The 54916-nt window shown below is 45.8% G+C and carries 71 protein-coding genes and 2 other annotated features (1 of these 73 cut by a window edge); of the genes, 69 read left to right on the top strand and 2 right to left on the bottom strand.

Annotated elements, in window-relative coordinates; translation table 11 throughout:
- The 67 genes from radA to CGZ90_RS14025 form a co-directional block, all read left to right on the top strand.
- A protein-coding gene (radA, locus tag CGZ90_RS14360) for a DNA repair protein RadA (RefSeq protein WP_094253219.1) crosses the window boundary here: on the top strand, nt 1–566 show its 3' portion. Its footprint begins 814 nt before the window's first position; 566 of the gene's 1380 nt are visible here — the last part of the coding sequence; its start codon lies off the left edge, out of view; it ends in the stop codon at nt 564–566.
- Between the two features lie 6 nt (nt 567–572).
- On the top strand, nt 573–1646 hold the full coding sequence (disA, locus tag CGZ90_RS14355) for a DNA integrity scanning diadenylate cyclase DisA (protein WP_094253218.1): 1074 nt from the start codon (nt 573–575) through the stop codon (nt 1644–1646).
- Nucleotides 1647–1758: 112 nt separating this feature from the next.
- A complete protein-coding gene (locus tag CGZ90_RS14350; protein WP_094253217.1) occupies nt 1759–2850 on the top strand; it encodes a PIN/TRAM domain-containing protein in 1092 nt (363 codons plus the stop codon).
- A gap of 21 nt (nt 2851–2871) precedes the next feature.
- Nucleotides 2872–3561 carry a 2-C-methyl-D-erythritol 4-phosphate cytidylyltransferase gene (gene ispD, locus CGZ90_RS14345; RefSeq protein WP_094253216.1) on the top strand — a complete coding sequence of 230 codons (690 nt, stop codon included), beginning with the start codon at nt 2872–2874 and terminating at the stop codon, nt 3559–3561.
- Between the two features lies 1 nt (nt 3562).
- The gene (gene ispF / locus CGZ90_RS14340) at nt 3563–4036 is read left to right on the top strand and encodes a 2-C-methyl-D-erythritol 2,4-cyclodiphosphate synthase (protein ID WP_094253215.1); all 474 of its coding nucleotides are present in this window, start codon (nt 3563–3565) and stop codon (nt 4034–4036) included.
- Between the two features lie 71 nt (nt 4037–4107).
- The gene (gene gltX, locus CGZ90_RS14335; protein WP_094253214.1) at nt 4108–5580 is read left to right on the top strand and encodes a glutamate--tRNA ligase; all 1473 of its coding nucleotides are present in this window, start codon (nt 4108–4110) and stop codon (nt 5578–5580) included.
- 56 nt (nt 5581–5636) lie between these two features.
- Nucleotides 5637–5859: a binding site (T-box leader), on the top strand.
- A gap of 454 nt (nt 5860–6313) precedes the next feature.
- A complete protein-coding gene (gene epsC, locus CGZ90_RS14330; RefSeq protein WP_094253227.1) occupies nt 6314–6964 on the top strand; it encodes a serine O-acetyltransferase in 651 nt (216 codons plus the stop codon).
- The gene (cysS, locus tag CGZ90_RS14325) at nt 6961–8361 is read left to right on the top strand and encodes a cysteine--tRNA ligase (RefSeq protein WP_094253213.1); all 1401 of its coding nucleotides are present in this window, start codon (nt 6961–6963) and stop codon (nt 8359–8361) included. Before epsC ends, cysS begins: the two co-directional genes overlap by 4 nt.
- Before the next feature lie 2 nt (nt 8362–8363).
- The gene (locus CGZ90_RS14320; protein ID WP_094253212.1) at nt 8364–8786 is read left to right on the top strand and encodes a Mini-ribonuclease 3; all 423 of its coding nucleotides are present in this window, start codon (nt 8364–8366) and stop codon (nt 8784–8786) included.
- A complete protein-coding gene (gene rlmB, locus CGZ90_RS14315; protein WP_094253211.1) occupies nt 8783–9535 on the top strand; it encodes a 23S rRNA (guanosine(2251)-2'-O)-methyltransferase RlmB in 753 nt (250 codons plus the stop codon). Before CGZ90_RS14320 ends, rlmB begins: the two co-directional genes overlap by 4 nt.
- 8 nt (nt 9536–9543) lie before the next feature.
- Entirely contained in the window at nt 9544–10053 is a 510-nt protein-coding gene (locus CGZ90_RS14310; protein WP_094253226.1) for an NYN domain-containing protein, read from the top strand.
- An 81-nt stretch (nt 10054–10134) separates the two neighbouring features.
- Nucleotides 10135–10782, top strand: coding sequence for an RNA polymerase sporulation sigma factor SigH (gene sigH, locus CGZ90_RS14305; RefSeq protein WP_094253210.1), 648 nt, complete (start codon nt 10135–10137; stop codon nt 10780–10782).
- Nucleotides 10783–11424: 642 nt separating this feature from the next.
- On the top strand, nt 11425–11574 hold the full coding sequence (gene rpmG, locus CGZ90_RS14300; protein ID WP_094253209.1) for a 50S ribosomal protein L33: 150 nt from the start codon (nt 11425–11427) through the stop codon (nt 11572–11574).
- A gap of 59 nt (nt 11575–11633) precedes the next feature.
- Entirely contained in the window at nt 11634–11840 is a 207-nt protein-coding gene (gene secE / locus CGZ90_RS14295; RefSeq protein ID WP_094253208.1) for a preprotein translocase subunit SecE, read from the top strand.
- A 71-nt stretch (nt 11841–11911) separates the two neighbouring features.
- A complete protein-coding gene (gene nusG / locus CGZ90_RS14290; protein ID WP_094253207.1) occupies nt 11912–12445 on the top strand; it encodes a transcription termination/antitermination protein NusG in 534 nt (177 codons plus the stop codon).
- 160 nt (nt 12446–12605) lie between these two features.
- Entirely contained in the window at nt 12606–13031 is a 426-nt protein-coding gene (gene rplK / locus CGZ90_RS14285; protein WP_165766865.1) for a 50S ribosomal protein L11, read from the top strand.
- A 184-nt stretch (nt 13032–13215) separates the two neighbouring features.
- Nucleotides 13216–13917 (top strand): 50S ribosomal protein L1, encoded by a 702-nt coding sequence (rplA, locus tag CGZ90_RS14280; RefSeq protein ID WP_094253205.1) that lies wholly within the window; start codon nt 13216–13218, stop codon nt 13915–13917.
- Between the two features lie 46 nt (nt 13918–13963).
- Nucleotides 13964–14127, top strand: a sequence feature (ribosomal protein L10 leader region).
- Nucleotides 14128–14163: 36 nt separating this feature from the next.
- A complete protein-coding gene (gene rplJ, locus CGZ90_RS14275; RefSeq protein ID WP_094253204.1) occupies nt 14164–14667 on the top strand; it encodes a 50S ribosomal protein L10 in 504 nt (167 codons plus the stop codon).
- 46 nt (nt 14668–14713) lie between these two features.
- The gene (rplL, locus tag CGZ90_RS14270) at nt 14714–15076 is read left to right on the top strand and encodes a 50S ribosomal protein L7/L12 (protein WP_094253203.1); all 363 of its coding nucleotides are present in this window, start codon (nt 14714–14716) and stop codon (nt 15074–15076) included.
- A gap of 695 nt (nt 15077–15771) precedes the next feature.
- Nucleotides 15772–16374, top strand: coding sequence for a class I SAM-dependent methyltransferase (locus CGZ90_RS14265; protein WP_094253202.1), 603 nt, complete (start codon nt 15772–15774; stop codon nt 16372–16374).
- Between the two features lie 283 nt (nt 16375–16657).
- A complete protein-coding gene (gene rpoB, locus CGZ90_RS14260) occupies nt 16658–20200 on the top strand; it encodes a DNA-directed RNA polymerase subunit beta (protein ID WP_094253201.1) in 3543 nt (1180 codons plus the stop codon).
- Nucleotides 20201–20229: 29 nt separating this feature from the next.
- A complete protein-coding gene (gene rpoC, locus CGZ90_RS14255) occupies nt 20230–23850 on the top strand; it encodes a DNA-directed RNA polymerase subunit beta' (RefSeq protein WP_094253200.1) in 3621 nt (1206 codons plus the stop codon).
- A 75-nt stretch (nt 23851–23925) separates the two neighbouring features.
- Nucleotides 23926–24174 carry a 50S ribosomal protein L7ae-like protein gene (locus CGZ90_RS14250; protein ID WP_094253199.1) on the top strand — a complete coding sequence of 83 codons (249 nt, stop codon included), beginning with the start codon at nt 23926–23928 and terminating at the stop codon, nt 24172–24174.
- Between the two features lie 114 nt (nt 24175–24288).
- The gene (gene rpsL / locus CGZ90_RS14245; protein ID WP_094253198.1) at nt 24289–24711 is read left to right on the top strand and encodes a 30S ribosomal protein S12; all 423 of its coding nucleotides are present in this window, start codon (nt 24289–24291) and stop codon (nt 24709–24711) included.
- A gap of 52 nt (nt 24712–24763) precedes the next feature.
- Nucleotides 24764–25234 (top strand): 30S ribosomal protein S7, encoded by a 471-nt coding sequence (rpsG, locus tag CGZ90_RS14240; RefSeq protein WP_094253197.1) that lies wholly within the window; start codon nt 24764–24766, stop codon nt 25232–25234.
- An 80-nt stretch (nt 25235–25314) separates the two neighbouring features.
- Nucleotides 25315–27393 carry an elongation factor G gene (fusA, locus tag CGZ90_RS14235; protein ID WP_094253196.1) on the top strand — a complete coding sequence of 693 codons (2079 nt, stop codon included), beginning with the start codon at nt 25315–25317 and terminating at the stop codon, nt 27391–27393.
- Nucleotides 27394–27513: 120 nt separating this feature from the next.
- A complete protein-coding gene (tuf, locus tag CGZ90_RS14230; RefSeq protein ID WP_094253195.1) occupies nt 27514–28701 on the top strand; it encodes an elongation factor Tu in 1188 nt (395 codons plus the stop codon).
- 1024 nt (nt 28702–29725) lie between these two features.
- On the top strand, nt 29726–30034 hold the full coding sequence (gene rpsJ, locus CGZ90_RS14220; protein ID WP_007203552.1) for a 30S ribosomal protein S10: 309 nt from the start codon (nt 29726–29728) through the stop codon (nt 30032–30034).
- A 56-nt stretch (nt 30035–30090) separates the two neighbouring features.
- Nucleotides 30091–30729 (top strand): 50S ribosomal protein L3, encoded by a 639-nt coding sequence (rplC, locus tag CGZ90_RS14215; protein ID WP_094253193.1) that lies wholly within the window; start codon nt 30091–30093, stop codon nt 30727–30729.
- A gap of 17 nt (nt 30730–30746) precedes the next feature.
- Entirely contained in the window at nt 30747–31370 is a 624-nt protein-coding gene (gene rplD / locus CGZ90_RS14210) for a 50S ribosomal protein L4 (protein WP_094253192.1), read from the top strand.
- Nucleotides 31370–31657, top strand: a complete 288-nt coding sequence (gene rplW / locus CGZ90_RS14205) for a 50S ribosomal protein L23 (RefSeq protein WP_094253191.1) — start codon at nt 31370–31372, stop codon at nt 31655–31657. Before rplD ends, rplW begins: the two co-directional genes overlap by 1 nt.
- 31 nt (nt 31658–31688) lie before the next feature.
- The gene (gene rplB, locus CGZ90_RS14200) at nt 31689–32519 is read left to right on the top strand and encodes a 50S ribosomal protein L2 (RefSeq protein ID WP_094253190.1); all 831 of its coding nucleotides are present in this window, start codon (nt 31689–31691) and stop codon (nt 32517–32519) included.
- A 57-nt stretch (nt 32520–32576) separates the two neighbouring features.
- Nucleotides 32577–32855 (top strand): 30S ribosomal protein S19, encoded by a 279-nt coding sequence (gene rpsS / locus CGZ90_RS14195; RefSeq protein ID WP_094253189.1) that lies wholly within the window; start codon nt 32577–32579, stop codon nt 32853–32855.
- 19 nt (nt 32856–32874) lie between these two features.
- A complete protein-coding gene (rplV, locus tag CGZ90_RS14190) occupies nt 32875–33216 on the top strand; it encodes a 50S ribosomal protein L22 (RefSeq protein ID WP_094253188.1) in 342 nt (113 codons plus the stop codon).
- Between the two features lie 3 nt (nt 33217–33219).
- Nucleotides 33220–33882 carry a 30S ribosomal protein S3 gene (gene rpsC / locus CGZ90_RS14185; RefSeq protein ID WP_094253187.1) on the top strand — a complete coding sequence of 221 codons (663 nt, stop codon included), beginning with the start codon at nt 33220–33222 and terminating at the stop codon, nt 33880–33882.
- A 1-nt stretch (nt 33883) separates the two neighbouring features.
- Nucleotides 33884–34318 carry a 50S ribosomal protein L16 gene (gene rplP / locus CGZ90_RS14180; RefSeq protein WP_094253186.1) on the top strand — a complete coding sequence of 145 codons (435 nt, stop codon included), beginning with the start codon at nt 33884–33886 and terminating at the stop codon, nt 34316–34318.
- Nucleotides 34308–34511 carry a 50S ribosomal protein L29 gene (rpmC, locus tag CGZ90_RS14175; protein ID WP_094253185.1) on the top strand — a complete coding sequence of 68 codons (204 nt, stop codon included), beginning with the start codon at nt 34308–34310 and terminating at the stop codon, nt 34509–34511. The genes rplP and rpmC overlap by 11 nt, the downstream gene beginning before the upstream one ends.
- A gap of 22 nt (nt 34512–34533) precedes the next feature.
- Nucleotides 34534–34797, top strand: a complete 264-nt coding sequence (gene rpsQ / locus CGZ90_RS14170; protein ID WP_094253184.1) for a 30S ribosomal protein S17 — start codon at nt 34534–34536, stop codon at nt 34795–34797.
- A 44-nt stretch (nt 34798–34841) separates the two neighbouring features.
- Entirely contained in the window at nt 34842–35210 is a 369-nt protein-coding gene (gene rplN / locus CGZ90_RS14165; protein WP_094253183.1) for a 50S ribosomal protein L14, read from the top strand.
- A 59-nt stretch (nt 35211–35269) separates the two neighbouring features.
- Nucleotides 35270–35578 carry a 50S ribosomal protein L24 gene (gene rplX / locus CGZ90_RS14160; RefSeq protein ID WP_094253225.1) on the top strand — a complete coding sequence of 103 codons (309 nt, stop codon included), beginning with the start codon at nt 35270–35272 and terminating at the stop codon, nt 35576–35578.
- Between the two features lie 26 nt (nt 35579–35604).
- On the top strand, nt 35605–36144 hold the full coding sequence (gene rplE, locus CGZ90_RS14155; RefSeq protein WP_094253182.1) for a 50S ribosomal protein L5: 540 nt from the start codon (nt 35605–35607) through the stop codon (nt 36142–36144).
- Between the two features lie 25 nt (nt 36145–36169).
- Nucleotides 36170–36355: a type Z 30S ribosomal protein S14 gene (locus tag CGZ90_RS14150; RefSeq protein WP_094253181.1), complete on the top strand. Its 186-nt coding sequence runs from the start codon at nt 36170–36172 to the stop codon at nt 36353–36355.
- Nucleotides 36356–36387: 32 nt separating this feature from the next.
- Nucleotides 36388–36786 (top strand): 30S ribosomal protein S8, encoded by a 399-nt coding sequence (gene rpsH / locus CGZ90_RS14145; RefSeq protein ID WP_094253180.1) that lies wholly within the window; start codon nt 36388–36390, stop codon nt 36784–36786.
- A gap of 29 nt (nt 36787–36815) precedes the next feature.
- Nucleotides 36816–37355, top strand: a complete 540-nt coding sequence (gene rplF / locus CGZ90_RS14140) for a 50S ribosomal protein L6 (RefSeq protein WP_094253179.1) — start codon at nt 36816–36818, stop codon at nt 37353–37355.
- A 31-nt stretch (nt 37356–37386) separates the two neighbouring features.
- Nucleotides 37387–37749, top strand: coding sequence for a 50S ribosomal protein L18 (rplR, locus tag CGZ90_RS14135; protein WP_094253178.1), 363 nt, complete (start codon nt 37387–37389; stop codon nt 37747–37749).
- A 14-nt stretch (nt 37750–37763) separates the two neighbouring features.
- Complete coding sequence (gene rpsE / locus CGZ90_RS14130; RefSeq protein ID WP_094253177.1) at nt 37764–38264, top strand: 30S ribosomal protein S5; 501 nt, start codon at nt 37764–37766, stop codon at nt 38262–38264.
- Nucleotides 38265–38277: 13 nt separating this feature from the next.
- Nucleotides 38278–38466, top strand: coding sequence for a 50S ribosomal protein L30 (rpmD, locus tag CGZ90_RS14125; RefSeq protein ID WP_094253176.1), 189 nt, complete (start codon nt 38278–38280; stop codon nt 38464–38466).
- 31 nt (nt 38467–38497) lie between these two features.
- The gene (gene rplO, locus CGZ90_RS14120) at nt 38498–38938 is read left to right on the top strand and encodes a 50S ribosomal protein L15 (protein ID WP_094253175.1); all 441 of its coding nucleotides are present in this window, start codon (nt 38498–38500) and stop codon (nt 38936–38938) included.
- On the top strand, nt 38938–40239 hold the full coding sequence (secY, locus tag CGZ90_RS14115; RefSeq protein WP_094253174.1) for a preprotein translocase subunit SecY: 1302 nt from the start codon (nt 38938–38940) through the stop codon (nt 40237–40239). The genes rplO and secY overlap by 1 nt, the downstream gene beginning before the upstream one ends.
- Before the next feature lie 66 nt (nt 40240–40305).
- Nucleotides 40306–40959 carry an adenylate kinase gene (locus tag CGZ90_RS14110; protein ID WP_094253173.1) on the top strand — a complete coding sequence of 218 codons (654 nt, stop codon included), beginning with the start codon at nt 40306–40308 and terminating at the stop codon, nt 40957–40959.
- Nucleotides 40956–41702 carry a type I methionyl aminopeptidase gene (map, locus tag CGZ90_RS14105; RefSeq protein WP_094253172.1) on the top strand — a complete coding sequence of 249 codons (747 nt, stop codon included), beginning with the start codon at nt 40956–40958 and terminating at the stop codon, nt 41700–41702. The genes CGZ90_RS14110 and map overlap by 4 nt, the downstream gene beginning before the upstream one ends.
- Nucleotides 41703–41717: 15 nt before the next feature.
- A complete protein-coding gene (locus CGZ90_RS14100) occupies nt 41718–42038 on the top strand; it encodes a KOW domain-containing RNA-binding protein (protein ID WP_094253171.1) in 321 nt (106 codons plus the stop codon).
- A complete protein-coding gene (infA, locus tag CGZ90_RS14095; protein ID WP_066237890.1) occupies nt 42031–42249 on the top strand; it encodes a translation initiation factor IF-1 in 219 nt (72 codons plus the stop codon). Before CGZ90_RS14100 ends, infA begins: the two co-directional genes overlap by 8 nt.
- 37 nt (nt 42250–42286) lie before the next feature.
- A complete protein-coding gene (rpmJ, locus tag CGZ90_RS14090) occupies nt 42287–42400 on the top strand; it encodes a 50S ribosomal protein L36 (protein ID WP_007203526.1) in 114 nt (37 codons plus the stop codon).
- Nucleotides 42401–42420: 20 nt separating this feature from the next.
- Complete coding sequence (rpsM, locus tag CGZ90_RS14085; RefSeq protein ID WP_094253170.1) at nt 42421–42786, top strand: 30S ribosomal protein S13; 366 nt, start codon at nt 42421–42423, stop codon at nt 42784–42786.
- A 20-nt stretch (nt 42787–42806) separates the two neighbouring features.
- Nucleotides 42807–43202 (top strand): 30S ribosomal protein S11, encoded by a 396-nt coding sequence (rpsK, locus tag CGZ90_RS14080; RefSeq protein WP_094253169.1) that lies wholly within the window; start codon nt 42807–42809, stop codon nt 43200–43202.
- Nucleotides 43203–43355: 153 nt separating this feature from the next.
- Nucleotides 43356–44300: a DNA-directed RNA polymerase subunit alpha gene (locus CGZ90_RS14075; protein ID WP_094253168.1), complete on the top strand. Its 945-nt coding sequence runs from the start codon at nt 43356–43358 to the stop codon at nt 44298–44300.
- Between the two features lie 49 nt (nt 44301–44349).
- On the top strand, nt 44350–44712 hold the full coding sequence (gene rplQ, locus CGZ90_RS14070; protein WP_094253167.1) for a 50S ribosomal protein L17: 363 nt from the start codon (nt 44350–44352) through the stop codon (nt 44710–44712).
- Between the two features lie 388 nt (nt 44713–45100).
- Entirely contained in the window at nt 45101–45940 is an 840-nt protein-coding gene (locus CGZ90_RS14065; RefSeq protein WP_094253166.1) for an energy-coupling factor ABC transporter ATP-binding protein, read from the top strand.
- On the top strand, nt 45916–46782 hold the full coding sequence (locus CGZ90_RS14060) for an energy-coupling factor ABC transporter ATP-binding protein (RefSeq protein ID WP_094253165.1): 867 nt from the start codon (nt 45916–45918) through the stop codon (nt 46780–46782). The genes CGZ90_RS14065 and CGZ90_RS14060 overlap by 25 nt, the downstream gene beginning before the upstream one ends.
- Nucleotides 46782–47579 carry an energy-coupling factor transporter transmembrane component T family protein gene (locus CGZ90_RS14055; protein ID WP_094253164.1) on the top strand — a complete coding sequence of 266 codons (798 nt, stop codon included), beginning with the start codon at nt 46782–46784 and terminating at the stop codon, nt 47577–47579. The genes CGZ90_RS14060 and CGZ90_RS14055 overlap by 1 nt, the downstream gene beginning before the upstream one ends.
- Before the next feature lie 9 nt (nt 47580–47588).
- On the top strand, nt 47589–48353 hold the full coding sequence (gene truA / locus CGZ90_RS14050; RefSeq protein ID WP_094253224.1) for a tRNA pseudouridine(38-40) synthase TruA: 765 nt from the start codon (nt 47589–47591) through the stop codon (nt 48351–48353).
- Nucleotides 48354–48499: 146 nt separating this feature from the next.
- Entirely contained in the window at nt 48500–48937 is a 438-nt protein-coding gene (gene rplM / locus CGZ90_RS14045) for a 50S ribosomal protein L13 (RefSeq protein WP_094253163.1), read from the top strand.
- 18 nt (nt 48938–48955) lie between these two features.
- Nucleotides 48956–49348: a 30S ribosomal protein S9 gene (rpsI, locus tag CGZ90_RS14040; RefSeq protein WP_094253162.1), complete on the top strand. Its 393-nt coding sequence runs from the start codon at nt 48956–48958 to the stop codon at nt 49346–49348.
- Nucleotides 49349–49640: 292 nt separating this feature from the next.
- Nucleotides 49641–50081, top strand: coding sequence for a DUF2521 family protein (locus tag CGZ90_RS14035; protein ID WP_094253161.1), 441 nt, complete (start codon nt 49641–49643; stop codon nt 50079–50081).
- Nucleotides 50082–50181: 100 nt separating this feature from the next.
- Nucleotides 50182–50904, top strand: coding sequence for an N-acetylmuramoyl-L-alanine amidase CwlD (gene cwlD / locus CGZ90_RS14030; protein WP_094253160.1), 723 nt, complete (start codon nt 50182–50184; stop codon nt 50902–50904).
- A gap of 105 nt (nt 50905–51009) precedes the next feature.
- On the top strand, nt 51010–52044 hold the full coding sequence (locus CGZ90_RS14025) for an Mrp/NBP35 family ATP-binding protein (protein WP_094253159.1): 1035 nt from the start codon (nt 51010–51012) through the stop codon (nt 52042–52044).
- Between the two features lie 29 nt (nt 52045–52073).
- Here CGZ90_RS14025 and gerD read toward each other — a convergent pair whose 3' ends face one another.
- The gene (gerD, locus tag CGZ90_RS14020; protein ID WP_094253158.1) at nt 52074–52703 is read right to left on the bottom strand and encodes a spore germination lipoprotein GerD; all 630 of its coding nucleotides are present in this window, start codon (nt 52701–52703) and stop codon (nt 52074–52076) included.
- Between the two features lie 144 nt (nt 52704–52847).
- Here gerD and CGZ90_RS14015 point away from each other — a divergent pair, with 144 nt between their 5' ends.
- Nucleotides 52848–53465, top strand: coding sequence for a KinB-signaling pathway activation protein (locus CGZ90_RS14015; protein ID WP_094253157.1), 618 nt, complete (start codon nt 52848–52850; stop codon nt 53463–53465).
- Nucleotides 53466–53516: 51 nt separating this feature from the next.
- Here the strand turns inward: CGZ90_RS14015 and pdaB are convergent, their stop codons facing one another.
- Complete coding sequence (pdaB, locus tag CGZ90_RS14010; RefSeq protein WP_094253156.1) at nt 53517–54278, bottom strand: polysaccharide deacetylase family sporulation protein PdaB; 762 nt, start codon at nt 54276–54278, stop codon at nt 53517–53519.
- 152 nt (nt 54279–54430) lie between these two features.
- Here pdaB and CGZ90_RS14005 point away from each other — a divergent pair, with 152 nt between their 5' ends.
- Nucleotides 54431–54652, top strand: coding sequence for a hypothetical protein (locus CGZ90_RS14005; protein ID WP_094253155.1), 222 nt, complete (start codon nt 54431–54433; stop codon nt 54650–54652).
- Nucleotides 54653–54916: the final 264 nt, after the last annotated feature.

The raw sequence follows: 54916 nt of genomic DNA, 5'->3' as shown, positions 1-54916 counted from the left end.
AACTGGGTCTGGAAGAAGTTCTGAACCCATCTGAAATATTTTTACAGGATCGTTCTACAAGGACCGTTGGATCAACAGTTGTTGCATCGCTTGAAGGGACGAGGCCGATGCTTGTAGAGATACAGGCGCTGATCTCGCCGACAAGCTTCCATAACCCGAAGCGGATGGCGACGGGGATCGATCATAACCGGGTGTCGCTGCTTATGGCAGTGCTTGAAAAAAGGGTAGGACTGCTGCTGCAAAATCAGGATGCATACTTGAATGTAGCTGGCGGGGTGCGTATTGATGAGCCTGCCGTCGACTTAGCGGTTGCGGTCAGCGTAGCGTCAAGCTTTCGCGATGAAACGACCCGGCCGACAGATGTGCTGATCGGCGAGGTCGGCCTGACAGGAGAAGTACGCCGCGTGTCCCGGATCGACCAAAGGGTACATGAAGCAGCTAAGCTTGGCTTTACAAGAGCGATCATTCCGGATAAGAACATCGGCGGCTGGACCGTGCCGGATGGTATTGAAATCGTGGGTGTGTCCACTGTGGACGAAGCCCTGCAGTATGCATTAGGAGGATAATTTCACATGGATCATTCAATAAAAGAGGCCATTATCAGCCACATGCTGCAGCTTGTGGCACCGGGAACACCGCTCCGCGACGGGATCGACAACGTGCTGCGCGCAAAAACAGGCGGACTGATCGTTGTAGGCCATAACGATAAAGTACAGCAGATCGTCGATGGAGGATTCTCGATCAACTGTAAATATTCACCCGCTTCGCTATATGAGCTTGCAAAGATGGACGGCGCGATCATTTTGAACGAAGATGCCACCAAAATTCTGTTCGCCAACACGCAGCTTGTGCCGGATACGATCATTCCTTCCACGGAAACGGGTATTCGCCACCGTACAGCTGAACGGGTAGCGCGCCAGACAGGAAATCTCGTGATCTCGATCTCGCAGCGGAGAAATGTCATCACTTTGTATCAAGGCGTGATCCGCTATTCACTGAAAGACATCGGTGTTATCCTGACGAAGGCGAACCAGGCGATACAGACGCTCGAGAAATACAAGGTTGTCTTTGATCAGAGTGTTACGAATCTGGGTGCTCTCGAGTTTGAAGAGCTTGTCACCTACCAGGAAGTGACGCAGGTTATTCACCGTATTGAGATGGTTTTACGAATAAAAAATGAAATCATTAAATATGTTAATGAACTAGGCGTTGAAGGCAGGCTGATCAGGATCCAGATGGAAGAGCTTGTTTCCAACATCGAAGAAGAAGCAATCCTGCTGATTAAAGACTATATGAAGGATGTCACTCAGGATCCGTATCAGATCTTAAGACAGCTGAAAAAGCTTTCGAGCGAAGAGCTGTTCGACGAGACGGTCATCATGAAGCTTCTAGGGTTCTCTTCAGGACTAAACCTTCAGGAAGAGATGGTTCACCCGCGCGGATTCAGGATTTTGACAAAAATTCCGAGGCTGCCAGCCGTTATTATTGAGAACCTGACTGAGACATTCGAGAATCTGCCTCAGATTCTCAGAGCCACGATCGCCGAGCTGGATGATGTTGAAGGAATCGGAGAAATTCGTGCCAAAAAAGTAAAAGAAGGCTTAAAGCGCATTCAGGAGCAGCTGTTTGTAGACAGGCATATTTAATAGCCGGCCGCGAAAAGCGGGACTATGCTTATCATGATAAACTTATGTTTTTTATATTTTTGAAGTTTGTATTCTTTTATTTTGTGAATAATGATTAGGGGAGGTGAAGGGCATGCTTAAACGAATCGTGCAATTATTTTTCATAGTTACCGGCGGCATGCTGGGATATTTATATGTGCCTGATTTGATCCGTATCATGAATATAGGGGATGTGCCGTCTGAATTGCTTTCTCCATATACGGGAGCCGCGATAGGTGCCATTATATTTTATTTATCTACTTTTTGGCTCTCCGATTATGTGACTGGATTGATTAGATGGGCTGAGGAAACGGTGGTAAAAGCACCCGTGACCGATGTGCTGTTCGGTACGATGGGGCTGATCTTCGGGTTGATCGTAGCATTCCTGATTCAGCTGCCGCTTAACAATATGGACATTGTAGTGGTGAGCTCAGTTGTGCCGATTTTCATCACGTTCCTTCTCGGCTATCTAGGTTTTCAGGTCGGCTTTAAAAAGAGGGACGAACTGATTCAGCTGTTCTCGATTAACCGGACGGGCAAGGAAAAGAAAAAAGACGGCGAAAACAGCAAGCATAAAAGCAAGCAGAAGATACTCGATACGAGCGTCATCATCGACGGACGAATCGCGGATATCTGCCAGACAGGTTTTCTCGAAGGCCCGCTTGTCATTCCTCGTTTTGTTCTTGAAGAGCTGCAGTATATCGCCGATTCATCAGACGTGCTGAAAAGGAACCGCGGACGACGCGGACTGGATATCTTGAACAGAATACAAAAAGAGCTGTCGATCAAAGTTGAGATTTATGAAGGTGATTTTGATGAAGTTTCAGAGGTAGACAGCAAGCTTGTGAAACTCGCGCAGGTAACGGGCGGATTTGTTGTGACCAATGATTTTAACTTGAACAAGGTCTGCGAATTGCAGAACGTTTCAGTGCTGAACATCAATGATCTCGCCAACGCGGTGAAACCGGTCGTTCTTCCGGGAGAAGAGCTGCTCGTTCAGGTCATTAAAGACGGCAAGGAGCATAATCAAGGTATCGCGTACCTCGATGACGGCACAATGATTGTCGTAGAAGACGGACGAGACTATATCGGCAAAACGATCGATGTACTCGTAACCAGCGTTCTTCAGACGTCGGCAGGACGGATGATTTTCGCAAAGCCTAAATTGCTTGAAAAGGCGCTGTAACAAAGAACGGTGGGGAAGAAAGTGGAATACAAAGCGATTGTATTGGCAGCCGGCCAAGGCAAAAGGATGAACGCAGGCAAGAACAAGCAATGGATCGAGCTTGAAGGAATGCCTGTCATCGCGCATACGATAAAGGTGTTTGAGAACGATCCGTGGTGCAGCGGGATCATCCTTGTCGGCAACGAACGCGAGATGAGGCTGCTGGAGGAATTTCGGCAGTTTTACGGTTATAAAAAGATAGAAAACATCGTGCCTGGCGGAAAAGAGCGGCAGGACAGCGTGTATGAAGGACTGAAAGCGCTCGATGACGACGGGCTTGTCCTCATACATGACGGGGCGAGGCCGTTTGTAGCAGAGAAGGACATTCACTCTCTTGCTGAAAAGGCGGACGAGACCGGTGCAGCTGTTCTGGCTGTTCCCGTCAAAGACACGATTAAACATATTAAAGAAGGACAGGTCACGCATACGATGGACCGATCCAGCTTGTGGGCTGCTCAGACCCCACAAGCTTTTCGTCTTTCAGTCATAAAAAAATTCCACACGAGAGCAGCAGCTGATGGCTGGCTCGGAACGGATGATGCCAGCCTCGCGGAAAAATACGGCGAGGCGGTAGCGGTAGTCGAAGGGGACTACCGGAATATTAAACTGACAACAGCAGATGATCTGCTTTTTGCGAAAGCCATTTTAAGAGAGAGACAGGAGGAGCAATAACATGCGGATAGGACAAGGCTTCGATGTACACGCGTTTGCAGAAAACCGCCCGCTCATTATCGGAGGAGTGGAGATTCCATATGAAAAAGGTCTTTTAGGTCATTCGGATGCAGATGTGCTGCTTCATGCGATCAATGATGCGCTGTTAGGAGCGGCTGGAGAAGGGGATATCGGCAAGCATTTTCCAGACACGGATCCTGCTTATAAAGATGCAGATTCTAAAAAGCTGCTCCGCGATTCGTTTCTGCTCGTGAAGGAAAAAGGCTACGTGCTCGGAAACGTCGACTGTACAATCATCGCGCAAAAGCCAAAAATGGCACCGCACATTCAGGAAATGCGCGGAGTGATTGCAGGCTTGCTGGACGCAAGCATCGAGCAGGTCAATGTTAAAGCGACGACAACTGAACAGCTCGGTTTTACAGGACGCGGAGAAGGCATTGCTGCACAGGCGGTTATCCTGCTAGAGCGCGCGTAACGGACAGGCTTTTCATTACATGATGATATGGTAAGATGTAAACAGACAAAATTTCTATGAGGTGAAAAATCATGGCAAACGAAGTACGGGTGCGTTACGCTCCGAGTCCGACAGGCTATTTGCACATCGGGAACGCGCGTACAGCATTGTTTAATTATATATATGCTCGCAGCAAAGGCGGCAAATTCATCATCCGCATCGAGGATACCGATCAGAAGCGGAACATTCAAGGCGGCGAAGAAAGCCAGCTGACGTATTTGAAATGGCTTGGCATCGACTGGGATGAGAGCATTGATGTCGGCGGAGAATACGGACCGTACCGCCAGATGGAGCGCCTCGACATTTATAAAAAGTATTATGAAGAGCTTTTAAGCAATGGCAAAGCATACAAGTGCTATTGCACAGAAGAAGAGCTTGAAGCTTCGCGCGAGGAGCAGATGGCGAAGAACGAAACGCCTGTTTACAACGGCCGCTGCCGTCACCTGACAGCAGAGCAAGAGGCAGCATTTGAAGCGGAAGGCCGCAAGCCGAGCATCCGTTTCGCGGTACAGGCATCCCGCCAGTACGAGTGGGACGATATGGTGAAAGGCAGTGTATCGTTTGAGTCGAACGGTATCGGCGATTTTGTTATCGTGAAGAAGGACGGCATCCCGACATATAACTTTGCTGTAGCGGCAGATGATCATGATATGGCGATCAGCCATGTACTGCGCGGCGACGATCACATCTCCAACACACCGAAGCAGTTAATGGTTTATGAAGCGCTAGGCTTTGAGCCGCCTGTCTTCGGCCATATGACGCTGATCTGCAACGAAAACCGCAAAAAGCTGTCTAAGCGTGATGAGTCGATCATTCAGTTTATCGAGCAATATGAGCAGCTCGGGTACCTGCCTGAAGCGCTGTTTAACTTTATCGCCCTTCTCGGCTGGTCACCTGGCGGAGAAGAAGAGATCTTCTCGAAAGATGAACTGATCGGCATGTTTGATACAGCAAGACTTTCTAAATCTCCGGCGGTGTTTGATACACAAAAGCTTGAGTGGCTGAACAACCAATATATGAAACAGCAGCCGCTTGACAGAATCGTTGAGCTTTCATTGCCTCATCTCGTAAAAGCGGGACGCATCGAAGAGAACCTCACTCCTGAAAAGCAGGAATGGGTGAACCGCCTCGCTGGCTTGTTTAAGGATCAGATGAGCTATGGTGCAGAAATTGTGAGCCTGTCTGAGCTGTTCTTCACGGAAGAAGTGAAGTATGATGCTGAAGCAGAGGAAGTACTTGAAGGTGAAACGGTGCCTCAGGTGATGGAATCATTCCTTGCAAAAGTGCAGGAAAGCGCTACGCTTGAGCCGGATGATGTGAAGGCGCTGCTAAAGGCTGTGCAGAAGGAAACAGGACAGAAGGGCAAGAACTTGTTCATGCCAGTACGTGTCGCGGCAACAGGCCAGGTACACGGACCGGATCTGCTCGTGTCGATTGCTCTTTTAGGAAAAGAAAGAGTCGTTTCCCGCGTGGAAAACGTGATCGAAAAAATTTCTAAGGCATAAATGTTAACATTTATCATTGAATATAATATAGTAAAAGAAACTTATTTTTCGATATTGGCAATTCGCTGATGAGGAGAGTAGGCAAGGGCTTTCATAGTAGAGAGAACCATCACCGGCTGAAAGTGGTTCATGAAAAAGCTTGTCCGAAGTGCACCTCGGAGTCCCGTGCTGAATTTAAAGTAGGCTGGGCGTTTGCTTCGCGTTAAGAAGCTTCAAGGGGACGGGTGTTGTATTTTTAGCCCGTCAAACAGAGTGGAACCGCGCATTAGCGTCTCTGTGTCACATAGGACACAGGGGCGCTTTTTATTTTTTAAAGAAATCAAAGAAGCGGTTGATTTCCGTTTCAGGTGCACGCTTTCCGCAGGGTGGGCGGTGAGCCCTCTTGCCGCTACGCGCCTAAGAGGTCTCACCTGTCCCACTTATCCTGCAGGAGTCGGCACCTTACACTCCAATCAACTTTATCAACGATGTTCTTAAAAAATAATTAAAGCATATGTTTTTTGACACATAGAAGTAATGGCCAGCTCTAGTGCCAAGCCTCTCGATGTTGCTTACCTACTTCCTGTGATGCAAAAACCTTATCTTCGTCAGGATTTCCAGCGACGCTTGAACATTGGCACAGGTGCAACATTGGCATGGTCAATCCCAAACGGTGTATTCTATGCCGTGGCGGAACGATGATCTTACGCTTTTCTTATTGAGCGATGAATAGACAAAAAGGCGGTGAGTTATGATGATTAAAGCGATGAAAGAGGATATACACGTTATATTTGAGAATGATCCGGCGGCACGGGGTGTGCTGGAGGTTGTGCTGACTTATGCTGGATTGCATGCGCTGTGGGCTCACCGCATCGCGCATGCGCTTTTCAGGAACAAGTGGTTTTTCCTTGCTAGGGCAGTTTCGCAGATCAGCCGTTTTTTTACCGGTATCGAAATTCATCCCGGTGCAAAGATCGGCAAGCGTTTTTTCATTGATCATGGAATGGGTGTGGTTATTGGGGAAACGTGCATTATCGGCGACAATGTTACGATCTACCAGGGTGTGACGCTTGGCGGTACGGGTAAGGAAAAAGGAAAACGGCATCCGACCATTGAGGATAATGCCTTGATCGCAACAGGTGCCAAGGTGCTCGGAAACATTACAATCGGAAAAAACTCTAAAGTTGGGGCAGGCTCGGTCGTGCTTCAGGATGTACCGCCGAACTCAACGGTTGTCGGCATACCAGGACGGGTGAAGATACAGGATGGCGTAAAGCTTGGAAATGAGCTGGACCATCGGAACCTGCCGGACCCAGTAGCGGATAAGTTCCGCGATCTGCAGGAAGAACTGGAGAAGCTTCGCAATGAAATAGAACAAATAAAAAAAGGAAGTGACTTGCGATGAGTTTAGTGGTCTACAATACGCTGTCCAGAAAGAAAGAGCCATTCATCCCGCTGGAAGAAGGAAAAGTAAAAATGTATGTATGCGGTCCGACTGTATACAACTATATTCATATAGGGAACGCGCGTCCGGCGATCGTGTTTGACACAGTGCGCCGTTACTTGGAATACAGCGGGTATGACGTGCATTTCATCTCTAATTTTACAGATGTTGATGATAAACTGATCAGAGTAGCGAATGAAACGGGCACTGATGTACCGACAGTCGCTCAAAAATATATTGATGCATACCATGAGGATGTTTGTGCTCTTGGCGTGAAGAAAGCTGACCACCACCCGCGAGTTATGGAAACAATTCCGGAGATTATCACGTTTATTGAGCAGCTGATCGAAAAAGGATTCGCGTATGAAGCGGGAGGAGACGTCTATTTCAAGACGAGAAACTTCAACGGCTACGGCAAACTGTCGCATCAGTCGATAGACGATCTTCGTATCGGCGCACGTATTGAAGTCGGCGAGAAAAAGAACGATCCGCTTGATTTCGCACTCTGGAAAGCTGCGAAAGAAGGGGAGATCTTTTGGGAGAGCCCTTGGGGCAAAGGCCGTCCAGGCTGGCATATCGAATGCTCGGCGATGGCGAAAAAGTATTTAGGAGACTCGATCGATATTCACGGCGGCGGCCAGGACTTGTCCTTCCCGCACCATGAAAATGAGATCGCCCAGTCGGAAGCCTTAAATGAAGCGCCGATGGCTAAGTATTGGATGCATAACGGGTATATTAATATCGACAACGAAAAGATGTCAAAGTCGCTCGGTAATTTTGTTCTCGTGCATGATATGGTGAAAGAGCATGATCCGCAGGTGATCCGATTCTTCATGCTGGCGGTTCATTATAGAAACCCGATCAACTTCAGCAAAGAGCTGCTTGAATCTGCTGAGGCAGGACTGAACCGTATCCGTACTGCTTACGAGAACGTGAAGCACCGATTGACGGTAACAGCTGGACTTGGAACAGAAGAAGAAGCTTGGCTAGAGAAGACAGCTGCACTTAAAGCACGCTTTAAAAAAGAGATGGACGATGACTTTAACACAGCAAACGCGATTTCCGTCCTTTTTGATGCGGCGAAAGAAGCGAACGTCTACTTGAAGGAAGACAATGTGTCAGAAAAAGCTCTTTCTTCTTTCATTGAACTATTTGAAGACATTTCTGGTGTTCTAGGCATTACGCTGCAAAAAGAAGCTGAACTGTTAGATGCGGACATCGACGCTCTTATTCAAGAGCGCAACGAAGCGCGAAAACAGCGGAATTTTGCGAGAGCAGATGAGATCCGCGATTTGCTGAAAGAGCAGAATATCATCTTAGAGGATACAGCGCAGGGTGTTCGCTGGAAAAGGGCATAAGAATGGGTGCATTGAACCGTAATGATGTAAAACAGCTCAGCGGCATGACGCTCGCCTATATGGGTGATGCTGTGATGGAGCAGTACGTGAGAGAGCATTTGATCATGAGCGGACAGGTGAAGCCGAACATGCTTCACCGTCTCGCCACTTCTCATGTATCAGCAAAATCGCAGGCAAAGCTGCTGACAAAGCTGCAGGAAGAGAACTTTTTTACTGAAGAAGAACAGGCTGTTATCCGCAGAGGACGCAACGCCAATCAAGGATCGGTGCCGAAAAATACGGACATCCATACTTACAGGCATGCGACTGCGCTCGAAGCGATTATCGGATTTTTATATTTAACAGGTGAAAAAGAGCGGCTGGACGAGCTGATGAGCAGCATATTCGCCCAGTCGGAAGAAGGAAAGGAGGACAAGCATTCATGAGTGAGAACGAAGAGTTTATTATCGGGAGAAATCCTGTTTTAGAAACATTAAGATCAGGCCGTGAAATCAATAAAATATTTGTCGGGGAGGGCTCTCAGAAAGGCCCTGTCAGCCAGGTCGTCCAGCTTGCGAAAAAGAACAATGTTCTTGTCAGCTTCGTACCGAAGCAGAAACTCGACCTGCTGAGCGATGGAGGAAACCATCAAGGCGTTGTCGCAGCTGTCGCGGCATACGAGTATGCGGATATTGAAGACTTGTTCAAGCGTGCGGAAGAAAAAAATGAGGATCCGTTTTTCTTAATACTTGATGAGATTGAAGACCCGCACAATTTGGGCTCTATCATTCGTACAGCTGATGCAGTAGGTGCTCATGGGGTGATTATCCCGAAAAGACGCGCTGTTGGACTGACAGCGACGGTTGCTAAAACCTCAACAGGTGCAATCGAGTACATTCCGGTCGTCCGGGTGACGAACATCGTTCAGACGATGAACGAACTCAAAGAGCGCGGCATCTGGTTTGCCGGAGCGGATATGAAAGGAAAAGAGGATTACAGGCAGGCGAAATGGGATCTTCCTCTCGGGCTTGTCATCGGCAGTGAAGGTAAAGGAATCGGAAGACTCGTTAAAGAGACGTGCGACTTCTTGGTCCAGCTTCCAATGGAAGGGAAAGTGACTTCGCTTAACGCATCTGTCGCTGCTGGGCTGCTGATGTACGAGGTTTACCGCAGCCGTCATCCTTTATCAGTGTAATGAAAACCATCCATATCCTCATCGTTGACGGATATAACATTATCGGAGCGTGGCCGGAATTAAGAGAGCTCAAGCAGGTAGACTTTGAAAAAGCCCGTCACCTCTTGATAGAAAAAATGGCAGAGTATAAGGGCGTCAGCGGTGACCGCGTGATCATCGTGTTTGATGCCCATCTCTCTCCAGGTATGGAAAAGAAATCGAGCAAACATCAAGTAGAAGTTATATATACTAGAGAAAATGAAACAGCGGATGAGAGAATCGAGCGGATGATTGCCGAGCTGAAGGCTGTCAACACCGTGATTCACGTTGCAACGTCAGATTCAACAGAACAGTGGGCTATCTTCGGAAAAGGCGCGCTCCGTAAATCTGCACGTGAACTGAAGCAGGAAATGGAACAGGTGGAGAAGCAGATCCAGCAGTCAATGGCTGAGAGAAAGCTAAAAAAAAGCGCCTCTTCTATTTTTTTAACCGAAGAAGTTGCTTCAATTTTCGAAAAATGGCGAAGAGGCGAAAAATAAGCAATCTTGACGCATCTTTTGATTCTATTGTATAATATTTCTATATTTTGCCGGTAAAACCTGGTCGGGGGGATTGTACGCATGATCAATCTCATGGAAGCGGAAATACAGGATTACGAGCTTATGGAAGACGAAAACCTTGTGGAGCTTATGCACAAGGGAGACAGCGGCGCGCTCGAATTTCTTATTAACAAATACAAGAATTTCGTACGTGCGAAGGCAAGATCCTATTTTCTGATCGGTGCCGACCGAGAGGACATCATACAAGAAGGCATGATCGGTTTATACAAGGCGATCAGAGACTTTAAAGAGGACAAGCTTTCATCGTTTAAAGCGTTTGCCGAGCTTTGCATCACAAGACAGATGATCACAGCGATCAAAACGGCGACAAGGCAGAAGCATATCCCGTTAAATTCTTATGTCTCATTGGACAAGCCTATTTATGACGAAGAATCCGACCGCACGCTTTTGGATGTGATCTGCGGAACGAAAGTGACAGATCCGGAAGAACTCATCATCAACCAAGAAGAGTTTGATGATATTGAAGTGAAGATGGGCGAGATATTGAGTGATCTGGAGCGGAAAGTCCTGATGCTTTATTTGGACGGACGTTCTTATCAGGAGATATCCGTGGATCTGGATCGTCATGTGAAATCAATCGACAACGCGCTTCAGCGAGTGAAGCGGAAACTCGAACGCTACTTAGAGCTTCGAGAGATTACGAGCTGATTCGAATTATTATTCGAATCGGCTTTTTTTGTTTCTTTAAGCTTTGCTGCTTTTGGAAGAATACAAAGGAGTGGTTGCTCTCCGTTACAGGTGCACGCTTTCCGCGGGGTGAGCGGTGAGCCCTTCCGTCGCACGCGCCTTTGGAAGGTCTCACCTGTCTCACTCATCCCGCTGGAGTCGGCACCTTTCACTCCGATCAACCTATCAATGAAGAATTCGAAGGAGAAAAAAGCCAAGCCCCCAGATCATCTATTATAGTTTCTCGAAATCTCAAGATGTTTTAAAGCAACAAAGAACATGTTTGCCAAAACCAGGCCGACGAACTAGTACCAAAAGCATCGAAGCGGTTATGAATGTTCGCATAAACCAAAGCCAATGAGCCAAACCCTCTTTTGCTTCGACGCGTCCCCTTAGCGGACCCCAGGTTGACAGCGAAGAACATGTTCGCCCAAACCAAGCCCAAGAACCAACACAAAAGCATCGAAGCAATTTTAAATGTTCGCCAAAATCAAGCTTCAGAACCATTGGTTTTAGTCTCCGCCCCTGTCAAGGCTTCATTGACAAGCCCCACCCCCTGTGATAATGTGATAAAAGTAATAATCTATCGTGGAGAAGTGGGTTTATGATGAAGGGTGCTCATATATGAGAAAAAAAGTATCTTTAGCCTGCGAACAATGCTCTAATCGTAATTATACAACCATGAAAAACCAGCAAAGTCAGCCGGAGCGGCTGCAGGTCAAGAAATTCTGCAGCTATTGTAACGCCCACACGAACCACAAAGAAACGAAGTGATGGCTCAACAAAGCCGTTTTTATAGCATTTTGATGAAATGAATCATGGGGGTTTAAACAATGGCGGATGTTGCAGAAAAAACAAAAAAGTCTCCTGGTAAGTTTTTCTCTGACGTAAGCAAGGAAATGAAAAAGGTTACATGGCCGAAGCGTAAAGAAATCGTGAAGTATACGACGGTTGTTATTTCCACTGTAGTGGTGATGGCAGTTTTCTTTTGGGCAGTCGATCTTGGCATTTCACAGCTTGTAGAACTCATTCTAGGTTAGATACAGCTTATCATGGTTAAAATGGCTAGAGTATATCCATTTTAGGAGGGAAAGGACACGGTCCCATCGTTATGGAAAAGAACTGGTATGTTGTTCATACTTATTCCGGGTATGAAAACAAAGTAAAGGCGAACTTGGAAAAACGTCTTGAGTCAATGGGGATGACCGATAAAATTTTTCGTGTGCTTGTTCCTGTAGAGGAAGAAACAGAAACGAAAAACGGCAAAACTAAGACGAGCATGAAGAAAGTATTTCCAGGCTACGTTCTGACGGAAATGATTATGACAGATGATTCTTGGTATGTTGTCCGCAACACGCCTGGAGTTACAGGGTTTGTTGGATCCGCTGGAGCGGGAAGCAAGCCGACGGCGCTTCTGCCTGAAGAGGTTGAGCACATCCTTAAGGGAATGGGCTTAGAAGAGCCGCGCGTTGAAGTTGACTTTGAGATCAAGGAATCAGTCAAAGTTAAAGAAGGTCCATTTGCAGACTTCGTTGGATCGATTGAAGAGATCGACACGACGAAGAGAAAGCTCAAGGTTCACGTTAATATGTTCGGCCGCGAAACACCGGTTGAGCTGGACTTTGATCAAGTAAATAAGATCTAATGCAAAAAGACTTGATATCAGCATAGAAAAGTGATAGAATTTTTTATGTTTGATATTTCTAAACAACGGCTTTCTCTCTCGCGATAAGAGGGGAAGCGTATTTTTGAGTGGGAGGGTTTCGACCCATATACCACATCACGGACTTAAGGAGGTGTGTCGCGTGGCTAAAAAGGTTATTAAAATGGTGAAATTGCAAATCCCTGCTGGTAAAGCTAACCCAGCTCCACCAGTTGGTCCTGCACTAGGACAAGCGGGTGTTAACATCATGGGATTCTGTAAAGAGTTCAACGCTCGTACTGCTGATCAAGCTGGTCTAATCATTCCGGTTGAAATCACGGTTTTTGAAGACCGTTCATTTACATTCATCACTAAAACTCCTCCAGCTGCTGTTCTTTTGAAAGTTGCTGCAGGAATCGAGTCTGGTTCTGGTGAGCCAAACAAGAAAAAAGTTGCTACTGTGAAGCGTGATAAAGTTCGCGAAATCGCAGAGTCAAAAATGCCTGATCTAAACGCTGCTAGCGTCGAAGCTGCGATGCGCATGGTTGAAGGTACAGCGCGCAGCATGGGAATTGTCATCGAAGACTAATCCCTTGCTAAGATGAATGAACATGAGGTTGCGAGTAAAAGGATAATATCCTGCCGTCATCAGACGGTTCGCAACCTTTATTAGTGAGTAAAAGCAATTAGCTTTCATTCGCTGAACTGCCAGCCTAAGGCTCGCAGAAAAGTGGGAGGAATATCCGCTAAACCACAAAGGAGGAAATTTTAAAATGGCCAAAAAGAGCAAGAAGTACCAAGAAGCGGCTAAATTAGTAGACCGCACAAAAGCATACGACTCTGCTGAAGCGATCGAGCTTGTTAAAAAAGCAGCATCTGCTAAGTTTGATGAGTCTGTAGAAGTAGCAGTACGCCTTGGCGTTGACACTAAGAAAGCTGACCAGCAAGTTCGTGGAGCAGTAGTGCTTCCAAACGGAACTGGTAAGACTCAGCGTGTCCTTGTATTCGCGAAAGGTGAAAAAGCGAAAGAAGCTGAAGCTGCTGGCGCTGATCACGTTGGAGATTCTGACTACATCAACAAGATCCAGCAAGGCTGGTTCGAGTTCGACGTAATCGTTGCAACTCCTGACATGATGGCTGAAGTTGGTAAGCTTGGACGTGTTTTAGGACCTAAAGGCTTAATGCCAAACCCTAAGACAGGTACAGTAACTTTCGATGTTACTAAAGCTGTTAACGAAATCAAGGCTGGTAAAGTTGAGTACCGTGTTGACAAGACTGGTAACGTACACGTTCCAATCGGAAAAGTTTCTTTCGAAGCTGAAAAGCTTGCTGAGAACCTTAACACAATCATCGATACTTTACTTAAAGTGAAGCCTGCTGCAGCAAAAGGTACTTACCTTAAGAACGTAGCAATCTCTTCAACTATGGGCCCTGGCGTTAAAGTTAACCCATCTACATTTTCTGTAAAGCGATAGTTGACAACCGGTTATTGAACCGTTATAGTATATAATGTTGTAACCAAATACGCATCGAACTTTACCGTAGACAGCAGGGGCGTTGCCGCTTAATTATCCTGCCGAGGTTGTAGTATCGAAAAACATATCACGCGTACTCGTACGCCGATGTTATTTTTGAAACTTACGCCTTCACGTCTTTCGGGACGCGGAGGCTTTTTAAATGCCTCTACGGTCTGATGCATCACTAATACAGGAGGTGTAAGGATGAGCAGCATTCTAGAAACGAAAAAAGAACTAGTGTCCGTGATCGCTGGCAAGCTTAGCGAAAGCAAATCAACAATCGTTGTTGACTACCGCGGACTTAACGTAGCACAAGTTACTGAACTTCGTAAGCAATTGCGCGAAGCTGGAATTGAGTACAAAGTTTACAAGAACTCAATGACTGCACGTGCAGCTGAGCAAGCTGGATTGGGAGAACTTTCCCAGCACCTTACAGGACCTACAGCTATCGCGTTCTCAAACGACGATGTAGTAGCACCTGCTAAGATCATTAACAGCTTTGCGAAAGCAAACGAAGCGCTTGAAATCAAAGCTGGTGTTATCGAAGGACAAATCGCATCTGTTGAAGAAGTTAAGGCACTTGCCGAGCTTCCATCACGCGAAGGACTTCTTTCTATGGTACTCAGCGTGCTTCAAGCACCTATCCGCAACTTTGCGTTGGCTACTAAAGCAGTTGCAGAGCAAAAAGAAGAACAACAAGGCGCATAAGCCTTACCCAAAACTAAACTTTACCTAATATAAGGAGGAAATTAAAATGTCTAAAGAACAAATCATTGAAAGCCTAAAAACAATGACAGTTTTAGAACTTAACGATCTTGTAAAAGCAATCGAAGAAGAATTCGGTGTTACTGCTGCTGCTCCTGTAGCTGCTGCTGGTGCTGGAGCTGGTGAAGCTGTAGCAGAAAAAACTGAGTTTGACGTAGTTCTTGCTAACGCTGGAGCTTCTAAAATCAAAGTTATCAAAGTAGTTCGTGAGCTTACAGGTCTTGGACTTAAAGAAGCTAAAGAACTAGTTGACGGCGCACCTTCAACAGTTAAAGAAGGCGTTAACAAAGAAGAAGCTGAAGAAATCAAAGCTAAGCTTGAAGAAGTTGGCGCTTCTGTAGAAGTTAAGTAATTCTAAACAAAAAAAGGTTCGCCTCAGGCGGGCCTTTTTATATGTTAAAGCAAAGTATTTAATCAAAATATGATTGTAAGCGGGTTTTTAAAACTTCAATGAAGAGGTTGGTTTCCGTTTCAGGTGCACGCTTTCCGCAGGGTGAGCGGTGAGCCCTTCCGTCGCAAGCGCCATTGGAAGGTCTCACCTGTCTCACTCATCCTGCTGGAGTCGGCACCTTACACTTCAACCAACCTTTACGAAGAAGCGTTTTAAAAACCTACTGTAAGTGCAGCTGATGAAAAGAGCTCTTTTCAAAAAGATTTTCCGGAATCCTTTAACTTCTAAGACGCAACTAAAAATTCTCAGTAGCTATTTGCTTTGTAAATCATCTTTGAATGCTTCATTGAAAAGGTTGATCGTAGTGAAAGGTGCCGACTCCTCGAAAATGAACCGCACATTTTCTTCGTGCGATGTCTTTCGAGTAGCTTTCCTTATCCTGCGGGACGAGTGGGAAGGTGAGACCCTTCAATGGCGCGTGCGGCGAAGGGGCTCACCTCCCGCCCCGCGGAAAGCGTGCACCTGTAACGAAGATCAACCTCTACTTAGAATGCTATAAATCAACAGAGTACACTAAAATTTCTCCTGCTGATTCTTGTCTTAAAGCATTTGATAAGGGAGACACTTGTAACATCCTTTAGTAGAGGGGTAGTAAAATGAGTGGACATTATTATTCTGAAAAACCAGAGGTTAAAAGCAGCCGGCAGACTTGGGAGTTTCCTTTAAAAGGACATACCTTCCGCTTTACGACGGATAGGGGTGTTTTTTCGAAAAAAGAAGTGGATTTCGGCAGCCGTGTGCTGATCGAGGCATTTCGGGCACCTGAGGTTGACGGTGATTTTGCTGACATTGGATGCGGCTACGGGCCAATCGGGCTGTCGCTTGCTAAAGTTGAGCCAGAACGTAAAGTGATCATGGTGGATGTGAACGAACGTGCTCTTGATCTGGCACTACTGAACGCTGCGAACAACGGTGTTTCGAATGTATCGGTAAAAAAGAGCAGCCTTCTGGACCAAGTGGAAAGCAATCTTGCCTGCGTGATCAGCAATCCGCCGATCAGAGCAGGAAAGCAGGTCGTACACTCGCTGTTTGAACAAGCTTATGAAAAACTTAAGCCAGGCGGAGAGCTGTGGATCGTTATTCAAAAGAAACAAGGCGCGCCATCTGCCCTTGAAAAAATAGATTCGCTATTCGGGAATAGCGAAGTAGTTGAAAAGAAAAAAGGATATTATATTATCATGGCGCAAAAAAATCAATAAAAAAATATTTGACGCGTGTTTTTCCCTATGATAATATTATAAAATGCCAATGAATTCGCATTTTGGCGCCCATTTTTTCGTGGTGGGCGGAAAAACGTTGATAAATCAAGGTTTTATGTATAATATGCGGCTGTTTTGGACAAAATAATAGAATCGGCTTTGCCGGTGCAAAATGTGGTTTTTACTTTAAAACCCTTTTTCTTTTTGTCTATAGACATTTTCATGCTAGAGTGCAAGGTTTAAGGTCACACGAAAAAAACGCTGGATTTGAGGGGTGAATCAGTTGACAGGTCAACTAGTTCAGTTTGGACGCCACCGCCAACGAAGAAGTTATGCAAGGATCAGCGAAGTACTTGAATTGCCGAATCTTATCGAAATTCAAACTGCTTCCTATCAATGGTTTCTTGATGAGGGGTTACGTGAAATGTTTCATGACATTTCGCCGATTGAGGATTTTACAGGAAACCTTGTTTTAGAGTTCATTGATTATAGTCTAGGTGAGCCGAAATATCCTGTAGAAGAATCAAAAGAGCGTGATGTAACTTACGCTGCTCCGCTTCGCGTGAAAGTGCGCCTTATTAATAAGGAAACTGGCGAAGTAAAAGAGCAAGAAGTATTCATGGGAGATTTCCCGTTGATGACAGACACAGGAACATTTGTGATCAACGGCGCTGAGCGTGTAATCGTATCACAGCTCGTTCGTTCACCAAGTGTTTACTATAGTGAAAAGATCGACAAGAACGGTAAAAAAGGTTTTACCGCTACTGTCATTCCAAACCGCGGAGCTTGGCTTGAGTTTGAAACAGATGCCAAGGACGTTGTTTATGTGCGTATTGACCGCACAAGAAAAATTCCAATTACCGTATTGCTTCGTGCATTAGGGTTTGGCTCTGATCAAGAAATCATCGACCTCCTTGGAGAAGATGAGTACCTGCGCAATACGCTTGATAAAGATAATACAGAAGGCACTGAAAAAGCTCTTCTCGAAATCTATGAGCGTCTGCGTCCCGGCGAGCCTCCTACGGTGGAGAACGCTAAAAGTTTGTTAGAATCCCGCTTCTTTGATCCGAAACGATACGATCTTGCAAGCGTTGGACGCTACAAAATCAACAAAAAGCTTCATATTAAAAACCGTTTGTTCAACCAGAAGCTTGCTGAGTCAATCGCTGACCCTGAAACGGGCGAGATTGTTGCAGAAGCTGGTACACTGCTTGACCGCCGTACTCTTGATAAAATCCTTCCTTTCCTAGAAGAAGGAGCAGGGTACAAAACGGTAACGCCTGCTGGCGGAGTTGCAGAAGACGAAGATATTCCTCTTCAGTCTATCAGCATCTATGCTCCAGATGACCAGGAAGGCGAAAAGGTTATTAAAGTAATCGGGAACGGAAATGTAGAGAAAGATGTGAAGAACATCACGGTTTCTGACATTATCGCTTCTATTAACTACTTCTTTAACCTGCTTCACTCTGTAGGGAACACGGATGACATCGATCACCTTGGTAACCGTCGTCTCCGTTCTGTTGGGGAACTGCTTCAGAACCAGTTCCGTATCGGACTTTCCCGTATGGAGCGTGTTGTCCGCGAGCGTATGTCCATTCAGGACACGAACGCGATCACGCCTCAGGCACTTATTAATATCCGCCCGGTTATTGCGGCGATTAAAGAGTTCTTTGGAAGCTCTCAGCTTTCACAGTTCATGGACCAGACAAACCCGCTTGCTGAATTAACGCACAAGCGCCGTCTATCTGCCCTCGGGCCAGGCGGTCTTACGCGTGAGCGTGCAGGCTTCGAAGTTCGTGACGTTCACTACTCTCACTATGGGCGTATGTGTCCGATCGAAACTCCGGAAGGTCCGAACATCGGTTTGATCAACTCCCTATCCAGCTATGCGAAGGTTAATGAGTACGGATTTATCGAAACTCCATACCGCCGCGTTGATCCGGAATCAGGGAAAGTTACTGGCCAGATCGACTACTTGACGGCTGATGAGGAAGACAACTATGTAGTAGCTCAGGCGAACTCACTTCTTAATGAAGATGGATCGTTCACGAAGGAAGATATTATCGCTCGTTTCCGCGGTGACAACACTGTAATGAAGCGCGATAAGATCGACTACATGGACGTATCGCCGAAACAAGTCGTTTCAGCTGCGACAGCTTGTATCCCGTTCTTGGAAAACGATGACTCCAACCGTGCCCTGATGGGTGCGAACATGCAGCGTCAGGCCGTGCCATTGCTCGTGCCTGAATCGCCGATCGTCGGAACAGGAATGGAACACGTTTCAGCGAAGGACTCCGGTGCTGCAGTTATCTGTAAGCATGAGGGTATCGTTGAGCGCGTATCCGCTAAACAAGTTCAAGTACGCCGCATTTCTGTTGTAGACGGAAAAGAAGTACAAGGCGATCTTGATAAATATAACCTGCTTAAATTCATCCGTTCCAACCAAGGAACTTGCTACAACCAGCGTCCGATCGTCTCCAAAGGCGACCGCGTTACGAAAGGCGAGATTCTCGCTGACGGACCTTCCATGGAAAAGGGAGAACTTGCTCTTGGAAGAAACGTTCTTGTAGCATTCATGACTTGGGAAGGTTACAACTACGAGGATGCTGTCATCATGAGTGAGCGCCTTGTAAAGGATGATGTGTACACGTCTATTCATATTGAAGAATATGAATCAGAAGCCCGTGACACGAAGCTTGGGCCAGAAGAAATCACACGTGATATCCCGAACGTCGGTGAGGATGCACTTCGCAACCTTGACGAGCGCGGAATCATCCGTGTTGGTGCCGAAGTAAAAGACGGCGATATCCTCGTAGGTAAAGTAACGCCAAAAGGTGTAACTGAGCTTACAGCAGAAGAGCGCCTGCTTCACGCAATTTTCGGTGAAAAAGCACGTGAAGTGCGTGATACATCTCTTCGTGTTCCTCACGGCGGAGATGGAATCATCCTGGATGTGAAAGTCTTTAACCGTGAAGACGGCGATGAGCTTCCTCCGGGAGTGAATCAGCTCGTTCGTGCGTACATCGTACAGAAACGTAAGATTCACGAAGGCGATAAAATGGCCGGACGCCACGGTAACAAAGGTGTTATCTCCCGCATCATGCCGGAAGAAGATATGCCTTATCTGCCTGACGGAACGCCAGTTGACATCATGCTTAACCCGCTCGGTGTACCATCTCGTATGAACATCGGACAGGTGCTTGAGCTTCACCTTGGTATGGCTGCCCGCCAGCTTGGTATCCACGTTGCAACACCGGTATTTGACGGTGCGCGCGAGGAAGATGTCTGGGGCACGATTGAAGAAGCCGGAATGGCCCGCGATGGTAAGACGGTCCTTTACGACGGACGCTCAGGCGTACCGTTCGACAACCGTGTATCCGTTGGTGTCATGTACATGATTAAGCTTGCCCACATGGTTGACGATAAGCTTCACGCTCGTTCAACTGGACCATACTCACTTGTTACCCAGCAGCCTCTTGGAGGTAAAGCGCAGTTCGGTGGACAGCGTTTCGGGGAGATGGAAGTATGGGCGCTTGAAGCATACGGCGCTGCCTACACACTTCAGGAAATCCTCACAGTCAAGTCCGATGATGTTGTCGGACGTGTGAAGACGTACGAAGCGATCGTGAAAGGTGAGAATGTTCCGGAGCCAGGTGTTCCTGAATCATTCAAAGTATTGATTAAAGAGCTTCAGTCTCTCGGTATGGACGTTAAGATCCTTTCCGGAGATGATAAAGAAATTGAAATGCGCGAGCTTGATGATGAAGAAGATCAAGCGAACGAGAAACTTAACCTTAATCTAGAGTCATACACCGTTAATGAATAAACGAGGATATCAAAAGGGAGGTACGCTCCTTGATAGACGTAAATAATTTTGAGTATATGAAAATCGGCCTTGCTTCGCCTGATAAGATCCGCTCATGGTCCAGAGGGGAAGTCAAAAAGCCTGAAACGATTAACTACCGTACACTTAAACCTGAAAAAGACGGTTTGTTCTGTGAACGGATCTTCGGACCAACGAAGGACTGGGAATGTCACTGTGGTAAGTACAAGCGTGTCCGTTATAAGGGCGTTGTCTGTGACCGCTGTGGTGTTGAAGTAACAAGAGCTAAAGTTCGACGTGACCGTATGGGTCACATCGAGCTTGCTGCTCCTGTATCCCACATTTGGTACTTCAAAGGTATCCCGAGCCGCATGGGTCTTGTCCTTGACATGTCTCCGCGTGCACTCGAGGAAATCATCTATTTCGCTTCTTACGTTGTAACTGACCAAGGGGAAACACCTCTTGAGAAGAAACAGCTGCTTTCTGAAAAAGAGTACCGTGCTTACCGTGAAAAATACGGAAAAGGCTTTACGGCTCAAATGGGAGCAGAAGCAATCAAGCGCCTTTTAGAAGACATCGATCTTGAAAAAGACGTTGCTCAGCTGAAAGAAGAGCTTAAAACGGCACAAGGTCAGCGCCGTACACGTGCGATCAAGCGTCTTGAAGTTCTTGAAGCGTTCCGTCACTCCGGAAACCATCCGGATTGGATGATCCTTGACGTTCTTCCGGTAATTCCGCCGGAACTGCGCCCTATGGTTCAGCTTGACGGTGGACGTTTCGCGACTTCTGATTTGAACGACTTATACCGCCGTGTAATCAACCGTAACAACCGTTTGAAGCGTCTGCTTGACCTTGGCGCACCAAACATTATCGTTCAGAACGAAAAGCGTATGCTTCAAGAAGCAGTTGACGCGCTGATCGACAACGGCCGCCGCGGCCGTCCAGTAACTGGACCGGGTAACCGTCCGCTTAAGTCCCTTTCACACATGCTGAAAGGTAAGCAAGGACGTTTCCGTCAAAACCTTCTTGGTAAGCGTGTTGACTACTCCGGACGTTCGGTTATCGTTGTAGGACCTAACTTGAAGATGTACCAGTGTGGACTTCCGAAAGAAATGGCACTTGAGCTGTTCAAGCCTTTCGTTATGAAAGAGCTTGTTTCTAAAGGACTTGCACACAACATCAAGAGCGCGAAACGCAAAGTAGAGCGCGTGCAGCCAGAAGTATGGGATGTACTCGAGGAAGTTATCCGTGAGCATCCAGTTCTTCTTAACCGTGCACCAACACTGCACAGACTTGGTATCCAGGCGTTCGAGCCGACACTTGTTGAAGGCCGTGCGATCCGTCTTCACCCGCTTGTATGTACTGCATACAACGCTGACTTTGACGGTGACCAGATGGCGGTTCACGTACCGCTTTCTGCTGAAGCCCAAGCTGAAGCACGCATCTTGATGCTTGCTGCACAGAACATCTTGAACCCGAAAGACGGAAAGCCAGTTGTAACACCGTCACAGGATATGGTTTTAGGTAACTACTACCTGACGATGGAACGTGCTGGTGCGATCGGTGAAGGATCTGTCTTTAAGGATGCAAGTGAAGCGATCGTTGCTTACGAAAATGGATTCGTCCACCTTCACAGCCGTATCGCCGTTCTTGTTTCAAGCTTGAACAAACCGTCATTTAAGCCGGAACAGCAAAGCCAGCTTTTGATCACAACTGTTGGTAAGCTATTGTTCAATGAAATCATGCCAGAATCATTCCCTTACATTAACGAGCCGACGACGACAAACCTTCAGGTTGAGACTCCGGCTAAGTACTTCCTTGGAAAAGGCGCTAATGTAAAAGAAGAGATCGCGAAACGTGAAGAGGTAACACCTTTCAAGAAAGGTATCCTTGGAAAAGTTATCGCTGAAATCTTTAAACGATTCAAAATTACCGAAACGTCCAAAATGCTTGACCGCATGAAGGAACTCGGATTCAAATATTCTACACGCGCAGGTATCACGGTCGGTGTATCCGATATCGTCGTATTGCCTGAAAAACAAGAGATGCTTGTTAAAGCGGAAGAAAAAGTTGTTACTGTTACAAAGCAGTTCCGCCGCGGACTTATCACTGAAGACGAGCGTTATGAGCGCGTAATCAACATCTGGAGTGCAACGAAGGATGAGATTCAGGCAAAGCTGATGCTTACGCTTGATAAGCGCAACCCGATCTTCATGATGTCTGACTCCGGAGCGCGTGGTAACGCGTCCAACTTTACACAGCTTGCAGGTATGCGCGGACTCATGGCCAACCCGGCTGGTAAAATCATCGAGCTTCCGATCAAGTCTTCCTTCCGTGAAGGTCTGACGGTACTCGAGTACTTCATCTCCACTCACGGAGCGCGTAAAGGTCTTGCGGATACAGCCCTTAAGACAGCTGACTCAGGTTACCTGACTCGCCGTCTTGTAGACGTAGCGCAAGATGTTATCGTCCGTGAAAATGACTGCGGAACTGACCGCGGATTGAAAGTTGCTTCGATTAAAGAGGGCAACGAAGTCATTGAGCCGCTGCACGAGCGTCTGATTGGCCGTACTGTTTTCAAAACAGTCTTCCACCCAGAAACGAAAGCTGTCGTAGTCGGCAAAAATGAACTGATCACAGAAGACCTGGCACTTGCGATCGAGGAAATGGGCATCACGGACGTTCATATCCGTTCTGTCTTTACTTGTGACACACGCCACGGTGTATGTAAGAAATGTTACGGACGCAACCTGGCAACAGGTTCGGACGTTGAAGTGGGCGAAGCAGTCGGAATCATCGCTGCGCAATCTATCGGTGAACCAGGAACACAGCTTACAATGCGTACGTTCCATACCGGTGGGGTTGCCGGAGACGATATCACGCAAGGTCTCCCGCGTATCCAGGAATTGTTCGAAGCTCGTAACCCTAAAGGGCAAGCTGTTATTTCTGAAGTGGAAGGAACCGTTATCCAGGTTAACGAAGCGAAAGAAAAACGCGAAGTGCTTGTACAAGGTGAAATCGAGACAAGAACATACGTTATTCCTTACGGAGCACGTATTAAAGTCGTTGAAGGCGATGCTGTAACAGCCGGCCAGGTTCTTACTGAAGGTTCAATCGATCCGAAAGAACTTATCAAAGTAAGAGGCGCGGAAGGCGTACAGGAATATCTCCTTCGCGAAGTACAAAAAGTTTACCGTATGCAAGGGGTAGAAATCGGAGATAAGCACGTTGAAGTAATGGTCCGCCAGATGCTTCGCAAAGTGCGCATCATCGATGCAGGTGATACAGAAGTACTGCCTGGTGCTCTTATGGATATCCATGCCTTTACAGATGCAAACCGCAAAGTCTTGCTTGACGGCGGAACACCTGCAACTGGACGTCCAGTATTGCTCGGTATTACAAAAGCATCCCTTGAAACTGAATCGTTCCTATCAGCTGCATCCTTCCAGGAGACAACTCGTGTCCTTACTGATGCTGCGATCAAAGGTAAGCGCGATGAGCTTCTTGGACTTAAAGAAAACGTTATTATCGGTAAGCTGATCCCGGCTGGTACGGGTATGTCACGCTACCGCAATATCGGCGTCAACTCCCCTGCAGTTGCAGAGGACGAGAACGCAGAAGAAGTACAAGGACAGCTCGTTTCACAAGAATAGGTGTTGACATTGGGAGTGCATCGGTGCTATGATTATCGATGTGCTCCTAAGAATGTTGCTTTGGAGGATATTCGTATGTCTTATGAAAAAGTAACACAAGCTTCTGAAATTATCGTAGGTACGAAGCAAACCATCAAGGCTTTGCAAAACGGAGAAGTGAAAGAGCTGATCGTAGCTGAAGATGCTGACCGGAGAGTAACCAATAAGGTTTTATTGATTGCCGAAGAGAAGCACGTTCCGATTGTGCAGGTTGATTCGATGAAAAAGCTTGGAAAAGCTTGCGGTATCGATGTAGGAGCTGCAACTGTTGCGATAAAAGGATAAAATAATACGTTTTTGCGAGGGGAAGCCTTGGCTTTTCCCGCAAAAACTTTCTTTTGTCCTAAAAATGAACCACCTGGATGGGTGGTACTACAAACCGAGGAAGGAGGAAACAAAATGCCAACTATTAACCAACTCGTTCGTAAAGGCCGTGAGTCTAAGATCAAAAAGTCTGACTCTCCAGCTTTGAACAAAGGTTACAACAGCTTCGTTAAGTCACAGACTAACGTTTCATCTCCACAAAAGCGTGGTGTATGTACTCGTGTAGGTACTATGACTCCAAAGAAGCCGAACTCAGCATTACGTAAGTATGCGCGTGTTCGTTTGACTAACCAGATCGAGGTAACAGCTTACATCCCAGGTATCGGCCACAACCTTCAAGAGCACAGTGTTGTTCTTATCCGTGGTGGACGTGTAAAGGATTTACCAGGGGTACGTTACCACATCGTTCGTGGTGCGCTTGACACTGCTGGTGTTAACAACCGTATGCAAGGCCGTTCTAAGTATGGAACTAAGCGCCCTAAAGCGCCTAAGAAGTAATAAAATAATTGCATCATAAAATACACACAAATTTTGGGAAGGAGGGGACCACATGCCACGTAAAGGACCTGTAACTCGTCGTGATGTGCTGCCTGATCCAATTTACAAGTCTAAGCTTGTAACTCGTCTAATCAACAAAATTATGGTTGACGGTAAAAGAGGAGTAGCACAAACAATTTTGTACAACGCGTTCGAAATCATTAAGGACCGCACTGGAAACGACCCTATGGAAGTTTTCGAACAGGCTCTTAAGAACATCATGCCAGTTCTTGAAGTTCGCGCTCGCCGTGTAGGTGGAGCTAACTATCAAGTACCAGTTGAAGTTCGCCCAGAACGTCGTACGACTCTAGGACTTCGCTATTTAACAAACTATTCACGTCTTCGTGGAGAAAAGACAATGGAAGAACGTCTTGCTTACGAAATCATGGATGCTGCTAACAACACTGGTGCATCTGTTAAGAAGCGTGAAGATATGCACAAAATGGCTGAAGCTAACAAAGCTTTCGCTCACTACCGCTGGTAGGATCTTTTTAGAGACAGTTCTTGGACTGTCTCTAAAACCACATAAAAATTTATTCCTAGGCATAGGAAGGAGAGAATTTCATGGCAAGAGAATTCTCCTTAAAAAATACTCGTAATATCGGTATCATGGCTCACATCGATGCTGGTAAAACAACGACTACTGAACGTGTACTTTACTACACTGGCCGTATCCACAAAATTGGTGAAACTCATGAAGGAGCTTCACAAATGGACTGGATGGAGCAGGAACAAGAGCGCGGAATCACGATTACTTCCGCTGCGACAACTGCTCAATGGAAAGGTCACCGTGTCAATATCATTGATACACCAGGACACGTAGACTTTACAGTTGAAGTAGAACGTTCATTACGTGTATTAGACGGAGCGGTTGCTTTACTTGATGCTCAATCAGGTGTAGAACCACAAACAGAAACAGTATGGCGCCAGGCAACAACTTATGGTGTTCCGCGTGTCGTATTCGTAAACAAAATGGACAAGATCGGTGCTGATTTCCTTTACTCTGTAAAGACAATCCACGACCGCCTTGGAGCGAACGCTCACCCGATCCAATTACCGATCGGTGCTGAAGACCAGTTCGAAGCGATCATCGACCTAGTTGAAATGAACGCTGTATTCTACGGTAACGATCTTGGTACAGACATCGAAGTTCGTGAAATCCCTGAAGAGCATATGCCTTTAGCGGAAGAATACCGCACAAAGCTTATTGAAGCGGTAGCTGAACTTGATGAAGAAATGATGGAGAAGTACTTAGAAGGCGAAGAGATTACAAAGGAAGAGCTTAAAGCAGGAATCCGTAAAGGTACTTGTAACGTTGAGTTCTACCCTGTAACTTGTGGATCGGCATTTAAGAACAAAGGTGTTCAGCTTATGCTAGACGCTGTTCTTGATTACCTTCCATCGCCTGTTGATGTACCAGCTATTAAAGGTGTTCTTCCTGACTCTGAAGAAGAAGTAACTCGTGAATCAAGTGACGAAGCTCCATTCTCTGCACTTGCATTTAAAGTTATGACTGACCCTTACGTTGGTAAGCTGACATTCTTCCGTGTGTACTCTGGTACATTAAACTCTGGATCATACGTACAGAACTCTACAAAAGGAAAGCGCGAGCGTGTTGGACGTATCCTTCAAATGCACGCAAACTCCCGTGAAGAGATCTCTATCGTATACGCTGGAGATATCGCGGCTGCTGTAGGTCTTAAAGACACTACAACTGGTGACACTCTTTGTGACGAGAAGAACCTAGTTATTCTTGAATCAATGGTATTCCCAGAGCCAGTTATCTCACTATCTATCGAGCCGAAGTCTAAAGCAGACCAAGACAAGATGGGTATGGCTCTTTCTAAGCTTGCTGAAGAAGATCCAACATTCCGTACGGAAACAAACGAAGAAACTGGACAAACGATCATCGCAGGTATGGGTGAGCTTCACCTTGATATCCTAGTTGACCGTATGCGCCGCGAATTCAAGGTAGAAGCTAACGTGGGTGCTCCTCAGGTTGCTTACCGTGAAACAATTCGCCAGGCTGCTAAAGTTGAAGGTAAATTCGTTCGTCAATCCGGTGGACGCGGTCAGTACGGCCACGTTTGGGTTGAATTCGAGCCAGGTGAAGAAGGATCTGGATTCGTATTTGAAAACAAAATCGTTGGTGGGGCGGTTCCTCGTGAATATATCCCTGCTGTACAAGCTGGTATTGAAGAGTCAATGAAAAACGGTATGCTTGCTGGGTTCCCATTATTGGACCTTAAAGCTCGTATCGTTGACGGATCATACCACGATGTTGACTCCAACGAAATGGCGTTTAAGATTGCCGGTTCAATGGCTCTTAAGAACGCAAAATCAAAATGTGACCCTGCAATTCTTGAGCCGATCATGAAAGTTGAAGTAACGGTTCCTGAAGAGTACATGGGAGACATCATGGGTGACGTTACTTCTCGCCGTGGACGCGTAGAAGGTATGGAAGCTCGCGGTAACGCTCAAATCGTTAAAGCGATGGTTCCGCTATCTGAAATGTTCGGATACGCAACTAGCTTGCGTTCACGTACACAAGGACGCGGTACGTACTCTATGCACTTCGACCACTACGAAGAAGTACCAAAGTCTATCTCTGAAGAAATCATCAAGAAATCAACTGGTCAATAATTGATCTAGTTAGTTGTCACGATTTCGTTTTTACTGTAATCTAAAATAGGCAAGAAACCCTCTTGCCTGTTTTATATAAAAATTTATGAATTACACATATTTTAAGGAGGAATCATTCTCATGGGTAAAGAGAAATTCGATCGTTCCAAAACGCATGCTAATATCGGTACAATCGGTCACGTTGACCACGGTAAAACAACTCTAACAGCTGCTATCACAACTGTTCTTGCAAAAACTGGTAAAGCACAAGCTCGTGCTTACGACCAAATCGACGGTGCTCCAGAAGAGCGCGAACGCGGTATCACAATCTCAACTGCACACGTTGAGTACGAAACTGACAACCGTCACTACGCACACGTTGACTGCCCAGGCCACGCTGACTATGTTAAAAACATGATCACTGGTGCTGCACAAATGGACGGAGGGATCCTAGTAGTATCTGCTGCTGACGGCCCAATGCCACAAACTCGTGAGCACATCCTTCTTTCTCGTCAAGTAGGTGTACCTTACCTTGTTGTATTCATGAACAAGTGTGACATGGTTGACGACGAAGAGCTTCTTGAGCTAGTTGAAATGGAAATCCGTGACCTTCTTTCTGAGTACGATTTCCCTGGAGACGACATTCCTGTAATCAAAGGTTCTGCTCTTAAAGCACTTGAAGGTGACGCTGCTTGGGAAGAAAAAATCTATGAGCTAATGAACGCTGTAGATGAGTACATCCCAACTCCTCCTCGTGAAACTGACAAGCCTTTCATGATGCCAGTTGAGGACGTGTTCTCAATCACTGGACGTGGTACAGTTGCTACTGGCCGTGTTGAGCGTGGACAAGTTAAAGTTGGTGACGTAGTAGAGATCCTTGGTCTTACTGAAGAGCCAAAATCTACAACTGTAACAGGTGTAGAAATGTTCCGTAAGCTTCTTGACTATGCTGAAGCTGGAGACAACATCGGTGCACTTCTTCGTGGTGTATCCCGTGACGACGTTGAGCGTGGACAAGTTCTTGTTAAGCCAGGAACTGTAAAAGCTCACACTAAGTTCAAAGCTGAAGTTTACGTTCTTTCAAAAGAAGAAGGTGGACGTCACACTCCATTCTTCACAAACTACCGTCCTCAGTTCTACTTCCGTACAACTGACGTAACTGGTATTTGTAATCTTCCTGAAGGCGTAGAAATGGTTATGCCTGGCGACAACATCGAAATGACTGTTGAACTAATCGCTCCAATCGCAATCGAAGAAGGAACTAAGTTCTCTATTCGTGAAGGTGGACGTACAGTAGGCGCTGGCGTTGTAGCAACAATCCAAGAGTAGTCTTAACTTCTCTTTATAAAAAGCATCCTCATTTGAGGGTGCTTTTTTTGTTGTTAATCAAGTAATAAAAGTCAAAATCGAGCTAGGAAGCAGTTGATCTCCGTTTCAGGCGCACGCTTTCCGCGGGGTGAGAGGTGAGCCCTTCCGTCGCATGCGCCATTGGAAGGTCTCACCTTCCCACTCATCCCGCAGGAGTCGGCGCCTTACACTACGATCAACTTAATCGAGGATGCATTGATAAAAAAATAAATTCAACAGCCATCTTAGCGACCCGCAGCCCACTTCGAAGAAAATGTTAGCCTCACAAAGCCTGTGAATAAAACCATCTTTAGCATCCCTGCGTCCCGCAGTGGGGTCCGGTACCGATAACGGTTTTGATTATACCGAAGGTCATCATCTCGGTACCGGACCCCAGGTTAGCATCGAAGAAGATGTTCGCCAAAACAAGGCCAAAGAACCAAATCATCTTTTGCTTCGATGAAAATGATAACCAAATCCAAGCCCAAGAACCAAAACCATCCCGGTACCGGACCCCAGGTTAGCATCAAAGAAAATGTTAGCCAAAACAAGGCCAAAGAACCAAACCATCTTTTGCTTCGATAAAAATGATAACCAAATCCAAGCCCAAGAACCAAAACCATTCCGGTACCGGACCCCATGTTAGCATCGAAGAAAATGTAAGCCAAAACTAAGCCAAAGAACCAACCACAATTAGTCAAAACACAACCATATACCAACACACATTTATATAGAAGAAACTCATCAAAAACCCGTAAACATCCCTGGTTTAACACTCACAAAGCAGCTTCAATTGTAAAGATGCACATTCACCTAAAAAAAATTTCATAAACACTTGCAATGCCTATTGTTTTTCTCTATAATGAGTAATGTTGGTCATTCACTGCGATGACTCGGAAGGTTGCTGACACACCCGGCCCCTTTGCCATGGCGGGTGATATCAGGTATTAAATTTCCGGTGAGCAATGTCTGTTTATCAAAATAGGCGAATAAAGGAGGGAAAATAATGGCAAAGCAAAAGATTCGTATCCGTTTAAAGGCGTATGATCACAGAATTCTTGATCAATCAGCTGAGAAAATCGTTGAAACTGCTAAGCGTTCAGGAGCAAAGGTGTCAGGACCGATTCCTCTACCTACTGAAAAGGCGGTTTACACGATCCTACGTGCGGTGCATAAGTACAAGGACTCTCGTGAGCAGTTCGAAATGCGCACTCATAAGCGTCTTATCGATATCATCGAGCCTACTCCACAAACAGTTGATTCATTAATGCGTTTGGATCTGCCTTCTGGCGTAGACATCGAAATCAAGCTTTAATCATTCGTGAACGAATAATATAAAAACAACATTTAAAATCACAGGAGGTGTGACAAATGACCAAAGGAATCTTAGGAAAGAAAATCGGCATGACTCAAGTTTTCGCTGAGAACGGAGAAATGATCCCGGTAACTGTAGTTGAAATCGCTCCTAACGTAGTACTTCAGAAGAAATCTGTTGAAAACGACGGATATGAAGCAATTCAGTTAGGTTTCGACAACAAGAAGGAATCCCGTTACAACAAGCCGGAAGCAGGACATGCTGCAAAAGCTAGCACAAGCCCTAAGCGCTACGTTAAAGAATTCCGTAACGTTGATGTTGCGGCATACGAAGTTGGTCAGGAAGTCAAGGTTGATATTTTTGCAGAAGGTGACGTTGTAGACGTTACTGGAACTTCGAAAGGTAAAGGATTCCAAGGTGTTATCAAGCGCCACGGACAATCCCGCGGACCTATGAGCCACGGTTCCCGTTACCACCGTCGTCCTGGTTCAATGGGTGCAGTTGACCCGAACCGCGTATTCAAAGGAAAAGCTCTTCCTGGACGCACTGGCGGAGACGTTGTAACTGTTCAAAACCTTGAAGTAGTAAGAGTTGACGCAGAACGCAATGTTATCCTTATCAAAGGTAACGTTCCTGGAGCGAAAAAATCTTACCTAACAATTCACTCTGCTGTTAAAGCAAAGGATGCTAAATAAGAAAGGAGGACAATCTGATGCCAAAAGTAGCATTATTTAAACAAGATGGTACTCAAGCTGGCGATATCGAACTTAACGAAAGTATTTTCGGTATTGAGCCTAACAAAAGCGTACTTTTTGACGCTGTAATCATGCAGCAAGCATCACAGCGCCAAGGAAACCACGATGTTAAAAATCGTTCCGAAGTTGCTGGTGGTGGACGCAAGCCATGGAAACAGAAAGGTACTGGACGTGCTCGTCAAGGATCTATCCGTTCTCCACAATGGGTTGGCGGTGGAGTTGTTTTCGGACCTACTCCGCGCAGCTATTCGTACAAACTACCTAAGAAGGTTCGCCGTTTAGCTATTAAATCAGCGCTATCTTCCAAGGTGATCGACAACGACCTAATCGTTTTAGAAGGGCTTGCATTCGATGCTCCTAAAACTAAGGATATGAAAGCTGTACTAACTAATCTTTCCGCAGATCGCAAAGCACTAGTTGTAACAGGCGACTACAATGATTTTGTGGCACTATCTGCACGAAACCTGCCAGGCGTAACAGTAGTTACTGCAAATGGCGTTAGCGTTCTTGACGTGTTAAAGCACGACAAGCTTGTTATGACAAGAGACGCTGTGGAAAAAGTAGAGGAGGTGCTCGCATAATGGATGCTCGTGATATTATTAAGCGCCCCGTTATTACTGAAGCTTCTACTGAAATCATGGCTGACAAGAAATTCACTTTCGAAGTAGACACTCGCGCGACGAAGACTCAAATCAAAAGCGCGCTTGAAGAAATTTTCGGTGTGAATGTAAAATCAGTTAACACTGCTACTTACAAAGGTAAGTTCAAGCGTGTTGGACGCCACACTGGCTACACTTCAAAACGCAAGAAAGCAGTTGTTACACTAACTCCGGAGAGCAAAGAACTAGACTTCTTTGAAGGAGTTTAATACAAACAACACGTAAAGGAGGGAAATTACGATGGGTATCAAAAAGTTTAAACCGACAACTAACGGTCGCCGTAACATGACACAGCTTGACTTTGCTGAGATCACTACGGATAAGCCGGAAAAATCCTTGCTTGCGCCGCTTAGCAAAAAAGCTGGACGTAACAACCAAGGTAAACTTACTGTTCGTCACCAAGGTGGTGGACACAAGCGTAAGTATCGTATCATCGATTTCAAACGTAACAAGGATGGAATACCAGGCCGCGTTGCTACAATCGAGTACGATCCGAACCGTACTGCTAACATCGCACTAATCAACTACTTGGATGGAGAAAAGCGTTATATCCTAGCTCCTAAAGGACTTCAGGTTGGTCAAGAGATCATGTCTGGTCCAGAAGCGGATATTAAAGTAGGTAACGCACTTCCGCTTGCTAACATCCCTGTAGGTTCAACAATCCACAACATCGAATTGAAGCCTGGTAAGGGCGGACAATTAGCTCGTTCTGCTGGTGCAGAAGCACAGCTTCTTGGTAAAGAAGAAAGATACGCGCTAGTTCGTCTTGGTTCTGGTGAAGTTCGTATGATCCTTCTTACTTGCCGTGCAACACTTGGTCAAGTTGGAAACCTTGAGCACGAACTAGTGAAGGTTGGTAAAGCTGGTCGTTCTCGCTGGAAGGGCATCCGTCCTACAGTTCGTGGTTCTGTAATGAACCCTAACGATCACCCGCACGGTGGTGGTGAAGGTCGCGCTCCAATCGGACGCAAATCACCAATGTCACCTTGGGGTAAACCAACTCTTGGTTACAAGACTCGTAAGAAAAACAATCAAAACGACAAGTACATCGTACGCCGTCGTAAAAAATAACGTGAGTGTCCTACGGTTCATCCGAACCGTAGTGCAAGCACGAAGGGAGGTTCCCACATGGGTCGCAGTTTGAAAAAAGGACCATTTGTTGATGATCATTTGATGAAGAAAGTCGAAGTAATGAACGAAGCTGACGAAAAGAAGGTATTTAAAACTTGGTCACGCCGTTCTACAATCTTCCCGGAATTCATCGGACACACAATCGCTGTTTATGATGGCCGTAAACACGTGCCAGTTTATGTGACTGAAGACATGGTAGGGCATAAGTTGGGAGAATTCGCTCCAACTCGTACTTACAAAGGTCACGCAGCTGATGATAAGAAAACTAGACGTTAATTGAGGGGAGGTACACATAATGGAAGCAAAAGCTATTGCTAAACAAGTGCGCATCGCTCCTCGTAAAGCACGAATCGTAATCGACTTGATCAGAGGCAAAAAAGTCGGTGAAGCACTTGCAATTCTACGTTTGACGCCTAAAGCAGCTTCTCCTGTAATTGAAAAGGTGCTTAAGTCTGCTATCGCAAACGCAGAACATAACTATGAAATGGAACCAAACAACCTAGTGATTGCCAAAGCATTCGTTGATGAAGGAATCACACTAAAGAGATTCCGTCCACGTGCTATGGGACGTGCCAGCCGCATCAATAAGCGCACAAGCCACATCACAATCGTTGTTTCTGAAAAGAAGGAGGGTTAAGACGTGGGTCAAAAAGTAAATCCAATAGGTCTTCGTATTGGCGTTATCCGTGACTGGGAATCCAAATGGTACGCTGAAAAGGATTACGCAACACTTTTACACGAAGATATTAAGATCCGTTCATATATTGAAAAGCGTCTTAAGGACGCAGCCGTTTCCGGTATCGAAATCGAACGTGCGGCTAACCGAGTAAATGTTACGATCAAAACTGCTAAGCCAGGTATGGTAATCGGAAAAGGCGGAACTGAAGTTGAAGCACTTCGTAAAGCTCTTAACGACCTTACTGGCGGCAAGCGAGTACACGTAAACATTTTTGAAATCAAGCAAGCTGATGTTGATGCGAAGCTAGTTGCAGAAAACATCGCTCGTCAATTAGAAAACCGCGTATCTTTCCGCCGTGCAATGAAGCAAGCTATCCAGCGTGCTATGCGTATGGGCGCTAAAGGTATCAAAACTCAAGTATCTGGACGTTTAGGCGGAGCAGACATCGCTCGTTCTGAACATTACAGTGAAGGAACTGTTCCTCTTCACACACTTCGTGCAGACATCGATTACGGTACTGCTGAAGCAGACACAACTTTCGGTAAGATTGGTGTGAAAATCTGGATCTACCGTGGTGAAGTCCTTCCAACAAAGGGAACGAAAAAAGCGGAAGGAGGCAAATAATATGTTATTGCCAAAACGTGTAAAATATCGTCGTGAACACCGCGGCAAGATGCGTGGAAACGCAAAAGGCGGCACTGAAGTTCATTTCGGAGAATTCGGTTTGCAAGCTCTTGAAGCTTCATGGATTACAAACCGTCAGATCGAAGCAGCTCGTATTGCGATGACTCGTTATATGAAGCGTGGCGGTAAAGTTTGGATCAAAATCTTCCCATCTAAGCCATACACTGCGAAGCCTCTAGAAGTTCGAATGGGTTCCGGTAAAGGTGCTCCAGAAGGATGGGTCGCAGTAGTTAAGCCAGGTAAAGTAATGTTTGAAATTTCCGGTGTATCTGAAGAGATCGCTCGCGAAGCATTGCGTCTGGCAGCACACAAACTTCCTATCAAATGTAAGTTTGTGAAACGCCAAGAAGTGGGTGGTGACACAAATGAAGGCTAATGATATTCGTAACTTGACCACTGCTGAAGTTGAGCAAAAGGCAAAATCTCTAAAAGAAGAGCTTTTCAACCTTCGCTTCCAGCTTGCAACAGGTCAATTAGAAAACCCAGCCCGCATTCGTGAAGTTCGTAAAGCAATTGCCCGTGCAAAAACGGTTTTACGTGAAAGAGAGCTAGGGATTACTAACGGTTAATTCTTGAGAGGAGGTTCGCACAATGAGTGAACGTAACCAGCGCAAGGTATATGTTGGTCGTGTCGTATCTGACAAGATGGACAAAACGATCACGGTTCTTGTAGAAACTTACAAGAAACATCCATTGTACAGCAAGCGCGTTAAATACTCTAAAAAGTTAAAAGCGCATGATGAAAACAACACTGCTAAAATCGGTGATGTAGTACGTATTATGGAAACTCGTCCGCTATCTAAGGATAAGCGTTTCCGTTTGACGGAAGTTATTGAAGAAGCAGTAACTATCTAATAAATGTTCGGATTTGATATCCATCCGAAAGGAGGCCAATTCGCATGATTCAACAAGAAACTCGCTTAAAAGGCGCTGATAACTCTGGTGCAAAAGAACTTTTATGTATTAAAGTTCTAGGTGGTTCTGGACGTAAGTACGCTAATGTTGGTGATATTATCGTATGTTCTGTTAAGTCCGCTACACCAGGGGGCGTTGTTAAAAAAGGTGATGTTGTTAAAGCGGTTGTTGTACGTACTAAGCGTGGAATGCGCCGTAAAGACGGATCATTCATCCGTTTCGACGAGAACGCTGCAGTTATCGTAAAAGATGACAAAGGTCCTCGTGGAACTCGTATCTTCGGACCAGTTGCTCGTGAGCTTCGTGACAAGCAGTTCATGAAGATCGTATCACTAGCTCCAGAAGTTCTTTAATTCATTCAAAAGCAAGGCGCATTAAAAGTCTTGTAAGGAGGTGCAGTACGCTCATGCCATTGCATGTAAAGAAAGGCGATAAAGTTCAGGTCATTTCTGGTAAGGACAAAGGCAAGCAAGGTGTTATCCTTGCAGCATTCCCGAAAGAAAGCCGTGTGCTTGTTGAAGGCGTAAACGTTGTTAAGAAACACTCCAAGCCTTCCCAAGCTAATCCGCAAGGCGGAATTGTCAGCATGGAAGCACCTATTCACGTTTCTAACGTGATGCCTCTTGACCCTAAGACTGGTGTTCCTACCCGTGTAGGATACAAAGAAGTTGACGGGAAGAAAGTTCGTGTAGCCAAATCTGGTGAAGTTTTAGATAAATAAGTCTCGCATTGAAAGGAGGGCACCAAATGAACCGTCTACAAGAGCGTTATAAAAAAGACATCGTTCCTTCTCTAATGGAGAAGTTCAGCTACAAATCAATCATGCAAGTACCTAAGATTGAGAAAATCGTTATCAACATGGGTGTTGGAGAAGCTGTTTCCAACTCTAAAGTTCTAGACACTGCTGTTGAAGAACTTACAGCAATCGCTGGTCAAAAGCCGGTAATCACACGCGCTAAAAAATCCATTGCTGGTTTTAAGCTTCGTGAAGGTATGCCGATCGGATCAAAAGTTACACTTCGCGGTGAGCGTATGTATGACTTCCTAGACAAGTTAATTGCCGTATCTCTTCCGCGTGTTCGTGACTTCCGTGGTGTGTCCAAGAAGTCATTCGACGGACGCGGTAACTACACACTTGGTGTGAAAGAGCAGTTGATCTTCCCTGAGATCGATTACGATAAAGTAAATAAAGTTCGCGGAATGGATATCGTTATCGTAACGACAGCGAACACTGACGAAGAGGCTCGTGAGCTTCTAACACAAGTCGGAATGCCGTTCCAAAAATAACCTTTCAGCCAAAGGAGGTTTACCCGTGGCAAAGAAATCGATGATTGCTAAGCAGCAACGTCAGCAAAAATTCAAAGTGCAAGAATATACGCGCTGTGAACGATGCGGGCGTCCTCATTCAGTAATTAAAAAATTCAAATTGTGCCGTATCTGTTTCAGAGACCTTGCACATAAAGGACAAATTCCTGGCGTTAAAAAAGCCAGCTGGTAAAACCCTGAGAAAAGGGAAGGAGGTAACTAGTAATGGTTATGACAGATCCAATTGCAGACATGCTTACTCGTATCCGCAACGCTAACACTGTTCGCCATGATAAGTTGGAGCTTCCAGCTTCAAACATCAAGAAAGAGATCGCTGAGATCCTTAAGCGTGAAGGTTTCGTTCGCGACATCGAGTACGTTGAAGACAATAAACAAGGTATGATCCGTATCTTCCTTAAGTACGGTTCAAGCAACGAGCGCGTAATTTCTGGTCTTAAGCGTATCAGCAAGCCTGGCTTGCGTGTATATGCGAAGTCTGATGAGCTTCCACGAGTTCTAGGCGGACTTGGAATCGCAATCGTTTCTACATCAAAAGGAATCATGACGGACAAAGAAGCTCGCAAAGCTCAAATGGGCGGCGAAGTTCTAGCGTACGTTTGGTAATAAATTAGACAGCGAATGGAGGTGTCATTATGTCTCGTATAGGCAACAAACTGATTGAAATCCCTGCTGGGGTTACAATCGATGTAGCTGCTGACAACACAGTTACAGTTAAAGGACCTAAAGGTGAATTGTCTCGACAGTTCAATGCTGATATGAAAGTTAACGTTGAAGATAACCAGATCACTGTGGAACGCCCGAGCGACCGCAAAGATCACAAAGCTCTTCACGGTACAACTCGCAGCGTGCTTAACAACATGGTAATCGGAGTAACAAGCGGTTATGAAAGAGCACTTGAGATCATCGGTGTCGGTTACCGTGCATCTAAAGCTGGAAACAAGCTTGTGCTTAACGTTGGATACTCACACCCTGTAGAAATCACTCCTGAACAAGGAATCGAGATCGAAGTACCTGCTAACACGAAAGTAATCGTTAAAGGTATCGACAAGCAGCGTGTAGGAGAAGTAGCAGCTAATATCCGTTCTGTTCGTTCTCCAGAGCCTTACAAAGGCAAAGGAATTCGTTACGAAGGTGAATTCGTACGACGTAAAGAAGGTAAGACTGGTAAATAAAGCCGTTAGTTAGCGGAAAGGAGTGCAAAGGATGATCACGAAAGCCGATAAGAATGTCGCTCGTAAGAAAAGACATGCTCGTGTTCGCCGTACTGTAATCGGTACAGCACAACGTCCTCGTTTGAACGTATTCCGTTCTACAAAACACATCTATGCACAATTGATCGATGATCAAGCTGGAGTAACACTTGTATCTGCATCAACTCTTGATAAAGAAGTTGAAGTAGGAAACGGCGGTAACGTTGACGCTGCGAAAGCAATCGGTAAAGCAATTGCTGAGCGTGCGAAAGAAAAAGGTTATACAGCAGTAGTATTTGACCGTGGAGGATACCTCTACCACGGACGTATTCAAGCATTGGCAGACGCAGCTCGTGAAGCTGGTCTGGAATTTTAATAGAAGGAGGGAACCTGATGCGTATCGACTCTAACAAACTTGAACTTGAAGAACGCGTCGTTACGGTCAACCGTGTAGCTAAGGTCGTAAAAGGTGGACGTCGTTTCCGCTTTGCTGCAGTGGTTGTCGTAGGTGACAAAAACGGTCACGTGGGCTTCGGTACTGGTAAAGCTCAAGAAGTACCGGACGCAATCCGTAAGGCGATTGAAGATGCAAAGAAAAACTTGATTTCTGTACCTATCGTTCGTACAACAATCCCTCACCAAATCGTTGGACGATTTGGCGCTGGAAACGTACTTCTGAAGCCTGCTTCTGAAGGTACTGGAGTTATTGCCGGCGGACCTGTCCGTGCGGTACTCGAACTTGCTGGTGTTGGTGACATCCTTTCTAAGTCACTAGGATCTAACAATCCAATCAACATGGTTCGTGCAACGATCGAAGGATTGAAAAATTTAAAGCGTGCTGAGGACGTTGCGAAACTTCGCGGCAAGTCAGTACAAGAGCTTTTAGGTTAAGGAGGGAACATAGATGGCTAAGAAATTAGAAATCACCCTCACTCGCAGTGTTATCGGCCGTCCTGAGAACCAGCGTGTTGTTGTTAAGACTCTAGGTCTTCGCAAGATGCATCAGACAGTCGTACACGAAGACAACGCGGCTATCCGCGGTATGGTAAACAAGGTATCTCACCTTTTAACAGTAAACGAAATCGACGCATAAAAAGCGAAATAAACCATGAGGAGGTGCTCAGATGAAACTTCATGAGTTAAAACCATCAGAAGGATCCCGTAAAACACGCAACCGTGTAGGACGCGGTATCGGTTCTGGAAACGGGAAAACTAGTGGACGTGGTCACAAAGGGCAAAACTCTCGTTCTGGCGGAGGAGTTCGTCCAGGATTCGAGGGTGGTCAGAACCCATTAGCACGTCGTTTGCCTAAGCGCGGATTCACGAATCCGACTCGCAAAGAGTACGCGATTGTTAACCTTGACAAACTTGCAGGTTTCGCAGAAGGTACAGAGGTAACTCCGGAACTTCTTCTTGAAACTGGCGTAGTGAGCAAGGAAATGAACGGAATTAAGATTCTTGGAAACGGCAAGTTAGGAGTTAAGCTTACAGTTAAAGCGCACAAGTTCTCTGCTTCTGCTAAGGAAGCAATTGAAGCTGCTGGCGGAAACACTGAGGTGATCTAATGTTAGGGACAATCTCCAATATCTTGCGTGTGGGTGATCTGAGAAATAAAATTCTATTTACACTTGCTATGCTGGTCGTGTTTCGTCTCGGAACATTCATTCCAGTACCAGGAGTAAACAGGGAAGTGCTGAAATTCAGCAACAGCAACAGTGCTGACTTCCTTGGATTTTTAAATACGTTTGGTGGCGGAGCTTTACAGAACTTTTCTATCTTCGCTATGGGTATTATGCCGTACATCACGGCATCCATCATCGTGCAGCTTCTGCAGATGGATGTAGTTCCGAAGTTTACCGAATGGAGCAAGCAAGGTGAAGTAGGGCGCAAGAAATTAGCCCAGTTCACACGCTATGGAACGATTGTCCTTGGTTTTATCCAGGCGATCGGGATGTCTATCGGGTTTAATAACATTTTTCCGGGACTCATAACCGACCCAAGTCCTACAACGTACCTATTCATTGCGTTAGTTTTAACTGCAGGTACCGCATTCTTAATGTGGTTAGGTGAGCAGATTACCCTTAAAGGAATTGGAAACGGAATTTCCGTTCTCATTTTTGCGGGGATTGTCGCAGCTATTCCTACAGCAGTTACCCAGCTTTATGCAGCACAGATTAACGGTCCTAAAGAAGAACTGTTTATGCATATTGTATCTGTACTTCTGCTGTTGATTGCTGTCGTTCTAATTATTGTCGCAGTAATTTTCATTCAACAAGGTGTTCGTAAAATCCCTATTCAGTATGCAAAACGAGTCGTTGGTACAAAGCCTGTTGGCGGCCAGTCCACTCACTTGCCGATTAAGGTCAACGCGGCAGGAGTTATCCCGGTAATCTTCGCGATTTCCCTATTGATTACTCCGCGCACGATCGCTGGCTTCTTCGAGCAAAACAGTGTGACAAAATGGATCATCAATGCGTTTGACTATTCCCAGCCTATCGGAATGATCATATATGCAGCTTTAATTATCGGATTTTCGTATTTCTATACGTTTATCCAAGTTAATCCGGAGCAAATGGCGGATAACTTAAAGAAGCAGGGCGGTTACATCCCAGGCATTCGCCCAGGTGCAAACACCCAAACGTATATTACGAGAATTCTGTACCGATTAACTTTTGTAGGATCTCTATTCCTCGCGGTTATCGCTATCCTTCCGGTAATCTTTACAAAAATTCCAGCATTGAATCTTCCGCCTTCTGTTCAGATCGGTGGAACGAGCTTGCTGATTGTTGTAGGTGTGGCATTAGATACGATGAAGCAGATAGAGAGCCAGCTGATTAAGCGGCACTATAAAGGCTTCATTAAGTAGAGGAAAGGGAAGAATCGCCTTCCCCTTCACTCTGCCAAAAGTAAGGAACATGTATGGAGGGATTAGATGTATCTAGTCTTGATGGGATTGCCCGGTGCAGGTAAAGGCACTCAGGCAGAAAGAATTGTTGATAAATATGGAATCCCGCATATTTCTACGGGAGATATGTTCCGCGCAGCTATCAAGGAGGAAACTTCACTTGGACTTGAAGCGAAGTCGTACATGGATGCTGGTAACCTCGTTCCTGACGAAGTTACAATCGGAATTGTACGCGAGCGTCTTGCCAAGAGCGATTGCCAAAAAGGATTCTTGCTTGATGGTTTCCCACGGACTGTGGCGCAAGCTGAGGCTTTAGAAACAATTCTTACTGATCTTGGGCGCCAGATTGACTATGTTGTCAATATATCTGTAGATACGGATCATCTCATGAAACGTTTGACAGGACGTCGAGTTTGCCAGATTTGTGGTGCAACATACCATGTAATATTCAACCCGCCAAAGGTTGAAGGAGTATGTGACAAAGACGGTGGTACGCTAATTCAGCGGCAAGATGATAACGAAGAGACCGTTCGTACACGACTAGATGTAAACATGAAACAGGCAAAGCCGTTGCTTGATTTTTATGAAGAGAAAGGGTACCTCAAGAATATTGACGGTGACCAGGAAATCGACAAAGTCTTCACAGACATCGATCAGCTCATTGGAGGTCTTGCTAAATGATCATCTGCAAAACGCCGCGCGAGATTGAAATCATGCGGGAAGCAGGTCGCATCGTAGCTTTAACACACCAAGAGTTAAAAAAACATGTAAAACCAGGCATTACAACTGGCGAGCTTGACGCGATTGCCGACAAGTTCATCCGCAGCCATGGTGCAACACCTTCGTTTAAAAACTATAATGGTTTTAGTGGAAGCATATGCGCTTCTGTAAACGAAGAGCTTGTACATGGAATTCCGGGATCCAGAGTGCTTAACCATGGCGACATTATCTCGATAGATATTGGGGCGAAGTACAAAGGATATCACGGTGATTCCGCTTGGACGTACGGAGTGGGCGAGATTTCAGAAGAATCTCAGAAGCTCTTGGATGTAACGGAAGAGTCCTTGTTCAAAGGACTGGCAAAAGCTAAAGCAGGCGCGCGGTTGACCGATATCTCCCATGAAATTCAAAAGTACGCTGAAAGCGAAGGCTTCTCAGTAGTGCGTGAATACGTGGGGCATGGCATCGGCCAGGATTTACATGAGGATCCGCAGATTCCTCATTACGGACCGCCAGGCAGAGGGCCGCTTTTGAAAAAAGGTATGGTTCTTGCAGTGGAACCGATGATAAATGCGGGTACTCGTTATGTTCGAACATTATCCGATAACTGGACGGTTGTCACAACGGATGGCAAGTGGTGTGCTCACTTTGAACATACTGTTGTCATTACGGATGAAGGGTATGAAATCTTAACTCAGATCTAAGCGAAGGTGAATACGTTGAGCGAATTTGAACTTGTACCGAAGCTCGGACAGCTGGTTCGCATCAATAGAGGCCGTGACAAAAATAAGCTTGGGGTCATCGTCGAAATCCTAGATGAAAGGTTCGTCCTCATCGCGGACGGCGACAAGCGTAAATTCGATCGAGCCAAACGTAAAAACCTGAACCACTTAGAGCTGCAGGATTTTACTTCTCCGGAAGTTGCAAGAAGTATTCTTGAAACTGGCCGTGTAACCAATGGCAAACTGCGTTATGCTGTAGCGAAGTTTTCCGACGAGGACGTCATTGCTCTGAAGAAGGGAGATCAAGTCGATGGCTAAAGATGATGTTATTGAGGTAGAAGGCACGGTAATCGAGCCTCTTCCTAACGCCATGTTTCGTGTGGAACTGGAAAATGGTCATAAAGTTCTTGCTCACGTATCCGGTAAGATCCGCATGCACTACATTCGGATTCTTCCAGGTGATAAAGTGACAGTTGAACTGTCTCCATATGACTTATCACGTGGTCGCATTACGTATCGCTTCAAATAAATTTTCGTACTCCGTGAACATAAGGAGGTTAATAAAAATGAAGGTAAGACCATCAGTTAAGCCGATTTGTGAAAAATGTAAAGTAATTCGTCGCAGAGGTACTGTAATGGTAATCTGTGAAAACCCGAAACATAAGCAAAAACAAGGTTAAATCAAGGAGGTGCAAAGATAATGGCACGTATTGCTGGAGTTGACATTCCGCGCGACAAGCGAGTGGTAATCTCTTTAACATACATCTTCGGTATCGGTAAAACGAAAGCTCAGCAGGTTCTTGCTGCAGCTGGTGTATCTGAAGAAACTCGTGTTCGTGATCTAACGGAAGACGAACTAAACAAGATTCGTGAAGTTCTTGACACACACAAGGTAGAAGGTGACCTTCGCCGTGAAGTGTCCCTAAACATTAAGCGTCTAATCGAGATCGGTGCATACCGTGGTGTACGTCACCGTCGCGGCCTACCAGTTCGCGGTCAAAATACGAAGAACAACTCTCGTACTCGTAAAGGACCTCGCCGTACTGTAGCGAATAAGAAAAAGTAAGTAAAGGAGGTAGAATCTAAATGGCAAAGCCACGTAAAACTAATACACGTAAGCGTCGTGTCAAAAAGAATATCGAAAGCGGCGTAGCGCATATCCGCTCTACGTTCAACAACACGATCGTTACTATCACTGACACTCACGGGAACGCTGTATCTTGGGCGACTGCTGGCCACCTAGGATTTAAAGGCTCTCGTAAATCCACTCCATTCGCAGCTCAAATGGCTGCTGAAACAGCTGGTAAAACAGCTCAGGAGCACGGTATGAAGACTCTTGAAGTTTCCGTAAAAGGCCCTGGAGCTGGACGTGAAGCTGCAATCCGTGCCCTTCAAGCGGTAGGATTGGAAGTAACTGCAATTCGTGACGTTACTCCGGTTCCTCACAACGGATGCCGTCCTCCAAAACGCCGCCGCGTATAATTTTACGCTGACGGTATATATTCCTGCAGCATGTCTATAATGGATATGTGGAATATATATGTTTTGGTTAATAAATGTCGGGAATGCCTATTGGGGAATTTCGGCTGGGCATCTGCCTGGCCGAGGTTCGACGTTTGAAGGAGGGTTAGTTGAATGATCGAAATCGAAAAGCCAAGAATTGAAACGGTTGAAATCAGCGACGATGCCACATACGGAAAGTTTGTTGTTGAACCACTCGAGCGTGGATATGGGACTACTTTAGGCAACTCCTTACGTCGTATCCTGTTATCCTCACTTCCTGGAGCAGCTATCACATCTATTCAGATTAATGGCGTATTGCACGAGTTCTCTACAGTTGAAGGAGTGGTAGAAGATGTTACTACTATCATCCTTAACCTGAAGAAGCTTGCAATGAAGATTTACTCTGAAGAAGATAAGACTCTTGAGATTGATGTACAGGGCGAAGGAGTCGTTACAGCTGGCGACATTACACATGACAGCGATGTAGAAATTTTGAATCCGGATCTGCACATTGCCACTTTGTCTGCAGGCGCTCATTTCCAAATGAAGCTTACAGCTAAGCGCGGCCGCGGTTATATCCAGGCTGAAGGCAACAAGCGTGAAGATCTGCCGATCGGAGTTATTCCGGTTGATTCCATTTATACACCGATTTCGCGTGTGAACTACCAGGTAGAAAACACTCGTGTCGGCCAAGTAACAAACTATGACAAGTTAACGCTTGATGTATGGACAGATGGAAGCATCCGTCCAGAAGAGGCGGTTTCTCTTGGAGCGAAGATCATTACGGAGCACCTTAACATTTTTGTTGGGTTAACCGATCAGGCGCAAAAAGCAGAAATCATGGTTGAAAAAGAAGAAGATCAAAAGGAAAAAGTTCTAGAGATGACGATCGAGGAGCTTGATCTTTCTGTTCGTTCTTACAACTGCCTTAAGCGTGCTGGCATTAACACTGTTCAAGAACTTGCTAATAAATCAGAAGAAGATATGATGAAGGTACGCAATCTTGGAAAGAAATCTCTTGAAGAAGTTCAAGAGAAGCTTGAAGAGCTTGGGCTTGCCTTACGCGCTGAAGATTAATCTTCAGTCATCATAGATTCAGAGATATCGCAGAAGGAGGGAATATCTCATGGGATACCAAAAGTTAGGTCGTGTATCTTCAATTCGCAAAGCAATGCTTCGTGACTTGACAACTGACTTGATCATTAACGAACGCATCGAAACTACTGAAGCTCGTGCTAAGGAAGTTCGTAAGTTCGCTGAAAAGATGATTACGCTTGGAAAGCGTGGAGACCTTCACGCTCGCCGTCAGGCTGCTTCATTCATGCGCAACGAAATCGCTAATGAAGAGTCTGGACAACGTTCACTTCAGAAACTTTTCACTGATCTTGCACCACGCTACGCAGAGCGCAGCGGAGGTTACACTCGCATCGCGAAAATCGGACCTCGCCGCGGAGACGGTGCACCAATGGTTATCATTGAACTAGTTTAATACGCATCAAAGGGCGGGATAGGGTCTTCACGGATTCAGATCTTGCCCTTTTTTGTATTCTCTTTTAAACGTTATGAGTGTAGATATCCGTTCCGCGGGGTGTTGAAAGGCGTGCGCGGGCGGGTTCTACACATTTGCGGGCGTATTTGGTGGTGGCGCGGGCGTGTATAGCCGAACCGCGGGCGCCAATGAGGAAAGCGCGGGCGCATTCCGCTCATCCGCGGGCGCAATTCCGTTATTTTACAGTTCACAGACGTCTTCACATAGCTAAAATAACACTGAAGAACTTATAACTAGCGGAACATCCCGTTTTAGAGATACACAGAAAGTACGTTATAATCATGAGCAGAGAGCAGTTTAGTTTGGACAGCTTAGAGGAGGAATTCGCTTGAGTGAAATTTTAAAAGTGAATGATGTTAGCTTCAAGTATCCGGCTGAGACAGAGCTAGCATTAAAAAATGTCACTCTTTCATGCATGAAAGGGGAGTGGCTGTCTGTTACCGGACATAATGGTTCAGGGAAGTCGACCTTAGCCAAGCTTTTGAATGGTCTTTTGCTTCCGGACAGCGGAAATGTTGAAGTGGAAGGACTTTTCACCACAAACATGGACGAGCTCTGGGAAATCCGCAGGCGGGTCGGGGTTGTGTTCCAAAACCCGGATAACCAGTTTGTCGGGACGAGTGTAAGAGATGATATTGCGTTCGGCCTTGAAAACTTCGGTGTGCCGCGCGATGAGATGATCAGAAGAATCGACGAGAGTGTAAAGCATGTGGGGATGGAGCAATACCTTGATCAAGAGCCGCATCTTCTATCTGGCGGACAGAAGCAGAGGGTTGCGATTGCTGGGATACTCGCACAAGCACCTAGCATTATTATTCTGGATGAGGCAACATCCATGCTGGACCCTATGGGCCGGAAAGAAGTGCTGGAAACCGTGAGAACTCTGAACAAAGAAAAAGGAATCACGGTTATCTCCATCACCCATGACCTTGAAGAAGCACTGCATTCAGACAGAGTGCTCGTGATGAACAAGGGACGTGTTTCCGCACTCGGGGCTCCTTCTGATATTTTCTCAAACACGAGCCTTATCCTTGATGCAGGACTGGACACGCCGTTCTCGGTTAAATTGAGCCAGAAGCTCCGGGAAGAAGGCGTACCTTTAACACGTGACTATTTAACGCAGGAAGAGTTGGTGAAGGCTTTATGGACATTAAAATCAGGCAGCTAGAGCACCGCTATATGCCAGGCTCTCCTTATGAACGGCTTGCTCTTAAGGATATCAGCCTTGATATCTCTGAAGGGACCTTTCTTGCTTTGATCGGCCATACAGGCTCTGGAAAATCTACTCTGATCCAGCATTTAAATGGGTTGCTGAAGCCATCTTCAGGCAGTATCGCCATGGGGGATACTGCCTGGGCGGCCGGGGACAAAAAGATGGATATGAAGCCTTTGCGCAAAAAGGTAGGCATCGTTTTTCAATATCCAGAACACCAGCTCTTTGAAGAAACCGTGGAAAAAGATATTATGTTCGGGCCGATGAACTTCGGGGAATCTGAGACAGAAGCAAAAGAGCGTGCAAAAGAAATGATCTCTCTTGTCGGGCTTCCAGAAGAAGTGAGCGACAAATCTCCGTTTGACCTGAGCGGCGGACAGATGCGCCGTGTGGCGATCGCCGGCGTTCTTGCAATGAAACCGGACGTGCTCATCCTCGATGAGCCGACAGCAGGCCTAGACCCTTCTGGGCGCAACGAAATCATGGAGCTTTTCTACAATCTTCATCACGACAGAAAGCTGACAACGATTCTTGTTACACACAGCATGGAAGATGCCGCAAAATATGCGGATGAAATCGTCGTTATGCATCAAGGGAAAGTATTCATGAAAGGCGTGCCGGCTGAAATTTTTCAGCAGGAAGAGAAGCTGAAGCAGGCAAGCCTCGATGTACCGGAGACGGTGGAGTTTCTGCATAAGTGGCAAGCTGCCTCTGGAGAGCGCCATGAGCTGTCAGAGTTTACAGTTGCCTCATTGGCAAAAGCTCTTGCTTCCGAATGGAAGGGAGGGGTGAGCTAATGCTGCAGAACGTAATTATCGGACAATATTACCCGGCTTCATCTGTTCTTCACAGGATGGACCCGCGCTCAAAGCTTCTGGCATCGTTTATTTTTATCTTTATTATCTTTTTGGCGAACAATTTCATTTCGTATGGAGCTGCAGCTCTGTTCACACTGTTCGTGCTGGCTTCTTCAAAAGTACCGGCAGGGTATTTGTACAGAGGACTTAAACCAGTATTCTTTCTCGTTTTCTTTACGCTTCTTCTTCACGTTTTCATGACAAAAGAAGGAGACGTGCTGTTCAGCCTCGGGTGGCTGAAAGTTTATGAAGGCGGCGTGATTCAAGGTCTTTACATCTCACTCAGGCTCATGCTGCTGGTGATGATGACTTCGCTTTTAACTTTGACGACCACCCCTATTGATATTACAGACGGACTGGAATACCTGCTTCACCCGCTGAAAAAGCTGAAGCTTCCTGTCCACGAGTTCGCACTCATGATGTCCATCTCGCTGCGGTTCATTCCGACGCTTTTACAAGAAACCGAGAAGATCATGAAAGCGCAGATGGCACGTGGAGCTGACTTCACGAGCGGTCCGATCAAGGAGAGAGTGAAGGCGTTCGTACCGCTTCTCATCCCGCTCTTCATCTCGGCATTCAAACGGGCAGAAGAGCTGGCACTTGCGATGGAATCGAGAGGATACAGAGGCGGAGAAGGAAGAACACGCTTAAGAGAACTGAACTGGCAGCTGCGCGATACGCTTGCTATCGCAGCGCTTGCTCTGCTTGCCGCTGTTCTAATCTTTACACGGTCGTAAAGGAGCATGATCATGAAACGCTATAAACTGACCATATCCTATGACGGCACAGGCTTTGCCGGCTACCAGATCCAGCCGGCCGGACGCACGGTGCAGGGTGAGATCGAGCGCTGTCTGTCTGTGATGCACAAAGGGGGTACGGTACCCGTCTCCGCTTCAGGACGTACTGACGCAGGAGTCCATGCAAGGGGCCAGGTGCTCCATTTTGACAGTTCCCTTGCCATAGAACCCAAACGGTGGATAAAAGCGCTTAACGCCCTCCTTCCGGCCGATATACGTGTCCTTATGGCAGAGGAAGCAGAAAGCGGGTTCCATTCCCGTTTTTCAGCGGAAGGCAAGGAGTATGTATACAAAGTCAACACGTCACTGCAAGGCGATGTGTTTCAGCGGAATTATACGTGCCACTTTCCATATGTAATAAATGCTGATCTTGTTCAGGACGCGATTCCTCATTTTCTTGGCACTCATGATTTCACGTCGTTCTGTTCAGCGCGGTCTGAGGTCGAGGACAAGATCAGGACGATAACTTCACTGGATCTGGACATCGATGGAGATGACTGGACGTTCACCATCCGCGGGAACGGCTTTTTATACAACATGGTCAGGATCATTATCGGCACGCTTCTTGAAGTAGGGCAGGGGAAGATTGCACCGGCTGATATTCCTGTGCTTTTGAAGGCAAAAGACCGGACAAAAACAGGAAAGACAGCTCCCGCTCACGGGCTTTATTTGAACAGAGTTTTTTATGGACAAATTGAGGATAAATATTCGTGATACGCTTGACATAGTTGTTTTAATATTATAAGATGTATTTTGGTATTTCTAAATGATATCGCCACTGCCCCGGAGATATCTCGGGAAATGACACATATACAATTTTAATGCGATTTAGCGATTGAACATACAGGAGGGAAAAACACATGCGTACGACATTCATGGCGAAAGCTGCTGAAGTAGAACGTAAATGGTACGTGATTGACGCAGAAGGAAAGACTCTAGGACGTCTTGCAAGTGAAGTTGCATCTATCCTTCGCGGAAAGCACAAGCCAATTTTTACACCACACGTTGACACTGGTGATCACGTTATCATCATCAACGCTGAGAAGATCCACTTAACTGGTAAGAAGTTAAGCGACAAAATTTACTACCGTCACACTGGTCACCCAGGCGGACTTCGTACGAGAACTGCTCTTGAAATGCGCACAACTCGTCCGACTCAAATGCTTGAACTAGCGATCAAAGGCATGCTTCCAAAGAACAGCCTTGGACGCCAAATGTTCAAGAAGCTTCATGTTTATGCTGGAACTGAGCATAACCACCAAGCACAGAAGCCTGAAAACTACGAATTACGCGGATAATAAAGGGAGGGTATTTACGTGGCACAAGTTCAATACTATGGCACTGGACGTCGTAAGCACTCCGTAGCACGTGTACGATTAGTTCCTGGCGAAGGACAAATTGTAATCAACGGACGCAGCATCGACGAATATTTCGGATTAGAAACTCTAAAATTGATCGTTAAGCAGCCGCTTAACGAAACTGATACACTAGGCAAGTACAACGTCCTTGTTAACGTACAAGGCGGAGGATACACTGGACAAGCGGGAGCTATCCGCCACGGTGTTTCTCGTGCATTGCTTCAAGCTGACCCTGAGTTCCGCGGAACTTTGAAGTCTGCTGGATTCCTTACTCGTGACGCTCGTATGAAAGAGCGTAAGAAGTACGGACTTAAAGGCGCACGCCGTGCACCTCAGTTCTCAAAGCGTTAATTTTTATATTACGCCTCAAAAGGCCGGTTCCTGTTATGCAGGAATCGGTCTTTTTTTATTATCTCCTCTAAAAGTCATCAGCTTGAAGGGAGTTTTAGGGACTAAATTCGATTTTGAGGGTCCTTAATCAAATTTACGAGTCAAAATGCCATAACTGCGGGTCACGCCGATTTTTCCCTTTAACAATGTCTTTTCCCATCTTTTACGCAGGATTGCAAAGGCTGCAACTGCAAAACCTGTAAATAAGAAAAGATATAGCGCTGTAAACAAGTAGCGCAGGAAGAGGACAGATATGGCAGAGGTGTTCACGAACTTCAGGGAAAAACAAAAATATAAAAAAGAGCAGTTTGAACGGAAAGTGCTGCGTGACCTTTCACTGACTGCCATCAAAAAAGAAATTCAGCGTATTTTTCAGCCCTTTTTTCAATATTCCCTTTTATATCAGCAGGACTTGGAGGATGCGTGCATCGATATGGCCATTGATGCTTACCTTCTTGGAGCGGCCTACAGCCGGCTCGCTTATCATGGAGAAACTCTGCAAAGCATCAAGGCCCGCAGTGCGCAAAAAGAAAAGAACATTACAGACAGCTTATTTGAATACTGGCAGTTCTGGTGCTGGGGAACAGAAATGATGATGGAATCCCTTCATATGTGCTGCGAGGCATACGTGCAGGTATGGTGGATGGAAGGATATCGAAACGGTGAAAAACGGTATAGAATGAAACTGCATTAACAAAAGCGGGCGATAAGCCGGCTTTTTTTTCGTTCGTCATATGTTCACCTCTTGTCCCATATACATGACCATATAGGGATTAGCGGGAGGACTGCAAATCATGAAGAGATGGGTGAAGCGGATAGCGCTGGCACTTGCCTGCTCAGCGCTGCTGTTTATTTTAACGTATCAGTTTACGGAAAAAAATTCATGGCGTTCATGGAACATGCCGCTATCCGGCAAAGTGATCGTCATTGATCCAGGCCACGGGGGACCTGATGGCGGAGCGATAGGGGACGGTAAGGTACTTGAGAAAGAAGTGGCACTCAACATATCGCTTATGCTGCGTGACTATCTGCAAGAGTCTGGTGCGATGGTCATCATGACACGTGAAGTGGACCGTGACCTGGCCAATGAAGGAACAAAAAAGCTGCGCCATCGAAAAAATGAAGACTTAAGACACCGCAAAGAAATCATTAACGGTTCTGATGCTGACCTTTTTATCAGTATCCACCTGAACTCTCTGCCTTCTTCAAAATGGCGCGGTGCTCAAGTTTTTTTCCACCCGGCACGTAAACAGGAAGAGAGGCTCTCCAAAATGATACAGAGCGAATTGATCCGCAATCTGGAGAATACCAATAGAATGGCCAAATCCATCTCTGGTCTTTACCTTCTAAGAACGGCGGAAATACCAGGTGCTCTTGTTGAAGTCGGGTTTCTGTCTAATCCAACAGAACGGGAGTATTTAAAAACGAAATCATATCAGCAGAAGATTTCTGCGTCGATCTATCAAGGAATCCTCAGGTTTTATACAAATGAAAAACTTCCTGGTGAAGAAAATTAGAAAAAGCGCTCCGGCGCTTTTTTCCGTGAGTCTTTAAAAAGTAAGCACTTTCAGTTTTGTGGTATAATCACCGTATACTTACGTGGAAAAAGGATGTGTCATCAGTTGCTTACAGAAGAGAAAGTAATCGAGCTTTTACAATCCGTACAAGACCCTTTTTTACATAAAAGCCTTGTGGAGAGCGGCAGTATCCGTGAAGTGAAAATCAAGGACGGCTATGTCGGCCTGAAACTGGCAGTCGCGAAAACAGGAACGCCTGAGCAGATGCAGCTTCAGCAGGCTGTCGTATCGGTGCTGAAAGGTGCAGGTGCTGAATCAGTTGGACTGCGATTCGAAACGAGAGAAGAAGCTCCTCAAGCTCCTGAACCAGGAGTACCGCCGCTGCTTTCTAAAAACAGCAAAACTGAATTCATCGCGATCGCCAGCGGAAAAGGCGGAGTAGGCAAATCGACTGTGTCGGTGAACCTTGCAGTTTCTCTCGCCCGCCTTGGCAAAAAAGTCGGTTTGATCGATGCTGACATCTACGGTTTCAGTGTTCCAGATATGATGGGCATCCAAGAGCGGCCGAAAGTGAAAGGCGATCGTATTTTCCCGGTAGACCGCTTTGGTGTAAAAGTCATCTCAATGGCATTTTTCGTAGAAGATAACGCTCCTGTTATCTGGCGCGGACCGATGCTCGGCAAGATGCTCAACAACTTCTTCAGTGAAGTTGAATGGGGAGATTTAGACTACATGCTGCTTGATCTGCCGCCGGGTACGGGTGATGTGGCGCTTGATGTCCATAAGATGCTGCCGAAATGCCGTGAAGTTATCGTAACAACACCGCATGCGACAGCAGCGTTCGTTGCAGCAAGAGCCGGAAGCATGGCGCTGAAAACAGACCATGAGATTCTTGGAATCGTCGAGAACATGGCGTATTTCGAAAGCAAAGTGACGGGAGAAAAAGAATATATCTTTGGAAAAGGCGGAGGAGAGCGTCTTGCTGAAGAGCTGATGGTTCCCGTTTTAGGCAATATCCCGCTCGGACAGCCTGAGATCGATGAAAATGATTTTGCTCCAAGTGTGTATGATTCTGCATCACTGATCGGAGAGCATTATATCCAGATCGCTAAAAAGGTCATAGAAAAGACCGGCAAATAAAAAAAAACCTCCTGCCTGCGCGGGAGGTTTTACTGTGTAGTGCTGGATTCTTGGGCTTTTTGCTCTTCGCCGCCGCCCCCGCCGCCTTTTTTCGATACGGCCTCGTCAATTTCTTCATGTGCTGCCTTTTTCAGCATTTCACTGATCTGGGCTTTGACGATCGGACTCTCAAACGTTTCAAGCATCACTTTTTTCATTTCTTTACGGACTGGCTGGCTGTTCACAAGCTCTAGAAGCTTCTCGCCCATTTTCGGGTTTTGCATAATTTTCATGACGGCTGCCTGATAATCAGGATCTTTCATTAAGTCCTTCATGAGCTTTTCATGCTCTTTCTTCATGCTTTTTGCATAAGCAGCTGCGAATTTTGGGTCTTTAAAAAGCTCTGTCCAAAACTTTTTGCCTTTTTCAGTAAGCATCTGTTCTTCAATGGTCTTTTTTATAACATCACTGTCCATGAGCAGCTGCTGCTTCATCTTTTCATCAGACAGGACTTCCATCATTGCCTTTTTCCCATCTTCAGTCTTCAGGATATCCACGAGCATTTTTTTTGTTGCTTCGTAATCCATCTGGCTTGAGCCCTGTGCCTCTTTTTGTGCACATCCGCTCGAAGAAAGAAGAAGTGAACAGAAGAGCAGGAACAGCATCCATGGCTTTTTCATTTCTGCTCCCTCCTTTCTATTTGAATCTTATTATTAGAATGGGGAAATAGAGGCCAAATATACTGGACAAATAAAGGAAAACTGGAATTTCCGGTGCTTAATTATGGTACAATCAAAAACGGAAAAGAATAGGGGGAAGAGACCGTGAACTCAAGAAACTGGGTGTTTTTATTTACCACCACTTTACTTATTGGAACGATCAGCGCAATTGCTACAGGCTTTATCCTTCAATTCCCAGAAAGCGGGAGCTTGAAGGAAATCGGCGTTTATATATTAGGATTAGTCGGCTTTGGGGCACTTTTCAGCGTGTTCAGCCAGATGGGCTTTTTTGCATATTTGACAGTTCACCGCTTCGGATTGGGGATTTTTAAGTCAAAAGGGCTTTGGGAGGCTGTTCAGCTTCTCGTCATCGCAGTCGTTATCTTTGATTTATTCTACCTGCGCTATTCCTCTTTTCATAAAGAAGGGGAAGCGCTGGTGCCTTACATCGTCATTCCGGCAGCACTTCTCATTTATGCTCTAGTCATAGCGCTTTTGAAGAGCAAGATGACAAATCAGGCCGCATTCATCCCGACACTGTTCTTCATCTCAGTCGTCACCACATTGGAATGGGTTCCTGTTCTAAAACAAAACAACCCCATTTCTATGTGGATTACATTCGTACCGCTCATCCTTTGCAATACGTATCAAATTTTGATGCTGCACCGTTTAAATACAGCGAAAAACAAGCCGTCTGGTTTAAATGCTGCTGCACGTAAATAAAAATCAAAACAAAGAGGGTGCCCAGCTGGCACCCTCTTTGTTTTATATATACTATTGCACTTCTTTGCTGTTTGCCTGCGTGTTCGCGATCATTTCTGTTACGCTGACAAATTTGTATCCGTCGCTTTTCAGTTTTTGAATGATGTTCGGAAGCGCTTTGTGTGTCTGCTTTACGGAATCAGAAGCGTGAAGAAGGATGATATCACCAGCCTTCACATCTGCGGTTGCATTTTGCACGATCTTATCGACACCAGGGTTTTTCCAGTCCTTCGTATCAACACTCCAATGAACAACTGTATGATTTAAGTCCTCTGAAATATTCAGTACACGCTTATCAAAGCTTCCGTTAGGCGGACGAAGAAGAGACGTCAGCTTGCCGGACACTTTCTTAAGCTTTTCCTGAGCGGTAAGAATATCTCGTTTCACTTGCTGATCTTCAAATTCTGTATAGCTTTTATACTGATACCCTAAACTCGCGATTTCGTGTCCGTCCTTGACGATGCGGTCTACTACCTCAGGGTGGCGCTCTGCCCATGCGGCAGACAGGAAGAATGTACAGTTCTTTACACCTTCAGCTTTTAAGATATCCAAAATAGGAAGTGCCCGCTTCTCGCCCCAGCTAATATCAAATGTAAGAGCCACCTTATTGCCTTTTTCTTCTCCCTTATAAATTGCCCGTGGACCATCTTTGCTGGAGAAGACAGCAAGCTGCTCCTGACTTAAGAAAGCCAGTGCCGCCGCAAAGAATGCCGCAAAAACAATGACCATATATTGCTTGATCTTACGGCCATTAATAATCATAAAAAATTTCATAAATACTCTGCCTCCTTGTCCGGTCTTTCTTGTTTAAAATTATGAAGACAGGCCTAAGATATGACTTTTTTTATTCGACATTTAAAGTTGCCGTGATAGCGGCGGCATGGCATGGACATAATGAGAGGAGAATTATGGAAAGAGGTGGCTGCATGCTCGGAATGATTATGAATCAGCAGGAATTAAGGGAATTCGAATATCTGCTGAAAAAAGAGATGGAAGAGATCATATTCGATCTGACAGACGAACGCATTGATAAAATCGTAAAATCAGCTCTCGAAGATAGATATCAGGTAATGTTTAACTTGTTCCGCAGAATAGCGGGACCAGCAGACTGCCGAAAGTATCTGAGGAGAAAAATATATAATATATAAAAAAGTATTGACCAAGCAGGCGAGCGGGTGATATATTAGATTTCGTCGCTTCTGCATTTGAAGCAGACACTTAAAAATTAGATATTAAAAAAGTTCAAAAAGCTTGTTGACAAGCAGTACTGAACGGTGGTATCTTAATAAAGTCGCCAAAACGAGCGACGCACGAAAAAGTTCTTTGACAACTGAACAAAAGCATAGGTAAGGAATTAAATTAATTCCGTCAGTTTTAAACAAGCAAGAGACAGATTAAACACTTTATTGGAG

This window comes from Fictibacillus aquaticus (assembly GCF_002245695.1).
In the GTDB taxonomy this organism is placed as follows: domain Bacteria; phylum Bacillota; class Bacilli; order Bacillales; family Fictibacillaceae; genus Fictibacillus; species Fictibacillus aquaticus.
The sequence above is the reverse complement of the archived record's forward strand: the minus strand, read 5'-3'. Positions and strand labels throughout refer to the sequence as shown.

What these genes read in the sequence shown, in the direction of transcription:
- CGZ90_RS14250 (WP_094253199.1), top strand. Translation starts at nt 23,926, where the DNA reads ATGTCTTATGAAAAAGTAACACAAGCTTCTGAAATTATCGTAGGTACG.
- rplC (WP_094253193.1), top strand. Translation starts at nt 30,091, where the DNA reads ATGACCAAAGGAATCTTAGGAAAGAAAATCGGCATGACTCAAGTTTTC.
- rplF (WP_094253179.1), top strand. Translation starts at nt 36,816, where the DNA reads ATGTCTCGTATAGGCAACAAACTGATTGAAATCCCTGCTGGGGTTACA.
- rpsM (WP_094253170.1), top strand. Translation starts at nt 42,421, where the DNA reads ATGGCACGTATTGCTGGAGTTGACATTCCGCGCGACAAGCGAGTGGTA.
- rplA (WP_094253205.1), top strand. Translation starts at nt 13,216, where the DNA reads ATGGCCAAAAAGAGCAAGAAGTACCAAGAAGCGGCTAAATTAGTAGAC.
- tuf (WP_094253195.1), top strand. Translation starts at nt 27,514, where the DNA reads ATGGGTAAAGAGAAATTCGATCGTTCCAAAACGCATGCTAATATCGGT.
- rlmB (WP_094253211.1), top strand. Translation starts at nt 8,783, where the DNA reads ATGAGTGAGAACGAAGAGTTTATTATCGGGAGAAATCCTGTTTTAGAA.
- epsC (WP_094253227.1), top strand. Translation starts at nt 6,314, where the DNA reads ATGATTAAAGCGATGAAAGAGGATATACACGTTATATTTGAGAATGAT.
- infA (WP_066237890.1), top strand. Translation starts at nt 42,031, where the DNA reads ATGGCTAAAGATGATGTTATTGAGGTAGAAGGCACGGTAATCGAGCCT.
- fusA (WP_094253196.1), top strand. Translation starts at nt 25,315, where the DNA reads ATGGCAAGAGAATTCTCCTTAAAAAATACTCGTAATATCGGTATCATG.
- CGZ90_RS14055 (WP_094253164.1), top strand. Translation starts at nt 46,782, where the DNA reads ATGCTGCAGAACGTAATTATCGGACAATATTACCCGGCTTCATCTGTT.
- CGZ90_RS14035 (WP_094253161.1), top strand. Translation starts at nt 49,641, where the DNA reads ATGGCAGAGGTGTTCACGAACTTCAGGGAAAAACAAAAATATAAAAAA.
- rpmJ (WP_007203526.1), top strand. Translation starts at nt 42,287, where the DNA reads ATGAAGGTAAGACCATCAGTTAAGCCGATTTGTGAAAAATGTAAAGTA.
- rplL (WP_094253203.1), top strand. Translation starts at nt 14,714, where the DNA reads ATGTCTAAAGAACAAATCATTGAAAGCCTAAAAACAATGACAGTTTTA.
- rpsS (WP_094253189.1), top strand. Translation starts at nt 32,577, where the DNA reads ATGGGTCGCAGTTTGAAAAAAGGACCATTTGTTGATGATCATTTGATG.
- rplB (WP_094253190.1), top strand. Translation starts at nt 31,689, where the DNA reads ATGGGTATCAAAAAGTTTAAACCGACAACTAACGGTCGCCGTAACATG.
- rplE (WP_094253182.1), top strand. Translation starts at nt 35,605, where the DNA reads ATGAACCGTCTACAAGAGCGTTATAAAAAAGACATCGTTCCTTCTCTA.
- ispF (WP_094253215.1), top strand. Translation starts at nt 3,563, where the DNA reads ATGCGGATAGGACAAGGCTTCGATGTACACGCGTTTGCAGAAAACCGC.
- rpsH (WP_094253180.1), top strand. Translation starts at nt 36,388, where the DNA reads ATGGTTATGACAGATCCAATTGCAGACATGCTTACTCGTATCCGCAAC.
- gerD (WP_094253158.1), bottom strand. Translation starts at nt 52,703, where the DNA reads ATGAAAAAGCCATGGATGCTGTTCCTGCTCTTCTGTTCACTTCTTCTT.
- CGZ90_RS14075 (WP_094253168.1), top strand. Translation starts at nt 43,356, where the DNA reads ATGATCGAAATCGAAAAGCCAAGAATTGAAACGGTTGAAATCAGCGAC.
- secY (WP_094253174.1), top strand. Translation starts at nt 38,938, where the DNA reads ATGTTAGGGACAATCTCCAATATCTTGCGTGTGGGTGATCTGAGAAAT.
- CGZ90_RS14320 (WP_094253212.1), top strand. Translation starts at nt 8,364, where the DNA reads ATGGGTGCATTGAACCGTAATGATGTAAAACAGCTCAGCGGCATGACG.
- rplQ (WP_094253167.1), top strand. Translation starts at nt 44,350, where the DNA reads ATGGGATACCAAAAGTTAGGTCGTGTATCTTCAATTCGCAAAGCAATG.
- secE (WP_094253208.1), top strand. Translation starts at nt 11,634, where the DNA reads ATGGCGGATGTTGCAGAAAAAACAAAAAAGTCTCCTGGTAAGTTTTTC.
- pdaB (WP_094253156.1), bottom strand. Translation starts at nt 54,278, where the DNA reads ATGAAATTTTTTATGATTATTAATGGCCGTAAGATCAAGCAATATATG.
- rpsJ (WP_007203552.1), top strand. Translation starts at nt 29,726, where the DNA reads ATGGCAAAGCAAAAGATTCGTATCCGTTTAAAGGCGTATGATCACAGA.
- CGZ90_RS14350 (WP_094253217.1), top strand. Translation starts at nt 1,759, where the DNA reads ATGCTTAAACGAATCGTGCAATTATTTTTCATAGTTACCGGCGGCATG.
- rplJ (WP_094253204.1), top strand. Translation starts at nt 14,164, where the DNA reads ATGAGCAGCATTCTAGAAACGAAAAAAGAACTAGTGTCCGTGATCGCT.
- rpmD (WP_094253176.1), top strand. Translation starts at nt 38,278, where the DNA reads ATGGCTAAGAAATTAGAAATCACCCTCACTCGCAGTGTTATCGGCCGT.
- rpsK (WP_094253169.1), top strand. Translation starts at nt 42,807, where the DNA reads ATGGCAAAGCCACGTAAAACTAATACACGTAAGCGTCGTGTCAAAAAG.
- rplR (WP_094253178.1), top strand. Translation starts at nt 37,387, where the DNA reads ATGATCACGAAAGCCGATAAGAATGTCGCTCGTAAGAAAAGACATGCT.
- gltX (WP_094253214.1), top strand. Translation starts at nt 4,108, where the DNA reads ATGGCAAACGAAGTACGGGTGCGTTACGCTCCGAGTCCGACAGGCTAT.
- rplP (WP_094253186.1), top strand. Translation starts at nt 33,884, where the DNA reads ATGTTATTGCCAAAACGTGTAAAATATCGTCGTGAACACCGCGGCAAG.
- CGZ90_RS14265 (WP_094253202.1), top strand. Translation starts at nt 15,772, where the DNA reads ATGAGTGGACATTATTATTCTGAAAAACCAGAGGTTAAAAGCAGCCGG.
- rpsL (WP_094253198.1), top strand. Translation starts at nt 24,289, where the DNA reads ATGCCAACTATTAACCAACTCGTTCGTAAAGGCCGTGAGTCTAAGATC.
- cysS (WP_094253213.1), top strand. Translation starts at nt 6,961, where the DNA reads ATGAGTTTAGTGGTCTACAATACGCTGTCCAGAAAGAAAGAGCCATTC.
- rpmC (WP_094253185.1), top strand. Translation starts at nt 34,308, where the DNA reads ATGAAGGCTAATGATATTCGTAACTTGACCACTGCTGAAGTTGAGCAA.
- sigH (WP_094253210.1), top strand. Translation starts at nt 10,135, where the DNA reads ATGATCAATCTCATGGAAGCGGAAATACAGGATTACGAGCTTATGGAA.
- map (WP_094253172.1), top strand. Translation starts at nt 40,956, where the DNA reads ATGATCATCTGCAAAACGCCGCGCGAGATTGAAATCATGCGGGAAGCA.
- rpsG (WP_094253197.1), top strand. Translation starts at nt 24,764, where the DNA reads ATGCCACGTAAAGGACCTGTAACTCGTCGTGATGTGCTGCCTGATCCA.
- CGZ90_RS14060 (WP_094253165.1), top strand. Translation starts at nt 45,916, where the DNA reads ATGGACATTAAAATCAGGCAGCTAGAGCACCGCTATATGCCAGGCTCT.
- disA (WP_094253218.1), top strand. Translation starts at nt 573, where the DNA reads ATGGATCATTCAATAAAAGAGGCCATTATCAGCCACATGCTGCAGCTT.
- rplD (WP_094253192.1), top strand. Translation starts at nt 30,747, where the DNA reads ATGCCAAAAGTAGCATTATTTAAACAAGATGGTACTCAAGCTGGCGAT.
- cwlD (WP_094253160.1), top strand. Translation starts at nt 50,182, where the DNA reads ATGAAGAGATGGGTGAAGCGGATAGCGCTGGCACTTGCCTGCTCAGCG.
- rplO (WP_094253175.1), top strand. Translation starts at nt 38,498, where the DNA reads ATGAAACTTCATGAGTTAAAACCATCAGAAGGATCCCGTAAAACACGC.
- rpmG (WP_094253209.1), top strand. Translation starts at nt 11,425, where the DNA reads ATGAGAAAAAAAGTATCTTTAGCCTGCGAACAATGCTCTAATCGTAAT.
- nusG (WP_094253207.1), top strand. Translation starts at nt 11,912, where the DNA reads ATGGAAAAGAACTGGTATGTTGTTCATACTTATTCCGGGTATGAAAAC.
- rplM (WP_094253163.1), top strand. Translation starts at nt 48,500, where the DNA reads ATGCGTACGACATTCATGGCGAAAGCTGCTGAAGTAGAACGTAAATGG.
- CGZ90_RS14110 (WP_094253173.1), top strand. Translation starts at nt 40,306, where the DNA reads ATGTATCTAGTCTTGATGGGATTGCCCGGTGCAGGTAAAGGCACTCAG.
- rpsQ (WP_094253184.1), top strand. Translation starts at nt 34,534, where the DNA reads ATGAGTGAACGTAACCAGCGCAAGGTATATGTTGGTCGTGTCGTATCT.
- CGZ90_RS14005 (WP_094253155.1), top strand. Translation starts at nt 54,431, where the DNA reads ATGCTCGGAATGATTATGAATCAGCAGGAATTAAGGGAATTCGAATAT.
- rplW (WP_094253191.1), top strand. Translation starts at nt 31,370, where the DNA reads ATGGATGCTCGTGATATTATTAAGCGCCCCGTTATTACTGAAGCTTCT.
- rplV (WP_094253188.1), top strand. Translation starts at nt 32,875, where the DNA reads ATGGAAGCAAAAGCTATTGCTAAACAAGTGCGCATCGCTCCTCGTAAA.
- rplN (WP_094253183.1), top strand. Translation starts at nt 34,842, where the DNA reads ATGATTCAACAAGAAACTCGCTTAAAAGGCGCTGATAACTCTGGTGCA.